The organism is Pedobacter cryoconitis (assembly GCF_014200605.1).
In the GTDB taxonomy this organism is placed as follows: Bacteria; Bacteroidota; Bacteroidia; order Sphingobacteriales; family Sphingobacteriaceae; genus Pedobacter; species Pedobacter cryoconitis_B.
The window spans coordinates 173,014-223,837 of the sequence record NZ_JACHCE010000011.1 but is presented as its reverse complement, the minus strand read 5'-3'; the positions used below and the strand labels follow the sequence as shown (position 1 = coordinate 223,837).

The following is a 50,824-nucleotide window of genomic DNA, read 5'->3' as shown; positions in this document are numbered from 1 at the left end:
TTTTAACGCAAAAAACCTCAATTTTCATTGAGGTTTTCGTGATCCCGCTGGGATTCGCACCTAGTGCAAAAATCAACGTTTAGACAGTATGTGGATGGTTTTGAAATTCGACTCCCCGAATAACGCACCTTTTTTTTAATATATTTTAGCTGCAAATGCTATGTCTAAAGTTAACTAATTCTTAAATAATGTCAAAATTATTTAAGAATTAGTTCTAACATCTGGAATATACAAAACGCTAAATTCCAAATCCAATTTTAGTTGACAATTGTTGCTTTGAATCTTTTGGTAATAAGTCAATAAGGCCAAAATTTATTTCTTTTAGCCTGTCCCAATTTTGACTTTCTATGGCAAATTTTCCGGCGTCAATAAGACTTTTCGACTGAACTTGGTTATTCATTTTAGGTTGGTCGTTTCTTAACCAATTGAATATGCCTGTCAAAAATTCAGGAGTTCTCCAGTTAATCTTATGAACTATACTTGATAATTCATCGGATTTTTCTTGAATTTTAATAGGGCTGTTTGTTGCAAAGAAGGCTTGTTCCTGACCTACGATATCATTGAAGGTTTTTCTTTCATGATCGTTTCCAGATTCGTCCAAAAGCTTTTCACATTCATCCTTTGTCTCAAAATAATGATCTTTTACCTTTTTTATCCTTTTGTGTTTTGTTGCTGAATCAATCTCTTGGGCAATTTTTCTTTTCTTGTCTTCTAATTGATAACGTTTATCAGTTACATCATCTATTGTTAAACTTTCAGTAGCATCGGATACATTATCCAATTCCAATTTCAACTTATTTAATGTACCTGCCGTTTCGTAATCTTCACTTTCAGAGGCCTGGTCGATCTCTTCATCAAGTTTTTCAGATAAATCAATTACTTGTTCTTTCAATAAATCAATTGGCGTATGTCTTTCTTTTGGATTGAATGTCTCTTTAAATTCCTGATCAGCCATATTCAAATATGCTGAAACTGTGAGGTCTTGAGACTCAGAAAGCGTTACCGTTATTTCAATATCTGAACCTTTTGAAACATCCCTCTTTAATTGTTTTCCAATTATTGTAATATATCCAAGGCTTTTGTTTGCCTCTGGTAATGACATGTGCGAACCTTGTAAAACATTTATGCGGATAACTTCATCATCACTGCCTTTCAAAATAGTCTTATTTAGGGGGAAGGGTAATGTCCTTTTAGTTGGAAGTACAGTATTTCTTTGAAATACCAGAAGTAATCTTGTTAATCCAGGATTGTCATAGTCATCAACTTCTATACAGATGTCTTCTGGCAAAGGTTGTCCACTAATTCCAAAACCACTATTAATCCCAATCGCTTCCATATCGGTCTCAATAACATTATTTTGAGAATCATAAACTGTAAGTGTGAAAAAATTATAGGAGTTATCAACTAAAGGTAAATCTTCATTTATTCGAGTTGAAAGTTTTTTAAGACCAGAGTCAAAACCGCCATCTTGTCTAACTATTTTATAGAATAATTCATCAGTGTTGCCAGTAATCCTTGCAGCAAACAATTCATCTTTTTCTTTTGAGGCCTTATTATATGATGCTTTAATCGAGATTGCAGATTGTTTTTTAGGTTTATCCTCTTTGGATACTTCCCTTTGTTTGGTAGCGGCGTAGTATGCTGCCCCAACTGCTACAGCAGTAGTCGGATCAATTTCACAATTTGCAGGAACTTGTAAAATTTCCTCAACTCGCTGCCTAACATATGGAATATAGGTTGAGCCACCTACCATTAGTATATATTGTAAGTCAATTGATCTTAGAGAATGTCTTGTCAAAATCTCTTTTATCATCTCAATTGTGCCATCAACTGAAGCTCTAATCATTTCGTTAAACTCCGATCGAGTAATTGTAATTTCCAAATCGACTTCATTTCCTTGGTCGTCTTCAAAGCCATCGATCACGACCTCCGCAGCTGATTTTGCGGATAATAAAATTTTAGCTTCTTCGGCTCTTCGAAGTAAAATGTAATATTTTGCATTGTGTTTACCCGATGCACTTTTCAAATCGTCTTCTAAATTATTAAATGTATACTTTTCATTCAATTTTGGAATTAGAAACTTTTCGACAAGCATAGTATCGAAGTCAGCGCCACCAAGAAAATTATCTCCTTCATGATCTACGACTTTCATTTCGCCATCTTTAATTTTGATAAGGGCAACATCAAATGTTCCACCACCCAAGTCATAAACAAGCCACTGTCCATCGGACATTTCAGAAGACTTTTTCATATTAGCGTAGGCTAAACTGGCAGCAATTGGTTCCTGCAATAAAACTACTTGTTTAAATCCTGCCTGATATCCAGCTTCCTTAGTAGCGTTTGATTGTATTAAATCAAATGATGCCGGAATAGTTAAAACAACAGATTCTATTGATTCGCCAGTATTTACAAATGTTTTCAACTCTTTTAAAACTTGGGCAGATAGTTCTACAGGAGTCCTGGATTCATTTATCGCTTTTATCTTAAAGCTTTCAGTTGTCCCCATTTTCCTCTTAAAGACACCAACAACACTTTTAGGATCTTTTTCCAGAAATTCTTTAGCTTTACTACCAACAGTTATTTTATCTTTTTTATATGAGACAACCGAGGGTAATGTACTTCTACCATAGTCTTGTGGGTTTGTAAATACTATTACCTCTCCCTTTACAAATTTTGCAATAGCAGAATTTGTAGTTCCTAGGTCAATGCCAAAATTTATTGTGCTATCCATTTTTAAATTTTAAAATTTCGTTTTATTTAGATTCTGCAACTACTACACCTTTTCTCACAATAAGATTAACACCACCTTTGCGATAACGAATAATAGGTTTAATTACTTCTGTAACTACAAGATTTTCTGCTGAGTTCCCTGCTATGCTTGCTTCAAGGTCTGTTCTTGTATCACTATATGCTTCACCTATAGGATTATGATAAATTAATCCGCCATCTACCTCTAAGTTCTCAAAGGTTTCTTTTAGACGAGATATATTCCTTCCAATAGAATTTGATTCCGTTAAACCTTCAACTTTCTTTTCAATTTCAAAAACTTGGTCTAATATATCCAGATAGATCTTAGGTACTTTTACACTTTCATTCATAGCTTGTTTATTTATGCAGTTGGTTTTGAGAATCCCCATCCCGCTTTTACGCGGTCAAATAGTAGTGGATGACTTTTGAGTGTCGATTCCGATATGTCTTTTATTCCATTTTGCTTGATTTGCTCACTCGCAATTGATTTACCTGCAAACCATCCTACAACTAATCCAATAATCCCACCCCATATATAGTGTTCATCTTTAAAAGCTCCGGCTATTGCCCCTATAACCATGCAGCAGAACATAATCAAAATATATTTATTATGTCCTTTTGAATGGATTTCCTTACAACTTTTACATCTAGGAATGGTCACTTCAGATATAGAAAATTCAACTTTTCTTGGTAAATAAGTACGATAAGTTTCTTTATAAATTGTTTTTATAAAACGACTAGGTTCATATGGTGGATTTTTGTCGCAAAAATAACAAATGAGAATGCCTTTATACTTCTTATCTAATTCTATAAGTTCAGCTTTATCTTCTTCGAATTTAGTCTTTGCACTATCAGGGAGTTTGATTTGTAAAGCGTGGTTAATTAAATTCAACGATGCCTTTATGTCACTTTGTTTATTCCAACAAGCTATCGAAAGGCTTCCTATTGCATATCCGAGTTGAAGTCTTATTTCATTTGCAAACGTTGGCAAATCATTTAATTCAGGAACGCTAAAAAGATTAACAACTTTAGTGTTCGCAATCCCTGCATCCAGTTCCTTACTTTCAACTAAAGGAATAAATTGCTGAATTTCTAATAACATAACAGCCCATTTCTTTAATGTTGGTGCATTTAATTCCTGCTCGACTTGTTCTTTATGTCTGAGCTTAATAATGCTATAGTTCTTTTCAAAAGTGGGCTTACTGAGACTTTCAGTGTTTAAACTTAGGGTAAGTTCCAATAATTGCATAGCGGTTTTTGCTGAATCTAATTCCTCCCAAACTGCTATGGATAAAAAATTTAAAGTATCAGCTATCTTATTAATCTGACTTTGAAAGTAGGATGGTAATAAATTTAGTATGTTTGTTGGAAAAACAGTTTCAACAGTTAAAATGACTGATTCAATATTCTTATTGGTATAAGTTGATTCTGCATTCTTAATTAATCTGGTTATTTTTTGTATTTCAACTATTCTACTTTCAATTTCAGTACTTAAGCTTTTAAATGCACCATTTAAATTAATTGAATTAATGAGTGGCTGGGTTCTCAGAATTGTGTTTAAAAAAACTTCGTCCCTATTCCTAAAAGCTTTTACAAGGCTTCGGTCAAATCTTGCTGAAAAATAAGGGTTAATGAAATTTATAAATTCATCAAGCATGAAAATGCCTTCCTGCTTAAAGTTTTGAAAAATGTTCTCATTCCCATTTACCAAAAAATCATTTAACTTTTTATTGACTGATAAATAGCAGTAAAATTCCATTATCTCCTTACTTTCTAATTCGTCAATTGCCTTTTCACAGTCTGTTTTTGTTATTTGGAGCCCCAAATATTCAAGGATACCATCATCTGATAAATCAATATCTGCAAAAAGTTTTCGTTTGGCCTTTTTTATTTGGCTAACATCAAGCGTACTAGCCTCAATATTTTGTAAACCTAAAATTTCAATTGGATTTATGAACATTACTTTTTTCTTTCTGTAGTTATATAGAGTTGCCAAGTATAGGTATGATTACCTTGCATGTTTTCTGTACCTATGTTTGGAATTACACCTGGTACTGAGGCACGATAATTACAAGAGCCATGAGGCATTGAGATCGTTCTTTTCATTTGTGAATTAAAGGAATAGATTGACTGAAACTTGTCAAACAGCTAAAAATGAACAAAATAATAAGCGTTAATTTTTTCATTTATAATGTTTAATTGGTGCAATTTAAGATATTGTTAAACTTTTTAAAGTTAATTTAATTTTACAATTTTATACCTTATTTCATTTATTACGTTCAAATGTATTAGTATGTATTCTGTTTTTTTTACGGGAAACCGGAATACTCATTATGTTTAAAAAGACTTGCACAATTGATTTCCTAAATTATGTCGATCAGAAGAACTAAAACCCGAAGCCATGGCCAACAAATATTTCAAACCACACGAACCTTTTGATCTCAACCCACATCGTTATGATATCGGAATTTTTACCGGGCTAAAGACCGGCTTCGAGGACAACCTTTTCATTAAAAAACTATTTACTCTGCCCGATCTGGAATATGGTGCATATTACCATTATCACCTAATCTACTTTTTAGGAAAGGAGCCACAGGGCGAACAGGAATTTTTCACGTTTGTGTGGCAGATCGTGCTAAGACGTATCAACTTTATTGACCATAAAAACCCTTTTAATTCAAGTCATGCGCTGGATATGGAGATATTGGAAAAGTTGCTGCACTTTCAAAAGTATCTTCGTTCCATTGATCGGTGGCATACCCAAAAGACCTTGCCCGAAATTATTGCTGATCAGCATGCGGAAATCAGGAAGCAGCAATCAGAGATTGCCAGGTTAAAAGAAGAACTAAAAAAAGCGACCGTACTGGAAAAGGATGGCTATATCAATATCAGGGCAGGTCGGTCACATACCTTATATGATATTATGCACCAGCTACAGGAAATCAAATTACCTGACGGTTTTGAACTATTGTATCCAGCGGATCAGATCATCTGGCGAAGGATGATCTGCAAGTTCTTCCGGGAGGATCATGAAGAGATCAATTTTTACACAATACATCGCTATTTCCCGACCGATAAGAAAAACCTTGGCAACAAATACAAAGAGATTGCCGATAAGGACAAGCTTTTCAAGATCAATCCCGCAAAAAAGCGTAGTTGAATGTAGCGAATTACCATTGTATAAGTTTACTTTGTCTTATTTAATAGTAACTTATCTTTCAGTTATTTGAAAGTAACATCAACTTATCAAATCCCCCTTTAATTTAACCACAAGAAATCCCGTGGTTAATAATCATGAGTTCCATAGCATTTCTTTGAGCCAAATTCAAAGGCTATGGAAATTATCAACGAACAAGCCCTTAGCAAGTGCATCCGTGATGCGGTAAGGGCAGAACTTCAACAACATTTCAGAACGGGCGGCAATCAACTGCCACAGGAAGAACAGCTATTGTCCAAACAGGAACTAGCTGCCGAACTTGGCGTTTCTCTTGTCACCCTAACAGACTGGATGAAAAAAGGGTTGCCCTTTTTGCGGCTACATAAACGAGTGTTTTTCGAGCGTAGCAAAGTACTGGAAATTATGCGACGGCAAACTGCTGACAGTACATAAGCAATAGGCTATATATCTTTAAATAGTCATATAGCTAATAGGCTGTATATCTGAATAGTTATATAGCTATTTAATAGGGAAATATCAGATACCTACCACTCATAAGGAAGCATATGCAATCATCAAATAAAGGAGAATAAGATGCAAGTAGAAATCATCACCAAGGACGATTTAAGGCAGTTTAAGACTGAGCTGCTGAATGAGATTAAAACCATTGTCAAACCACAAGAAAAGGCCAAAGAATGGCTTAAAAGCGCAGAAGTACGCAAGATGCTGAATATTTCACCGGGTACATTACAAAACCTGCGCATTAACGGAACATTACGTTACACAAAGATCGGCGGGATGATGTATTATAAATTAGAAGACATCACCAAACTATTAGAGGGAGGTCAGCCATGACAGAAACAGGTATCCAAAGTAAGGCAGCTGATTATGGTAAATGGGTCAGGCGTATGGGGTCGGATGGCAGAATGCTTGCCACCCATATCAGCCTATTTACCGCACTATTTGTCTGCTGGCAGCAAAGCGGTTTTAAAAATCCATTTGCTGTCACTCGCAAAAAGCTGATGGCTTTTTCCAGGATTGCATCTATAGCGACCTATCACAAGTGCATTCGTGAACTGGATGAATTTGGATACATCCGTTACCAGCCTTCCTACCATCCACTAAAGGGAAGTCTGGTCTGGTGGCCGCTCCGACCAGAGCGACTACCAGACCAATGAAAAGGTGCCGGGGAACCCGGCGTAGTTTTTTACTCGGACGCTCCTTTCAGGAGCTATCCGGGTAATGGAAACCGCAGGAAGTAAGGCGAAGCTTTCAGCACGCCAAACTTATGCGGTTTGTAGGAAGCAAGTTTGTGTTTTTGTTACACAAAAACTCCCCCAAGCCTGCGGCAAGGGGACAACTTGCTTCAAGCTCCCGATGGTCGCATGAAGGTGCAAAGCGCAGAATTAAGAGCCGATAAGTCATTTTAATACGTGAGAAACTATGACCAGTACATTATCAAAAAGCGGTCTGAAAGATCAGATCAATCAGACAGGTGACCGCCCCAAACATAAGGGCGGCGCACCGCAAAAAAGGATCAAACGAGCCAGCGGCATCCGTGTCCGGCTGACCACTACAGAGCGTTTCCTGATTGAATCCAAAGCTCGGCAGGCGGGCATGCGGGTCAGCGACTGGATCAGGGCGGCTGCCCTGAAAGCAAAGGTTGTAGCCAGAATAACAGCCGAGGACAGTCGTGTCCTGCACCTACTGGCAGGCATGGCCAATAACCTGAACCAGCTGACCAAGCGTGCGCATACCAATGGGATTATGAGTATTGCGATTAGTTGCGGCCTCCTGTTAACAGAAATCGATCAGACCCTTAAATATCTGAACAGCGATGATGGGAAAGATACCTAAATCCGGCAAGAGCTTTAAAGGCTGTGTAGAATACTGCATGTTGAAAGAAGGTGCAGTTGTACTGGATGCGGATGGCCTGCGCACAGGTGAGGTAGCACACACGATTGCCGACTTTAACATGCAGCGGAAAATGCGCCCAGGATTAGGACAAGCGGTAGGCCATATTGCACTAAACTGGAGCCCTGAGGACAGTCCAAAACTTACCGATGAACTGATGGTGAGCATTGCCAAGGAGTACCTGAAAAAGATGAAGATTACCGATACGCAGGTGCTAATGGTCAGGCATCACGATACCAATCACGATCACTTGCACATTGTTTACAACCGGGTAGACAATGAGGGCAAAACGATAAGTGATGCTAACCAGCGGTGGAACAATGTAAAAGTAAGCAAGGCGCTTACCTTAAAGTGCGGTTTCCATATGGCAAAGGGCAAAGATAGGGTAAACCGTCAGCGGCTTAAAGGAGCGGATAAGGTAAAGTATCAGATTCACGATCAGATCAAAGCAATACTACCGACAGTTAAAAGCATGGACGAGCTGCAAAAGCAACTGGCTAAACAGGGTATCAGTATGCTGTATAAATATAAAAATGGAACTGCGGAAGTGCAGGGGATCAGTTTTAGTAAAGGCGAATACCAATTTAAAGGATCGGAGATCGACCGCAGTATGAGCTATGGAAAAATAAGTAAAACAATAACTGACCGTGTGCAGGAGCAGCAAGAGCAGCAGCAAAAAGAAAGAAAGGTACATCCTAAGAATCTAGCCGACCAGCTTAGGGAAGTAATACAGCAGTCCGAACATGAAACCCATTATTTAAATCAGGAACCGCAAACGCAATACTTGCAGCACGAGCCGCAGACCAAATATTTGGACACACTAAATCCCGGAATTGACATATCAGATGACGTTGATGATGAGGCTATTTACGGCCGTAAAAGGCAACGTAAGGGACAAGCCCGCACCAATACAAGGTAAGAGAACTAATGATTTTTAAACTCAACATTTAAAGAGAGAAACTTAATATGAGCAATCAACAAACACCTGAAAAAACAGTTATAGACGAAGTGGTAGAAAGCCTGATCAAAAAGACGGAACTGCTGGAAAAGGAACTTTCTACTATGAAAGAAGCACTTTTGGCAAAGGAAGAGCAAACCCAAGCCTTACTAATTGACTTTGAAAAAAAAATTAGCAACATGGTCATTCAAGCTCCTGCACCGGATTTGTCCGAAGTCAATGCTACACTAAAGAATGGTTTAGCCATTATGAACCAGAGTATGGAAAAATGGCCGAAGCCGCTCAAAAAAGAATATCGCTTTTTGTTTTTTTCCGAGCAGCTTAGGAGTGTGGAATACGTTAGGGCCGTATTGACCAGAATAATCCTGGGATCTATCGGTTTGGTCTTTTTGATTTTTGCTTATCTGCTAATGGATAAGCACATCCAATAATTTTTTGATCTAAATTTAACTGCATGTCAATAAGAAAGAGCTGTATTATAACTCGTTTTAGCCTCGAACCCGCCTAATAAAATTTCATAATAGTGCCCATCTTAACCAAAAGCGGCAATTTTCGATTTGAAAATTGCCGCTTTTGGTTGGTTACCTAACGTTACTAATGGGCTCTCAAAATTTAATTTTGTTCTTTAATACTGATTTTGATTAATGGGGTGGCTTCATTTGTCGAAGCAGCAGTTAATATTATTGCCAATACTTTCAGGATATGCTTCAATTTCCTATTCATTATGCAGTATTTAAATTTAGAATACTACACAATGATTCGTATTCTAAAGAATGATGAGTTAACTTGCTCCCTATGAACTCATCCAAAGTAAATATGAAAAAATCTTTTTTCTCTTTAGCCGCAATCATGATCTTATTTGGTACTGCCTGCCAAAATAACCAACAGAATCATGAAAATAATGCTAACCCAAAACAGGGGGATTCAACAACAGTAAAAAACGGATCAGCTCTAGCCGAAAGAATAATCGGAAAATGGGTTCAGCCGATTCCCGGACAAGAACCTAGCAAACAGGGTATTCAGTTAAATTCTGATGGATCAGCAAGTTCGATCAATATACACACATTAATTTATGAAAAATGGAAATTAAAAGGCGACACATTGTTGTTGTCGAATCACACAGAGGGTGTTAAAACAACTGGTTCGTATGTTGATACTACATTAATTAAAGACCTAACTGATTCAACACTTGTTCTAACAATGAAAGGTGCTTCTGACACGAAATACACCCGTGAAAAGTAATTCGGTATCCGAATAAATCAAAGAATAGAGTAGGAAGATAGCCAAATAATGGCTATCTTCCTCTCATCACCGTACATACCGTTCGGTATACAGCGGTTTGTTAGAATAACTTCGTTTGGTGCGTTGTTTTCCAATAATAGTAGTTGGCAAACACATTGTCATTCAGACACCAGATTTGTCCGAAGTCAATGCTTCACTAAAGAACGGTTTAGCAAGCATGAACTAGAATATGGAAAAATGGTCAAAGCCGATTAAAAATGAGTATCGCTTTTTATTCTTCTCTGAACAGCTTAGGAGTGTGGAATACGTTAGAGCTTGTATTGATCAGAATAATCTTGTGTTTACTGGCTTTGGTTTTTATGACCTTTGTTTATCTGCTAATGGATAAGCACATCTGATATTTTTTTGATCTAACTTTAATTGCAGTAAATAAGAAGCCTCTGTTTGTTACAGAGGCTTTTGTATGTCAATTGAGAAACAAGACAATGTTAATCATCCTATTTAGAATCGGTGTCTATTTTTGAATAGACATAAGTATTCTTTTTAAATTTATGCTCACCTATCTGTATTCTATCGTGTTCTCTTTTTAATGCGTTTGATATAGAAGTCCCTAAATAAACCCAACCGTATTGTTCAAAGAATAATTTAATCTCATTGACCTCTTTAGGCAGATTAATGAAGTCACTTTTTAATAATTTGTATTTAATTGCATAAGTAATATTCGGCTTTTTACCTAAAAGAAGTAATAAAGGTTTGTTGTTCTTATGATTAGAAATTAGTGTTTCTCTGAAATTTATGGGTATCTGAATTTCTTTTTTTAAAGTGTCACTTATTTTTATGTTAAAAAATGAAAAGATTCTGTCTAACATATCCAGGTTATTCCCTCCAGTTCCAGCCTCGATATTCGCAATGCTTCTTCTTGATATGTCAACTAAGTGCGAAAAATCAAGTTGTGAAAGTCCAGATGCCTCCCTTAATGACTTAATGTTTTTACCAATTATTTTTCTGTCAAATTGTGCCATAAGAACAAATTGACATACATATATCATTTACTATTGTGCAATGTATTGTTTTTATAGAATTGATTTTGCATATTTGTTATAAAGGTAAATACTTATTATTAAGAGTCTTGTAGTTGCATTCTGACGCCGCTAACGCAAGACAGCAGAAAATTCCCACGTCTACGTGTAGAAGCACTATATTTGTGCTTTGAAATAGATGTGGGGGCTGCTGTAATTCCATGTTAGTGTAAGGCGTCAGAAACTTTAAGCAACCATGGTAGGCAGTCCCCACATTTATTATGTGCCGCTTACCTCAAGACTCATTTTAACAGTTTATTAACTAAAATGAGAATATATGGAAATGCACATTCTTTCATCAGCCGATGAGCAGGCAAATCATTTCAATGAATTTGTCAAATCACTCGCTCAAAAATTTCAGCCCCTTCAAGTTTTCTGCTTTGCTAAAAAATGTATCCTGAATGAAACCGATGGCTGTTTTATAAATCGGCATATCAGCCACCATTGCCAGTATTGTTTGCTGGTGGTAACCGAAACCTCGACCCGGATAGACCATGAAGTCCAGAATTTTGCAAACACCCATTTCAAAAGTGGAGTGGTTACAATACTCTGCCATGGTCAAGAATCAATCTCAGAGGCTATCAAAGCCAACAACAGGTTTTTTATGACCGTATATACTATCGGACAGCTTTTATACAGTCACGACGGTATGACCCAATTCAACTTTTCCCAGAGGTTTATTCCAACACAATCAGCAAAAAAAGCTAAAAAACATTTCGCACAGCGTATGCCATTGGCTAATGGTTTCTTGCGGGGAGCAGCGGAATGTTTGACCAATCAAGATTTCAACATCACTACCTTCATGCTCCATCAAGTTATTGAGCAGTCTTGCATTGTACTGATTAAGGTACATATGGCCTATCGTTCCGAGATTCATAATTTAAACCGCCTTTTGAATCTCTGTAAGTGTTTCTCCGATAAACCCTATCAAATGCTATTATCGGGTAGCTCAGAGGATGAAAGGCTATTTGATATTTTGATCAAAAGCTATTCCGAGGCTCGTTATGGTGACCATTTTTCTGTGGATGAAAGTGACGCACAACAATTATATGATAAGGTAACTTCTTTTGTCGCTCTGACCAATACCATGTGTAAAGAGAAAATTCAGAAGCTGGAAAACGAGGCCGTATTGTATAGAAATATTCCACAGGAAAGTGAGGTTATTCATGGATAAGCTGAATATAGAAGTTCCGTTTTACGGTAAACAATTCTTTATGCTGCCCTTTAAAAAGGGAACGAGAATCTTGTTACGCAAAACAGTTGATCGCTGTGCGAATTACGACTCATTAAAGCTACCACAACGTGAAAATCAGGTTCGTATAGTTTCTTATAAGGGCGGTATCTTATTGCTGGCGGTAACCGTGCCCAAAGAAAAAGAGCAAAGGGTAGCAATCAAGGTCACAGAAGGGTTTCTTCTGGTCAGTTGTAGTTCACATCAGGGTGAAAAATATCTCAGTTATTATGCCAGCCTATCGCTGAATTACCTGCTGTGCAACGGTGATTCGGCAGATTTCAAAGAATTTTATTAAAATCCGCCTGTGATGAAAATTAAGAAAATTAAAAAACAATTGGACTATCAGCCTGCTAGGTTGACAGCCTCACAAATGGAAAACCCTTTAAGATTGATGTCTTATTTTTTTGCAGACTTCCCCATCCATGAGACAAGAGACAATTTATGGGAACTATACAAAGGCTGGATTTATCATTCCGCAACATATACAGATGAAGACCTAACAAAAAATATGATGTGCTTTTACACCCAGTTCCTGGAAATGATCAATGCCTGTTATGTCTATTCTGAAATGACAAAACCTAAAATATGATTTATGAAACGAATTAACGATCAACAAATCATAGTCCCTTTAGAATTTAATGTGGCCTGCGCGATATATAAAATTGAGATAGCAGAAGTGTTACAGGTTTTCGTTGACCATGTAACCCTGTATGATACTATGAGTGATTTTTACAACGAAGGGTTTTCAGAGGCCACCAGAACCATTGGTTCTTATGTAAGGGAAAAAAGGAAACGGCCTGTGCAAAGCAAAGCCATGAGGAATTGCAGAACATTACTCATATCCTGTCTATCAAACATTAAAGTATTGGCCACAAAAAAGGCAGGCTTGACTAGTGTTAAAAGAAAGAAAACTCGCCCCCTTGTAAACATGATTTTTGAGGCAATGGAACGGGTATATACCATTTCAGACACCTTATACCTTGATGAATATTCCGCTATCAAATTGAGCAAAGATTTTTGCGTACTCTGTGAAGCTCATAATTGCTATCCAAAGGAATTTCTGGAATATTTTATGGGGAGAATTTCAGTAGCTGATGCGCATGCCCACAAAGGACTGAAGCTTATCTATGATAATTATACTTTCTCTTTTTTCTCGAATATTGCAGATGGTTTTGGGAGAGATACTACGGAAATATTCGACCTAACTGATACTGAACTTGATTTTTATGAAAGAATGGAAGAGCTGCATCTTGAACTCTATATCATTCGTGACCTACGGGAACGGGCAAATATTTTAAGAGGTCTTTACTTATTACACTATCAGGCTATCACCCAAAACTAAATATACCATTATGGAAACAGCAATTAACATTACCCTACCGGAAGATTTTTACACACTTTGCAGTATATATCAAATCAAACCGGAGGTTTTTGTACAGAGCTTTATTGATCAGGTTTCTTTTCCTTCCTTTTACAGTAACCCTATCGGGAGTAACCGTTGGGCGACTTTCTGTTTTCTCAATTTCTTGGATGTAGAGGAATCTAAATATGAGGTGGATGAAGATTTGGAGAGTCAGTATCTTAATTTATTTAACGATGCAATCAGGTACAACCTTGATATTAACCCAGAGGATATGATTAAATCTGTAAAAAGTGGAAGGGAGATTATGAGGCGATGGCTAAAAGCTGTGCTGGCAGAACGTACAAAGTATATTACCGATAATTTATAGCCATACTTATAATTTTTGGTGAGTACTCAAAATAAACCATCTGCTAAATCCCCCCGCACGGTGCGGCCTGCGGAATCCCTACGCTCAAAGGCCGTAGCTATTCCCGCTTTTGGCATTTACGGAGTAGTAGTCGTTGATTTTTATTGCTTCTCAGTTTGGGCGGTGCGAACCCGAATGCTAACCCTTGCAGGACGAAAACACGCCCAAAGACTGTTCTTTAGGCGTGTTCGCTATTGGCGATTAGATTGCTTTGTGGTACTGTTCTGGCGATAAGTTCAAATTTGGCAATGTCGCTGTTATTTTTGCTTCCATTTCTTTTATATCCACTTCAAGGCTCGTTGCAAACATTGCTCTTAGCGGAGCCATGTCTTTACCTACTTTTTCATCGAGCATTTTGGCGTAAAGCTGTGTTGTACGAATATTGGTATGTCCCATCATCTTGGAAACGCTTTCAATCGGCACTCCGTTCAGCAGGGTTACAGTTGTGGCAAAGGTGCGCTTTGCAATCCGGTTGCCCAATGTTTGGGCAACGTCTGAAAGGACAGCAATTTCTGTCAGGTATTCGTTCATCTTCTGATTGCTGGGAATTGGGAACGCCCTATCATGGTTGATACAAAATGGGTAATCTTTGTACCTGTCCAGAATCTCCCTGGCAACTGGCAACAGAGGAACTGCTACCCTTGTACCTGTCTTTTTTCTATAGCTGAATAGCCATCTTTCACCGTCAATCCCGGCACGTATCTCGGATAGTCTAAGCTTTTGGACATCAACATAAGATAGCCCCGTATAACAACTGAACAGGAAAAAGTCCCTTACCTGTGACAGTCTTGCGGTAGTAAAAACTTTATCAGCAATCCTTTGCAGTTCCTCTTTGGTCAGGTAAGTCCGTATAACGCCTTTTGATTTCAGCTTGTAGCCAAAGAAGGGGTCGCTACTGATCCACTTATTTTTCATGCAGATACGTACAATTTTTCCAAGATTTTTAAGGTGCTTACTTGCCGTGTTCGTTCCGTTGTCCTTGGAGGTATGTAGGTAGAAATCAAAGTCATCTATAAACTCATGGTTTATATGTCTGATGTTAAGGTCACTTTTCTGATATTTAAATAAGAGGTAATCTTTGACATGTCTTTCTAGTATCTCAAATCTTTTTAGCGTTCCTTCGGCATAATCTTCCTTTTCCACCAATTCCTCCATTTTTTTGTTGTGGATTTTAATGGCCTCAAGTATAGTGTGTGTGTTTTCTTCTTTGCCTAAGTATTTGCATTTAACACTATCAGCAGTTATTTTGGTTCCATCTGCACTAAGCAGGGTATGCGCTGCATAAACCTCTGCTTTCATGTTTTCCAGATAAGCATTCAGGGTTTTAACATCTTCCTTTGTGCCGTTGACTTTCCCGGCTTTTGCATTCCATCGTTCCGGCTCGCAATTCCTGCTTGTAGACATTTCCGCACGAACCCCATCCACTGTAATTCTTAAAAAGATAAAATAAACAGCACCTTTTGTGTAGTTTTTTGGCTTCTTCAAAAAGAAAAGCACGCTAAAATTAGTTTTCATAATGATAACATTAAGGTTAAACAAAAATAGCTTTGCAGTTCTATGTATACAAGATATTCAGATTATGAACTGGTTGAATATCAGACGATTAATACAAATTAGGGGAGTTTGATGAAATAAAGAACAACGCGCCTAATGACGCTCATTTTATATGCGATTTATTGCATATTTTGATATATCCCGTAAAAGCAAAAACCCTGCAAATATTTGATTTGCAGGGTTTTAGTTCTTTTTGATACTGTTGTTTGTGATCCCGCTGGGATTCGAACCCAGGACCACTACATTAAAAGTGTAATGCTCTACCAGCTGAGCTACGGAATCAATTCCTTTTTTGAAGGACTGCAAAGGTAGAAATTAAATATTAGGATACAAATCCAGATCAAAATAAAATGCCTTTAAACATCCAACAGACTGTTTTCCAACCTGATTAATTTTCTGACTTCTCGAAATCAGTTGCCATCAAACAAAAACAGGGCAGGATAATATTACCCTGCCCTGTTCAAATCAATTCATCAAACCTTATTTTGCAGGTTTGCTGCCCATATAAAATGTCAGTTTTCCTCCGTCAGTAATATCAGCATGTTTAATTGTATGTGTTGTAATCGCTTTACCATTCAATAAAACTTTTTGTACATACACATTTTTATCGCTCTGGTTAACTGCATCAACAGTAAACGTCTTACCATTCTCTAATTTTAATACTGCAGACTTTACAGCCGGGCTACCTAATGAATATTCATCAGAACCAGGTGCTACCGGGTAAAAACCTAAAGAAGAGAACATATACCAGGCACTCATCTGTCCGCAATCATCATTTCCACCTAAACCATCTGGTGCATTCTTATATTGCATTTTTAAAATCATTCTGACCCTTGATTGAGTTTTCCAGGGTTGATCTGCCCAGTTATACAAATAAGCCACATGATGTGCAGGCTCATTGCCATGAACATATCCACCTACAATTCCTTCCCTGGTAATATCTTCTGTTTCGGCAAAAAACTCATCTGGCAAATGCATAGTAAATAAAGTATCTAACCTGTTTGCAAATTTCTGCTTCCCTCCCATACGTTCAATCAGCAGTTTAGGATTTTGAGGAACAAAAAAACTATAGTTCCATGAATTTCCTTCAATAAAACCCTGATCATGCGTACTCATGACATCAAATTTTTTCTGGAAAGTACCATCAGCCATTTTAGCACGCATAAATCCTGTTGAAGTATCAAAATTATTCTCCCAGTTTCCGGAACGCTTCATGTATTCCTGGTAAATATCCTGCTTATTCAGTTTTTTAGCCAGTTGAGCAATACACCAGTCATCATAAGCATACTCTAAGGTATTTGAAATAGAAACACCGCTTTTTTCGGCAGGAATAAATCCTTTGTCGATATAATCTCCTATCCCTTCATAATCCCTGTGATTAGAAGTTGTTATACAAGCCGCTAAAGCAGCCTCAGGATCGCCATTGTAAACACCTTTAATAATTGCGTCAGTTACTACCGAAACACTGTGATAGCCACTCATACACCAGTTATCATTTGCATAATGTGACCATACTGGCAGCATCTTCAATGAACTCTGGTCATAATGCGCAAGCATTGACTTAACCATATCATTATTTCTTGAAGGCTGAATCAGGTTAAAGAAAGGATGCAAAGCACGATAAGTATCCCATAAAGAGAAAGTCGTGTAATTGGTGAAACCTTTCGCTTCATGAACTCCCTGATCTAATCCTTTATACTGACCATTTACATCTGTATAAATCGTTGGATTGATAAACGCATGATACATTGCGGTATAAAAATTCACTTTATCATCTTCAGAAGTATTCACAGTAATCTTGTTCAGCTCTTTATTCCATTCTGCTTTTGCCTGAGCTTTAACCTGCTCAAAATCCCATCCTGGTATCTCAGCACGCATGTTTTCTAAAGCATTTTCCTGACTTACCGGAGAAAGCGCAAATTTAATTTTCACTTTTTCCTGATCTTCAGTTTTAAAGTCAAAATACATTCTTATCTGTTTACCAGCAATTTCAGGAAAGTTTTTTGTCTGGTCAAATTTGCCCCAGAACCCTCTGTAAGCTTGTTTACGGTCATAGTTTTTCTGTCCGTATTTTACAAAAGGTTTAGAAAATGACATCGCAAAATAAACTGTTCTTGTTCTTGCCCAGCCATTAGTCTGGCGATAACCAGTTACCAATGAATCATTCACTACACGTATATAAGTCCATACGTTTTTGTCATCATAGTTATAAATTCCAGACATCAGATCAAGAATAATATGTGACTGATCTGATTTAGGGAAAGTATACTGATGCATTCCTACCCTTTTCGAAGCTGTTAATTCAGCAAGAATCTGATCATCGTCTAATTTAACTTTGTAATAACCAGCTTCTGCGACTTCGTTCTTATGCGAAAATGCTGAACGATAGCCGCTTTTCGGATCAGAAGCCACACCTGGGTTTAATTGTAATTTCCCTTGCGTCGGCATAATCAGAAAGTCACCCAGGTCTGAATGCCCTGTGCCACTGAAATGCGTATGGCTAAAACCAACAATTGTTTTGTCTTCGTAACGGTAACCTGCACAATACTTATAAACGTCGCCGTTATATTTGCCGTTAAGCTCATAAGAAAGCGTATCGGTTTCCGGACTTAACTGCACGGCGCCAAAAGGCACTACTGCACCGGGATAAGTGTGCCCCATTTTTTGCGTTCCGATAATTGGTTTTACGTATTTAGCAAGATCTTGCTGCGCATTGGCGAAGAAAGGAATAAATAAAACACTGTAAAATAGAAATTTCTTCATTAATTGGTCTGTTTTGGTTTGTTTTTTCAAAGTCCTAATATATTACATATATTTCATAAAGTGCTGTAACGTATATGCTATATCGTTTAATCTTAATTTTCATTTGTCTTTTTACAAGGATCTGACCTCTTAAAAAATAAATCTTTAACTAAAATCAGTTATTTTTGTCTCATATTAAAATACAATGAGTAAAAGGGGTAGAATTCTGGTAGCCATGAGTGGCGGTGTAGATAGTTCGGTAGCAGCAGTAATGTTACACGAACAAGGGTATGAAGTAATTGGCTTAACAATGAAGACCTGGGACTATGCAACATCCGGAAGTAATAGTAAAGAAACCGGTTGCTGCAGTCTTGACAGCATCAATGATGCCCGTACATTAGCAGTAAATTATGGATTTCCACATTATATATTAGACATCAGAGAAGAATTTGGTGACTATGTAATTGATAATTTTGTTGACGAATATCTTGCAGGACGTACGCCTAACCCATGTGTACTGTGCAATACCCACATCAAGTGGGAAGCATTGCTGAAACGTGCAAATAAACTGGACTGTGAATTTATCGCTACCGGTCATTATGCAAATGTCAGACAACATGAGAACGGCAGACATGTAATTTCTAAAGGACTGGACGAGAATAAAGATCAGTCTTATGTTTTATGGGGTGTTTCTCAGGAAAACCTTGCCCGTACACAATTTCCATTGGGATCTTTCGCGAAAGCTGATATCAGACAAATGGCATTGGACATGGGACAGGAAGAACTGGCAAAAAAGAGTGAGAGTTACGAGATCTGTTTTGTTCCTGAAAATGATTACCGTTCTTTCCTGAAACATAAAGTTGAAGATCTGGAAGACCGTGTTGCAGGTGGAAATTTCATCACCAGTGATGGAATGATTGTCGGACAGCATAAAGGTTATCCTTTTTATACTATCGGGCAGCGTAAAGGTTTAGGTATCGCTTTTGGCGAGCCTATGTTTGTAACCCAGATCCTTCCTGAAAGCAATACAGTAATGCTTGGAAGAGCTGAAGAGCTGGAAAGACGTGAAGCAATGGTACGTAACATTAACCTGATCAAATATGAGAATATATTGGAACCAATGGATAATGTGATTACCAAAATACGTTATAAAGATGCAGGTATGTTAAGTACCATCGTTCAGGAGAAAGACAGAATGCGCGTGGTATTTGATCACAACGTTTCTGCAATTGCTCCTGGTCAATCTGCTGTTTTCTATGAAGGAAACGACCTTTTAGGAGGCGGTTTCCTTGTCTAAATAATTTTAGCTATCCAGCTGATCTGAAATCATATAGGGTGAAGAAGTGAGTAGCTTCTTTCCTCTGTATGATTCAAAATAATAATCAATACGGCCTAAGTTTATCCCTGCGAAACCGACCTGGTTAATTGTGGTTATTCTGCCTGCCTTATTTTTAACGTCCTGCGGTTTAGCCATAAATGTATGGGTATGCCCACCGATGATTAAATCGATATGCTCATTATTCTGTGCCAGTGTCTGATCGGAGACTTTGTTATCTGAATATTTATATCCCAGGTGAGACAGACATATAATTAGATCACATTTATGCTCATTTTTCAATAAGCCTGCAACTTCATTTGCTTTTAAAACAGGATCCTGATAAATCGTATTTCCGTAGTTCTTCTCTCCTACCAGTCCTTTGAGTTCAATACCAATTCCAAAAACACCTATTTTCAAACCTCCTTTATTGAAGATCTTAAACGGTTTTGTGGATTGATGCATAATAGTATCTGAGAAATCGTAATTGCTGACCAGAATCGGAAAGTTAGCATGCGGAAGCTGTTTATAGAATCCTTCCACCCCATTATCAAAATCATGGTTCCCCATAGTTGCTGCGTCATAACCCATATCGCTCATAAGCTTTATTTCAAGCTCTCCGCCATATAAATTAAAGTAAGGTGTACCCTGAAAAATATCTCCTGCATCCAGCAATAAAACATTGGGCTGTTCAGCTCTGATCTTTTTAATCAGGGCCGATCTGCGGGCTACGCCACCAAGCCCCTGATTACGGGAACCATCCATAGGAAAAGGTTCAATCCGGCTATGCACATCGTTGGTATGTAAAATAGTCAGCTGTTTCATTCCTCCATTTGCAATAGCATCTAAAGAATGTATACTTAAAGCAGTTGCTGCTGCTGCAATACCCCCGGTTTTTATGAATTTTCTACGATTTATCATTGGTCATCCTCCCGTCTAATTTTGAACTGATCTTTTTTCCTTTTTCCTTACTCTCTTTGATATACTTAATTAATGCATCACGAATTTTAAGCCCTAATACCTTACTTGATATTGGGTCTTTAAAACTACTGATGCCGTCACCGCCACCTGCTATATAATCAGAAGTCAGAACATGATAGTTTTTTGTACGGTCAAATGATTGACCGCTGATCATCACATCAGCAGGTTTGCCTGCTATAATTTTCATGGTTAACCCACTAACCGGCTGTCCGCCTGTACGTGCGATATAATTCAGTAAAGACTCAACTTCTATCCCTTTGATTTCAAAAACAATCAATTCATTCTCAAATGGCATCAACTCAAAAACATTGGATAAGGTGATAGCGCCTAAAGGCAAATCGTTACGTAATCCGCCATTTGTACTCGGCATAGTGAAATCAATTTGCGGATCTGTTTTCCTGGCTTCGAACAGGGCAGCATCAGAAAAAAAGTTCCCTAATGAAGATTCTCCTCCAACGATTTTTTTAGTCAGCTCGTTTTCTGAATAACCCAAAACCTCATTCATTTGTGAATCAAGTTTCAATTTATAAGGCTGATAAGTGCGGATAATCGAACTGTCTGCTGCTACATCTTTCGTCACTGCATATTCTGCACGATTTGATTTAACGAGTTGATAATTGCTGCTGCATGAGCTTAAAAAAATGGAACCCAGAATAAAACTAACCGTCCTGAGTTGTACTGAATTTTGCATAGTTGTAATTAAGTTGCAAATGTAAATCAAATGCACAGCATTCAGCGGTAAAAAAAAGAGAAATCCCGGTTAAAAGATTTCTCTGAATGCTGTATAAATAGCCTTTAGGGGCTTTGTATAGCAATTGTTACAAGTTTTTAGTCAGCTCAGCGCTTAACGGGGTAACCTGAGAACGGAAACGGTGAACCAGCTCTCCTTTTTCATTAATCAGGAATTTCTCGAAATTCCATTTGATATCTCCTGTAAAATCAGAATTACTTGCTGAAGTCAGGTATTTGAAAATCGGATTAATGTCATTTCCTTTTACACTCACTTTTTCACTTAATAAAAAGGTAACGCCAAAATTCTTTTTACAGAAATCCTGTATCTCTGAATTGGTAGCCAGTTCCTGTCCGCCAAAATTACCTGCAGGAAAACCAATAAGGACTACATCCTTACCATATTTCTGATGTAATTTTTCCAGGTCTTCGTATTGAGGGGTATATCCGCATTTAGAAGCTGTGTTCACAATCAGAATCTTTTTACCCTTGAACTTCGAAAGCTTAACCTCTTTACCATCAATTGTTTTAAAGGTAAAATCGTAAATACTTTGCGGTGGTGTAAATAACAAACTGAATAAAATAAGTAGGGTGTTCATAGTTTTAAATTTTATGTTACAACGAATATAGGTACAAATTTTTTACACGTATATAATAGGAAGGTAAACTTAATCGATTCCTATCTGTAATACGCTGTATTTAAGCTTCTGGATTTAAGAAATGAGCAATATTTTCAACACCCGAATTATTCTTTTTGATATTTATTCTTGGTAGAATTTTGATTTTAGGCTTATTTATAGTTTTATTTGCAGAAAAACCTTCTAGATGGCCAAAAATTTATTAATAGTTGAATCACCTGCGAAAGCAAAAACAATAGAAGGGTATTTGGGTAAAGATTTCCTTGTTAAATCAAGTTACGGACACATCCGTGACCTCGTTAAAGGAGATATGGGAATAGATACAGAGAATGACTTCGCCCAAACCTATGAAGTACCCGCCGATAAAAAGCAGGTGGTAGCTGAACTTAAGAAATTAGCAAAGGAAGCCGAGATGGTATGGCTCGCCTCCGATGAGGACCGTGAAGGGGAAGCAATTTCCTGGCACTTATACGAAACGCTGGGACTGAAAGAAAACAAGACTAAACGTATTGTTTTTCACGAGATCACCAAGCCTGCGATTTTAAAAGCGATTGAATCTCCAAGAACAATTGATTATAACCTGGTTAATGCACAACAGGCAAGACGGGTGTTAGATCGCCTGGTAGGTTTCGAACTTTCTCCTGTATTATGGAAAAAAGTGAAACCTTCATTATCTGCCGGCCGTGTACAATCAGTAGCTGTACGTCTTATTGTAGACAGAGAACGTGAAGTAAATAAGTTTAATGCTGCCGCTGCCTATAAAATTACAGCGAGATTCAGCACAGGAAAAGCAAGGGAATTTGTGAAAGCAGAATTACCTCAGCGATTTGAACAGGAAGCAGATGCAGAGAAATTTGTACGCGACTGTATCAATGCCGGTTTTAAAATCAGCAGCCTGGAAACAAAACCTGCCAAACGTAATCCTGCGGCCCCTTTTACAACTTCGACTTTACAACAGGAAGCATCCAGGAAACTGGGATTCCCGGTATCACGTACCATGCAGGTTGCACAGCGTTTATATGAAAGTGGAAAGATCACTTACATGAGAACAGATTCTGTAAACTTATCTGAAACAGCTTTAACAGCTGCAGCAAATGAGATCAATTCTGCTTACGGACAAAAATATCATCACCCAAGAACGTATAAAACTAAATCGGCGGGTGCTCAGGAAGCGCATGAGGCCATCCGTCCTACTTACTTTGATCAGCATACCGTAACAGGAGATAGTTCTGAGCAACGTCTGTATGAGCTTATCTGGAAACGTGCTATCGCTTCTCAGATGAGCGAGGCTTTGTTTGAAAAAACTACAGCACAAATTGCAGTTAGTACACGCAGCGAAAATCTGGTAGCTGAAGGTGAAGTCATGAAATTTGATGGTTTCCTTAAAGTCTACCTGGAATCGAGTGATGATGATGACGTGGAAGAAAAAGACAATGAAAATATTCTTCCTCCATTAGCTAATGGCCAGGAACTGTCTCTAAACGTAATGAACGCAACAGAGCGTTTCTCCCGTCCACCGGCAAGATATACCGAGGCAAGCCTGGTTAAAAAACTGGAAGAGCTTGGCATTGGCCGCCCTTCAACTTATGCACCTACTATTTCAACAATCCAGAATCGTGGTTATGTAGTGAAAGAAGATCGTGATGGACGCAGCCGTTCTTTTGGTTCAATTGTGCTTGAAAACGGTCAGGTAACTAAAGATATTAAAACGGAAATAACCGGTGCAGAGAAAGCTAAATTGTTCCCTACTGATATCGGTGAAGTCGTAAATGATTTCCTGGTAGAGCATTTTAAAGGTATTGTCGATTTTAATTTCACTGCTAAAGTAGAAAAGGAATTTGATGAGATTGCCCAGGGATTACAGAACTGGACAAAAATGCTGCACGCTTTTTATACTCCTTTCCATAAAGAAGTTGAAGTTACCACTGAAACTGCTGACAGAGCGAATGGAGAACGCTTATTGGGTGTTGACCCGGTAAGTGGTAAAAATGTTTACGCTAAGGTTGGTAAATTTGGCCCTCTGGTACAAATCGGTCAGAACGATGACGAAGAAAAGCCAAAGTATGCTAGTCTGATGAAGTCTCAATCAGTTGCAACGGTTACACTTGAAGATGCTTTAGAGCAATTCAGATTACCTTTCCAGCTTGAAAATTATAAAGATAAAGAAGTTGCTGTTGGTGTTGGCCGTTTCGGACCTTATGTGAAATGGGGAGAGACTTATATCTCTATTCCTAAAAACGAAGATCCGCTAACCGTTGATCAGAGCCGCGCGATAGTTATCATTGAAGAAAAGATCACAGCCGATGCTCCCGTAGCTCACTATGAAGGCTTGCCTGTAACTAAAGGGACCGGACGTTTCGGACCGTTTATTAAATGGAATGACCTTTTTATCAATGTACCTAAAGCTTATAACTTTGATGCATTATCTGATAGTGATATCGCTGAACTGATTTCTAAAAAGGTAGAGAAAGAAGCCAACAGATTTATTCAGCAATGGACTGCAGATAAAATAGCAATCGAAAATGGCAGATGGGGACCTTTCATCCGTTTTGGAAAAGATATGCTTAAACTGGGTAAAAACCCTGCTACCTCAGAAAAATACACACCAGAAGACCTTGCTGTACTTTCTTTGGAAGAGGTTAAAAAACTAATTGTTGAACAGGTACCAAATGCTTTTGAGCCAAAGGCGACGAAGAAAAAGGCGGCTGGTACTAAAGCTGCCGGAACTAAAAGTGCAGCAGCTAAAGCTCCTGCAAAGAAAAAAGCCCCAGTAAAAAAGAAATAAAATATGAAGAAAGACCTGCCGGAAAATATAGTAGAAGACCTTGCGATGGCAGTCGTGCTGATCAGTGAAACACCAGAAGTTAAAAACTGGACAGTTTATCTGATCAATTTGAAAAATGTGCAAATTGACAATGTGCTGATCAGCTCTAAAGGATATGGTGAAAAGGATGGCAGATTAGTGAAAACTTCCATATTACGCCATTTTTTAGGCGATATTCCTGCTAACTCTTTTAAAGGAGTTGAGGCTATAGACACAGAGGTTTTTGGATTGACCAATGAATATTGGCTGAGTTATTACATTGACGGTACGATATATGATAAAAAATTCATCTTTCTGCCAGAAAGTATAGTGGACGATAATCTGATAAGAATCCCGCTGATTAATAAACCAGGCGTAATGATTAAATAGATTTCCAGTTCAATAATTTTTCGTATTTTCCCTCACATCACTTTGTCATGGAAATATGAATACTGAACAAAACGTCTTCTTCAAAAATAAAAAATCAATATTAATTGGTTCAATTGCAGCTATTCTGATAGGAATAGCTGCTTTTTTTATTTTCAAAAAACATAAGCTATCCGGAAATCAACAGGCTTATGCTAAATATATTGAGGGATATACTTCTGGTACCATCTCTAAAAAGAGCTTTATCAGGGTCCAGCTTGCCAGTCAGGTGAAAACGATGGGCGAAATTGGCAAACCTGATGAACGGAGTTTATTCAGCTTCTCCCCTGCTGTGAAAGGAAAAACTTTTTGGATTGATGCCCAAACGGTAGAGTTCAGACCTGAGGAGAAACTAGAATCCGGAAAAACCTATACAGCTACTTTTAATCTGGGTAAAGTAACCGAAACAGAGAAAGATCTGGAAGATTTTGATTTTGAATTCAGGGTCATTAATCCCGGACTGGTCTTAAATCAGCATGGATTAATTTCCCAAAATAATACCTCTTTAGCTTATATGAAGCTGACTGGTGAAATCAGTACAGCCGACGAAGAAGATCCTAAATTATTGGAAAAGTGTCTGGAGCTGGATTTTAATCAGCATCTAAAAATTAAATGGCAGCATAACCCTCAGAAAAACACTTCTACTTTCCTGATTGATAGTATCAGGAAAACATCAAATGAAGAGAAACTTAATCTTAAGTGGTCTGGTGATCCTATAGATGCCAAAAATAAAGGGGAAGAGAAATTAATTGTACCTGCTAATGGTGTATTTAAAGTACTGGCTACAAAAGCAGTACAGAATCTGGAAGATTATGCATTGGTACAGTTTTCCGAACCTGTAGGCATAGGACAGGATTTAACAGGTTTGATTACACTGGGTAACGGTTCTGATTTAAGGTATACCATCGACGGTAGTCAGGTCAAAATTTACACGCCCGAACCGCTGCTTGGAAATTATACCTTAACGGTAAACAAAGGTGTTGTCAACAGCAATGAACGCACATTGACCGCAAGTACGACAGCAAATATTGTATTTGAGAATAAGTTGCCCACGGTGACCATTGCAGGAAGTGGTACAATACTTCCAAATTCAGGAAAACTGGTCCTGCCTTTTGAAGCCGTTAACCTGAAAGCTGTCGATGTCACGATTATTAAAGTATATGAAAATAATATCCCACAATTTTTCCAGAACAATAACTATAAGGAAGCAAATGAATTAAGACGGGTTGGTAAACCTCTGCTACAGAAAAAAATCCGTCTGGATGAAGACAAAACACTCAATCTTCATAAGAAAAACAGGTTTGTACTTGATTTAGATAAGATCATTAAAGCTGAACCCGGTGCGATGTACAGGGTTACATTCAGTTTCCGCCAGGCTTATAATATACTGGATTGTGCACAGGGTGTTAAAGAAAAATCAGAAACTGAGGATAGCGAAGATGGATATTATGGAGAAAAGATAGATGAAGATGATGATTTCTGGCAGACCTATAATAACTATTATGGAGCAGGTTATAACTGGAGCGATAAAGATAACCCCTGTACCCCATCCTATTATACAAGTGATAAATTTGCCAGCAGAAATCTTTTGGTTTCCAATATCGGGCTCATTGCCAAAAGAGGAAATGATAATAGTATGCTGGTCGTTGCTACTGACCTGCTTACTACTAAAGGTTTGAGTGGTGTTACACTGGAATTATTAGATTATCAGCGCCAGGTTATTCATACCGTAAAAACTGACGGCGATGGTATGGCTTCTTTCGACTTGAAAAGAAAACCTTTTCTGCTTGTTGCCAAAAATGGAGACGAACGGGGATATCTTAAACTTGATGATGGAAATTCTCTGCCCCTGAGCCGTTTTGACGTGAGTGGTGATGTAGTTCAAAATGGTTTGAAAGGATTGATTTATGGAGAACGCGGTGTTTGGAGACCGGGAGATTCACTCTTCTTATCTTTTATACTGGAAGATAAACTCAAAAAACTCCCTGCTGCTTATCCGGTTACCTTTGAACTATATAATCCACAGGGACAACTGGTTAAGAAAACCATCAGCGGTGCTGCTTTAAATGGATTTTATGCCTTCAAAACAGCCACAGAAAGTACTGCACCGACAGGAAACTGGACGGCTAAGGTAAAAGCTGGTGGAGCCCTGTTTCAAAAAACAATCAAAATTGAAACCGTTATGCCTAACAGGCTGAAGATTGGTTTTGATATTGGCAGCCGCAAATATTTGGGTACAGGTGCAACAGCTACTGCCACCCTTTCTGCAAACTGGCTATTTGGTGCAGTTGGGAAAAACCTGAAAGCCAAAGTGGATGTAAACCTTAATACAATGAAAACGACATTCCCTGGTTTTGATGGTTACAATTTTGATAATCCGACTGTAAATTTCGTCTCACAGGTCAAGACCATATTTGAAGGCAGGTTAAATGAAAGCGGAATGGCAGCTGTGAATACAAATCTGAATGATAATGCGACTGCACCAGGTGTGTTAAAAGCTAATTTTACGACCAAAGTATTTGAGGCCGGAGGAAATTTCAGTATTGATAATTTTTCTATCCCCTACCATGTATTTACCAATTACTATGGTATCAAGGCACCAGAAGGAGAAAAACTAAGTGGAATGCTGATGACCGGTAAAGATCATAACTTCTCTATCGTGAACGTAAACCGGGATGGTAAACTACTGAGCGGTTCTAAAACCGTTCAGGTAGAATTGTATAAAGTACAATGGCGCTGGTGGTGGGAACAGGATACACAAAATTCTTTCGCCAATTTCACGCAGAATGAATATAATAAGTTAATTCAGAAAGAAAATGTGGTTTTGCAAAATGGTAAGGGCAACTGGACCTTACGCATCAATGAACCTGAATGGGGACGTTACCTTGTGCTGGTCCGTGATTTAAATGGTGGCCATGTAACGGGAAAATCTGTTTATGCAGACTGGCCGGGATGGGCACAGCGCGAACAATCTTCCAATCCTACAGAAGCTTCTATGCTTTCCTTCACAGCTAATAAAACTAAATTCAATGTAGGCGAAGAGGTCGTGTTAACTATACCAACCGGTGAAAATGGAAGAGCTTTAATTTCTATTGAGAATGGCAGCCGGGTATTAAAAACCTATTGGACAGATACTAAAAAGGGACAGACTCAGTTTAAATTCAAAGCAGAGAAAAACATGGCCCCTAACGTATTTGCCAATGTGACTTTATTACAGCCGCATGCGCAAACAGTGAATGATCTTCCGATAAGGATGTATGGCGCGATTCCTTTAATTATTGAAGATCCTGAAACGATATTAAAGCCTGTGATTAAAATGGCTGACAAAATTAAGCCGGAGACAGAAAACACAATTACTGTTTCTGAGCAGAATGGAAAAGCAATGACTTATACAATTGCGCTTGTAGATGAAGGATTATTAGATTTAACGCGATTTAAAACACCCGATCCACATGCAGTATTCTACGCACGTGAAGGTCTTGGTGTAAAAACATGGGATCTTTTTGACTATGTATTAGGCGCATGGGGTGGGAATCTGGAACGTATCTTAAGTATTGGGGGTGATGGCAGTGTAAACCGTAATCTGAATCCGGCTAAGGCAAACAGGTTTACCGCTGTGGTGAAATACATGGGACCTTTTGCTTTGGGAAAAGGTGGCAGTCAAACACACAAATTTAAATTACCACAATATATTGGTGCTGTACGGGCAATGGTTATTGCCGGACAAGACGGGGCTTATGGTGCTGCTGAAAAATCTGTTCAGGTGAAAAAACCATTAATGGTCCTGGCTACTCTGCCAAGAGTAATCGGACCGGGAGAGAGTTTCATTTTACCAGTCACTGTATTTGCAACAGAGAAAAACCTTAAAAATGTTGCTGTACAACTGCAAACACAGAATTTGCAGGTCTCAGGACTTAAAACCAGACAACTGACTTATGCACAACCGGGCGAACAAATGGCTTATTTTGAAGTCACGGTACCACAGATGACAGGAATTGCTAAAGTAAAAATTGTAGCACAAAGCGGTGCTGAAAAAGCAGTGTATGACCTTGAAGTTGATATCAGAAATCCGAATCCTTACGTGACGAATGTAATTTCTGCAATTATTCAGCCTGGACAAAGCTGGACAACAAATTATCTGCCCTTAGGTATAGCAGGAAGTAATTCTGGCAGTGTAGAATTATCCGCTATCCCTCCTGTTAATCTTAAAAAAAGATTGGGTTATTTAATGCAGTACCCTCATGGCTGTGTAGAGCAAACCACTTCTGCTGTTTTTCCGCAATTGTTCCTGAATAAATTAAGCCCGCTGACTGAACAGCAGAAAGCTCAGACAGACAGAAATATCAAAGCTGGAATTAACCGGTTACGCTCTTTCCAAACCCCTGAAGGTGGATTGGCTTACTGGCCTGGTGAGCCTGCGGCTGATGAATGGGGAACAAATTATGCAGGTCATTTCCTGGTAGAAGCTCAAAACAGCGGCTATAATATTCCGGTAGGCATGCTGGATGAGGTATTACGTTATCTTAAAGGTAAAGCGGGCAGCTGGGTTCCTAACAGCAATAATTTTTATGGTGGTGATCTTTCACAAGCTTACCGTCTGTATGTTTTAGCGCTTGCCCGTAAACCGGAAATGGCAGCAATGAACAGATTACGTGCATTTGAATATTTATCAGTTAGTGCTAAATGGCGGCTTGCAGCGGCTTATCAGCTTGCAGGACAAGCATCTGCCGCAAATGCACTGATTAAAGGCCTGGATGTCACCATTAAACCTTATACCCAGCTGGGGGGCACTTATGGTTCTGACAGCCGTGATGAAGCCATGATCCTGGAGACTTTAACATTGATGGGACAAAAAGGAAAAGCAGCACAGGTTCTACAAACACTGGCAGCAAAATTGGGTACAGATTCATGGTACAGTACACAAACTACTGCTTATAGCTTATTGGCTGTGGCTAAATTCTGCGGACAGAATTCTGCTTCTGCTAAATTAAATTATACTTATCAGCTGGACGGCAAAAAAGGAGCATTCAATGGCAATCAGTATTTAAGCAGTTTACCTATTAATTTCAAGGGGAAAACAGCAATATTAACCAATCATGGACAGACTGTACTTTTCGCCAGGTTAATACTGGATGGACAACCAGCTGCTGGTCAGAATAACTTTAAACCTAATAATCCTGATATACTGGATATGTCTGTAAGCTATAAATTACTGAATGGAAAACCAATAGATCCTTCTGTGTTAAAACAAGGTTTAGATTTCTATGCGGAAGTGGTCTTGAAAAACCCCGGTAAAATGGGCTTGTATGAACAGATGGCGCTTACACAAATATTCCCCTCTGGCTGGGAAATTATCAATACCAGAGTAAATGATAATGAAAGTATCATTGCTTCATCTCCTTATACTTACAGAGATGTGAGAGATGATCGTGTATTTACCTATTTTAATTTGAGGGAGAATGAAACTGTAACTTATAAAGTATTGCTGAATGCTTCTTATATTGGTAAATATTATCTTTCAGCAATTCAATGCGAGGCCATGTACAACAATACAATTAGTGCGACCCAAGATGGGAAATGGGTGCAGGTGATTAAATAAAAAGATGAGCATAAAAATAAAGCCGGTATCAAAACTACTGATTGGTGATGGTGCAGTACTTCTGTTATTGTGTTGGTTTTTATTCGTTTTACCTGACAGGCTATTTGTTTCTCCCACTTCTTATGTGGTAGAAGCTGCAAATGGTGAACTCTTGAATGCAGCCATTGCCGCAGATGGGCAATGGCGTTTTCCTGCTGCTGAGACTGTCCCTGACAAATTTGCAAAATGTATCATTGCATTTGAGGATAAACGCTTTTATAAACATCCGGGTGTAGATATTTTAGCGATGGCCAGAGCTATTCGGCAAAACTTTCGTGCCAAAGGAATAGTGAGTGGCGGCAGTACACTGACTATGCAAACTATCAGGCTGAGCCGCAGACAAGACCGTACGATAGCTCAAAAGCTATTCGAAATAGTTTTGGCCCTGCGTTTAGAAATTAGATGCTCAAAAAAGGAAATACTTAAGTTATATGCTGCCAATGCCCCTTTTGGAAGTAATGTGGTCGGTTTAGAAGCCGCTTCCTGGAGATATTTTGGCCGTAATCCGCAATCCTTGTCATGGGGAGAAATGGCTACACTGGCCGTTTTACCTAACAGTCCGGGGCTAGTACATCCGGGCCGTAATATTACCCGCCTGATTACTAAAAGGAATAATCTGCTGGATCAGCTCGCTAAATTAAAAATCATAGATCAGGCTACTGCTAATTTGTCAAAATTGGAGCCCGTACCAGGCAAACCAAGACCATTGCCTCAAAATGCCCCTCACCTGCTTAACAGGTTTAAGAAAGAACGGGCAGGTTTAAAAATTGCTTCAACAAGGATAAGATCTACTTTAGATGAAACATTACAGTTAAAAATCAATGCCTTATTAAAAAGGTACAATAACCGGTACAGGGCTAATGATATCGATAATATTGCGGCATTAGTATTGAATGTCAGAAACGGGACTGTAATGGCTTATGCTGGTAATATTTATCAGCCTGAAAATGCCGGACTGGAAAGTCACGTGGACATGATTAAAGCTCCCCGAAGTCCGGGAAGTACATTGAAGCCCTTGTTATATGCAAGTATGCTGACCGATGGTTTAATCCTTCCTAAAACCTTAATTCCGGATATCCCAACTCAAATAGGTAATTATTCACCACAAAATTATGACCTGGGTTATGATGGTGCAATAGCCGCTGATCGTGCTTTAAGCCGCTCACTCAATATACCAGCGGTCCGTTTATTGCAAATTTATAAGTATCCGAGGTTTTATGATCAATTAAAAAAACTAGGCTTTTCTACACTAAATCAACCGGCCGGTCATTATGGTTTATCACTGATTCTGGGTGGCAGCGAAGTTACGATGTGGGATCTTGCTAAAACTTATATGGGAATGGCCAGGTCACTGAATCAATATAATGATTATAAAGGTTATTATAATCCGCATGCCTATGATGCACCCCTTTATGTACAAAACAGGCCGTCAGAAAAGCTGGATGAGAATGATCTTCAGCGCAACGCACTTTTGGATAATGGCTCCATATGGAGCACATTCAATGCCATGGAAGAAGTTATGCGCCCCGGTGATGAAGGATTATGGGAACAGTTCTCTTCTGCACAGCGGGTAGCCTGGAAAACAGGGACAAGTTTTGGTTTCAGAGATGGATGGGCAATTGGCCTCACCCCAGACTATGTGGTTTGTGTTTGGGTAGGCAATGCAGATGGAGAAGGCAGACCCGGATTAACGGGTATTGATGTTGCCGCACCTGTATTATTTGATATTTTCAGACAACTGCCAACAGGAAAATGGTTCGAAACGCCAAAAACTAAGCTAAAGAAAGTTCTTGTCTGTCGTGAAAGTGGTTATAAAGCTGGTGAATATTGTCCGGATCGTGCGCTTGAGCTGGTTCCTTTTGCCGGAGAAAAAACGGCTGTTTGTCCTTATCATAAGATTATACACCTTGATCAGAGTTCCAGTTTCAGAGTCACGGATCAATGCGTAAGCCCTGCCGACATGGTTCACCAATCGTGGTTCATACTCCCTCCGGCAATGGAATACTATTATAAAGTAAAACATAGCGACTACAAAATTCTTCCTCCTTTTAAGCAAGGGTGTGCGGATGCAGGTAATAATTATGTGATGGACATGATCTATCCTAAAAACAATGCGTCTATTTATATTCCTTTAGAATTTGACGGCAAAAGAGGGAAGGTAGTTTTTACAGCGACCCACAAAAACCCTGCTGCCCGGATTTACTGGCATATAGATGATGAATATGTAGCGACAACTTCACATACGCATCAGCTGAGCCTGAGCCCGGCACCAGGTAAACATACCCTAACCCTGGTAGATGATAAAGGAGAAAGATTTGTACAGCAATTTATCATACTGGACAGGGAGAAACATTAATCAGCAGTTAACGGCCTAATGAGTTTACGTTCAGCACCCCCCATTACAATCAGGTACTGGGCAATCATATAAACTGCACTGATTAATAAATCGGAAGCTCTGAAAGAATTGATGAAGTAAGCATGCGCTAAAATTGCATCAGCCCCAATAAAAAACAGGACACCTGCAAGGATCAGCCTGAAGCTAAGTTGGTTGACACGCTGATTTCTGAAAGCCGCCATCATGATAAGCAGGGCAACAATAAAAATACAGGCTAATACAGGTAACCTTAGTGTACCTAAATGCGGCCTGAGATAGAAATAAAAAGCAGTAAAAGTTATGGCACTACTGAATATAGCAATCCTTGCCCCTTTTTTGTCCAGTTCCTGAGCAGAGCGAAAGTCAAGGTAGAAAGCACCAATATAAAACAGGTGACAAACCAGGAACGCGATAAGTCCATAAGAAAAATAAGAAGGATCATAGCCCCTCAGCAGAAACAATGTACTGCCGGTAAGGGCGAAAACCAAACCTGTAAATAACCTTTGATGGAAACGACCGCTTAATCTTGTGGTTAAGCAGAAAAACACGAGTAATGCCAGCGTAATGCATGGGATCAAACCGTAGTTTAAAAGCGAATATTGCTTGTATCCGGAGACCAGCACCATTATAAATAGCAGTGCATAAGCCAGGTTAAATAGCAGGTATTTTCTTATCATACGCATATATCCAGCATAATTTATTAATCATCTGAAATAAGAACCAGGGATTATGGTACAAAAACCTGGTTCTCTATGTGATGATAGAAAAATCGATCCAATAGAAAAAAGCTAATTAATAGCTTCTTTCTCTGTTGTTGTTGTTGCGTTTGAAACCACCGCCACCACCACCAGCACCGCCAGTATTAGGTTTTTCTTGTGCTTCAGCAACTTTGATACGGTTACCATTGTAATCGCCACCGTTCATTCTCTTGATCGCTTCTTTAGCCTCTTCGTCTACTGGCATCTCTACGAAACCAAAACCACGACTCTGACCAGTTTCACGATCTTTGATAATTCTAAGTGATTTTACCTGACCGAAATCACCAAATACGGCTGTTAATTCATCTTCCCCTACTTCTAACGGAAGGCCTGTAATAAATATCTTCATTAATGTCTAAAAATTTCCTCAAAGGTACAAAAACCATACCTTTTATTTGCAATCAGATTGTAAGTAATCGATAAAATATTTATTTAATTGTATAAAAACCGTAAACAGTCGTTATAAGACTCAGCCAGGAAGCTCAATTACACGCTCCATACAAAAGTCCCTGTCATCATAGTTCCATTCCAGCAAGAGTTTCCAAATGCCCTTAGGAACATCATTTACAGGCACATGGAGCAATCCATGTACATCACTTCGTACAAATTTAATGTCATGTTTGAGTGCTGGATCTGATACGCAGCTAAAAAAAACTTTGGCAGCTACCGGATGATCAAAAGAAAAAGTCACCGTTTTCATAACTATACAACAATAACTGATTATCAATGTTTTAAAAAAAATGGCAGATAGCCTCCTATCCCCTGCCAGCCAGTTTAATCAATTTATGTGCAAGGTCTTTGCCCAGATAATTATCAATGATACCATGCACAACATACAATATTGGGGTCATCAAAATTGCAACCAAAAACTTATAAGTATAGTTAACCAGTCCTATGGCAGCCACCATCTGCCAGCTCCAGTGGTATTGCGGGTTTAAATAAAAAGCAATAAAAATGACTACAAAACTGTCTATCAATTGGGATACCAGTGTAGAGCCGGTTGACCGGAGCCACAAAGCACGCTCACCTGTAATCTTCTTGATCTTGTGAAAAATAATTACATCTGCAAACTGACCAATTAAAAAAGCGACAATGGAACCGACTATAATCCACATCCCCTGTCCAAAAATACCTGCAAAGGCGTTATCCATATTCAGGTTCTGCCCGTTAATTTTTTGATTCACCCAGAAATCGGACGAACTCAGGTTCATAGCACCCCATACAATGAAAAAAGCATAACCAATAAGTATAGCTGTTAATATAGAAAGGAACCTGACTTGTTTCATTCCAAAGTATTCATTGATAATATCAGTCATAATAAAAATCAATGGCCAGGTCAGCACACCGGCCGACATATGAAAAGATAAATTCGGAACTCCTAACAGATTAATATTAAAATGCCGGATTCCCAATGTCGCCTCTACACTAAATATCTTAACACCAATAAATTCTGAAAGAATAGAATTAGCTACAAAAAAACTCCCCAGTACAAGCAGTAATCTGCTCTCTTTTGTTTTAAAAGTCATACGTATCGCAAATTATTAAATATAGATGAATTTTAAACAGGCTCTTAATTTATTTTATAATTTTGCCTTACATGATAGCTACATACTCGAAACTTCCGGGAATATCCAACACTATTTTTTCAGTGATGTCCCAGTTAGCGGCTGAACACAACGCCATTAACCTTTCTCAGGGATTCCCTGATTATGATTGTGATCCTAAATTAATTGAATTGGTTGCTGACGCCATGAGAAACGGACATAATCAATACGCCCCAATGACAGGTGTTCAATCTTTAAGAGAACTGGTTGCCGATAAAGTAAATGTTCAATACGGATCAAATTATCATCCCGACACAGAAGTGACCATTACAGCAGGCGGTACTCAGGCTATATTTACAGCTTTAACAGCTTGTATTCAGGCTGGCGACGAGGTTATTATCTTTGAACCTGCCTATGACTGTTATGCACCAACTATTAAAATGCTGGGCGGACTGGTTAAGTCTTATGAAATGGCCCCTCCTGAGTATAGTATCGACTGGGAAATGGTAAAAAAACTATTTACAGCCAGTACAAAGATGATTATTCTGAACAGTCCGCATAATCCAACAGGTACAGTCTTAACAGACAAAGACATTAAAGCACTGATTAAACTGACAAAGGGCACGGATGTACTGATTCTGAGTGACGAGGTTTATGAACACCTCATCTATGACGGGATCAAACACAATTCAATGGCTTCTTATCCTGAATTACGCGAACGTACCTTTATAGTTGCTTCTTTTGGCAAACTACTGCATACAACCGGATGGAAAGCAGGCTATTGCATTGCCCCTGAACCATTGATGAAGGAATTCAGAAAAATTCATCAGTTTAATGTATTCAGTGTCAACACGCCCATGCAGGCTGGTATTGCAAATTATTTGAAAGATCCTTCGGCTTACCTGGGTTTATCATCTTTTTTCCAGGAAAAACGCGATTTTTTCCGTTCATTGCTCAGTCAAACCAAGTTTAAATTGCTACCTTGTAAAGGTTCCTACTTTCAATGCGTGAGCTATGACCATTTTAGTGAAGAGGAAGATACTGTTTTAGCGAAGCGGTTAATTACAGATATTGGTGTGGCATCTATCCCTGTTTCCGCATTTTATATCAGGAACACAGATCACCGGATACTGCGTTTTTGTTTTGCTAAAAGGCAAGATACACTGGAAAAATCCGTTGAAAGACTAATGAAACTATAATTTCACATGCCTATTACCTTATCAATATATGGAGAACCCAAACTATCTCAATATTAATAATCTAAAAATAACAATTTTTCAAGCTTATTTATTTTGGGAAAATGTAGACAAGAATCTGCAGAATATATCTCTGCGTTTGTCTTCAGGCGTAAAGGAAAAAACAGATCTCATTGTATTACCGGAAATGTTCAATACTGGTTTTAGTATGCATGCTGCTGAACTGGCAGAAGAAATGGATGGAAAAACAATGACCTGGATGGCAGCTTCTGCCGCTAAATATGATTGCGTAATCACAGGAAGTCTGATTATTAAAGAAAATGGCGTTTATTATAACAGAATGATCTGGATGCTGCCAACCGGCGATTATCAGCATTATGATAAGAGACATCTTTTCGGAATGGGTGAAGAAGATCAGACCTATACTGCCGGACAGGATAAAGTGGTGGTAGAATTGAAAGGCTGGAAAATCAGACTTGCTATTTGTTATGACTTAAGGTTCCCGGTCTGGTTAAGAAATAATGATGCTGCATATGATCTGTTACTGGTTATTGCAAGCTGGCCTGACAAACGTATTCCGCACTGGAAAGCACTGATCCCGGCAAGGGCAATTGAAAACCAAAGTTATGTCGTTGCTGTTAACCGCGTTGGCCACGATGGTAACGAAGTTTATCACAGTGGTCATTCTATGTGTATCGATGCTTTTGGAAATACTGTTTACTATAAACCTGAAGACGAAGATCTTTATACTTTTAGTGTCAATCACGAAGATCTGGTAAAAATCCGTGGTGGATTTCCCTTTTTGAAGGACGCAGATGAATTTAAACTCATCAATTAATATAAAAAATATTTAAATCCGGCTTAGTCCGGATTTTTCTGTTTAAAGACCTTTTAAGAATAATTAATTTAATGTAATCTTGTGTCTGAATCACCTAAACCGTTTTTATGTTCGACCGTAGAAAATTCATTAAATGTTCCGCTTTATCCGCTTCTTTGCTGGCGATTGACAAAAGCGGAATGGCTAACATCCTCCCTTCTTCCGGCACTGCTGCTGCTGGTAAACCTATAGTAATCTCGACATGGGATTTTGGGATTGCAGCTAACCATGCAGCCTGGGAAGTATTATCAACAGGCGGACGCTCACTTGATGCTGTAGAAAAAGGTGTTCAGGTTCCCGAAGCAGATCCTAAAAATCAAAGTGTAGGTTATGGCGGCCTGCCAGACAGAGATGGAAAAGTTACCCTGGACGCTTGTATCATGGACGATTTGGGCAATTGCGGTTCAGTAGCTGCTCTTGAACATATTATGCACCCTATTTCAGTTGCCAGATTAGTCATGGAAAAAACTCCGCATGTGATGCTTGCAGGTGACGGAGCGTTGCAATTTGCCTTAGAGAATGGATTTAAGAAAATAAATCTGCTTACACCTGAAAGTGAGAAAGCCTGGAAAGAATGGCTTAAAACTGCGAAGTATGAGCCTATAATGAATATTGAGAATAAATTATACGACAAAGCATCCCCAACCAGGTTACCTGGAAATCAATATAACCATGATACCATCGGTATGCTTGCGCTTGATGCCAATGGCAATTTATCAGGCGCATGTACAACCAGTGGAATGGCTTTTAAATTACATGGCCGCGTGGGTGACAGTCCGATTATTGGCGCAGGTTTATATGTAGACAATGAAGTTGGCGGAGCAACTTCAACCGGTGTCGGAGAAGAGGTTATCCGTAATGTAGGCAGTTTCCTGGTCGTAGAATTAATGCGCCAGGGTTATCCGCCCGAAGAGGCTTGTAAAGAAGCTGTGATGCGTATCATCAAAAAGAAACCTGCAAAAGCTAAAGAAATCCAGGTGGGCTTTTTAGCTTTGAATAAAAAAGGGCAATACGGTGCTTATGCTATTCAAAAGGGGTTCAGCTATGCGGTTTGTAATACAGAAAATAAAGATCTTTTAATCCCTGGAAAGAGTTATTATTAAAATTTACAGCTATGATTGAAATGGAAGTTTGCGCCAACTCTGTAAGCTCTGCACTGGAGGCACAAAAAGGGGGCGCAAAAAGGGTAGAATTATGTGCAAGCCTGACTGAAGGCGGCACTACACCCAGTTATGCAGAGATTAAACTGGCTAAGCAATTACTCCATATAGAGGTCTACCCTATTATCAGACCGCGTGGCGGGGATTTCCTGTATTCTGAACTGGAATTTGAACTGATGAAAGAAGATATCAAAATCTGTAAAGAATTACAATGTGAGGGCATAGTAACCGGCATCCTTACCGCAGATGGTAAAGTTGATAAAGACCGCTGTGCTGAACTGGTTGAACTGGCAAAACCAATGAAAGCTGCTTTTCACCGGGCATTTGATATGACAGTAAACATGGAAGAAGCGATGGAAGATCTGATTTCATTAGGATTTATACGTATTCTTACATCCGGGGGCAAAGCAACTGCCCTTGATGGCGCAGAGCAACTGGCCAAACTTATCAGAAAAGCCGATCAAAGGATTGCTATTATGCCGGGTGCCTGCGTCAATACCTCAAATATTCAGCAACTTATCAGCAAAACAGGTGCAAAAGAATTTCATGGCTCAGCGAGAAAAAACCATAGCAGTAAAATGCTGTTCAGGAACACTGAATTAAGCATGGGCAATGACGCTGATGAATACAGTTCTTCCCTTACTGATGCAGAACTGGTCAAAAAATTACTCGAACTGGCAAACAGTGCGAAATAATCAAGCTAATATTCTATATTTGCGGCACTGATGAAGCACATACGTAATTTTTGCATAATTGCACACATTGACCACGGTAAAAGTACTTTGGCCGACCGTTTACTAGAATACACGAATACAATCACCCAGAGAGAGTCACAAGCTCAATTGCTGGATGACATGGATCTGGAACGTGAACGCGGTATTACCATTAAAAGTCATGCGATCCAGATGGATTATATCCAGGATGGACAGCCTTATATATTAAACTTAATTGACACTCCCGGACACGTAGATTTCTCTTATGAAGTTTCCCGCTCAATTGCTGCCTGCGAAGGTGCTTTATTGATCGTAGACGCTTCACAGGGAATACAGGCCCAAACTATTTCTAATCTTTATTTAGCACTGGAGCATGATCTGGAGATCATCCCTATTCTGAATAAGATGGATTTACCTGGTGCAATGCCCGAGGAAGTAAAAGATCAGATTATCGAACTGATAGGCTGTAAGAGAGAAGAAATCATCCCTGCTTCAGGAAAGACAGGACAAGGTGTTCATGATATCCTTCGTGCAATTGTTGAGCGTGTTCCTGCACCTAAAGGAAACCCTGATGGTGAATTGCAGGCTTTGATTTTTGACTCTGTTTTTGATTCATTCCGTGGTATCGTTGCTTATTTCAAAGTATTAAACGGAGAAATACGTAAAAAAGATAAAGTAAAGTTTGTAGCTACCGGCAAGGAATATATTGCGGAAGAAGTTGGTACTTTAAAATTAAAACAATCTCCTAAAGATGTCATCAAAACTGGTGACGTAGGTTATATCATTTCTGGTATTAAAGAAGCCAGAGAAGTAAAGGTTGGAGATACAATTACGCATAAAGACCGTCCGAGTTTAGAGCCTATCAAAGGATTTGAAGAGGTTAAACCAATGGTATTTGCCGGTATTTATCCGGTGGACACAGATGAGTTTGAAGACTTAAGGGAAGCTATGCACAAATTGCAGCTGAATGATGCTTCCATTGTTTTTGAACCGGAATCTTCTGCGGCATTAGGCTTTGGTTTCCGTTGCGGTTTCCTGGGCATGTTACACATGGAGATCATCCAGGAGCGTTTAGAGCGTGAATTTGACATGACAGTAATTACTACTGTTCCCAACGTGTCTTATCAGGCGATGACCACTAAAGGTGAATTGATCATTGTAAATAATCCATCTGATCTTCCTGATCCAAGTAAAATGGAGTATGTGGAAGAACCTTATATCAAAGCAAATATAATTACCAAATCTGAGTTTGTGGGCCCGGTAATGTCTCTTTGTATTCAGAAAAGAGGAATTATCGTTAATCAGTCTTACCTGACATCAGACCGTGTGGAGCTTGTTTTTGAGATCCCAATGGGTGAGATTGTATTTGATTTTTACGATCGTCTGAAAACGATTTCAAAAGGATATGCTTCTTTTGATTATCATCAGATTGGTTACCGTAAATCGGACCTGGTGAGATTGGATATCCTGTTAAATGCAGAACCTGTTGATGCTTTATCTTCACTGATTCACCGTAGTAACTCCTATGATTTTGGAAAGAGAATCTGTGAGAAATTAAGAGAGTTAATTCCCCGTCAGCAATTCGAGATTATTATTCAGGCTTCTATTGGTGCTAAAATTATCGCCAGAGAAACGGTAAAAGCTTTACGTAAAGATGTAACCGCCAAATGTTATGGTGGTGATATTTCCCGTAAACGTAAACTGTTGGAAAAACAGAAAAAAGGTAAAAAACGTATGCGCCAGGTAGGTAATGTGGAAATTCCACAAACTGCTTTTATGGCCGTATTGAAATTAGATTAATCGTTTAACACAAAAATATAACGTTTGATATGCAATTACTGGACGGAAAATTCGCATCAGAAAAGATCAAATTAGAAATAGCAGCGGAAGCAGCAGAATTTTTAGCACAAAGCGGACGTAAACCTCATTTACTGGCTATATTAGTTGGTAACGATGGCGGAAGCGAAACCTATGTGGCCAGCAAGATGAAAAACTGCGAGAAAGTAGGATTTCAGTCTTCTCTGATCAGATATGATGTAGATGTTACTGAAGAAGAGTTACTTCAAAAGATTCACGAAATTAATAGTGATGCAGGCGTAGATGGACTTATTGTTCAGTTGCCTCTTCCAAAACACATAGATCCGGAGAAAGTTACCGAAGCAATAGATCACCGTAAAGATGTAGACGGATTCCATCCGGTAAATCTGGGACGTATGATGCGTAATCTGCCTTGCTTTATTCCAGCTACACCTTATGGTATTTTATTATTGCTAAAGGCTTATGGAATTGATACTGCTGGTAAACACTGCGTAGTTGTTGGCCGTAGTAATATCGTTGGCAGCCCAATGAGTATCCTGATGGCACGTAATGCTAATCCCGGTAATTGTACGGTTACCTTAACGCACAGTAAAACTACAAACCTGAAAGAGATTGCCTTACAGGCAGACATTATAGTTGCCGCTATCGGTAAGAAGAATTTTGTAACAGCTGACATGGTTAAACCCGGAGCCATCATTATTGACGTGGGTATTAACAGAGAAACTTCTGAAACAACTAAATCAGGATACAAATTGTATGGTGATGTTGACTTCGAAAATGTAGCCCCTTTATCTTCGTGGATTACACCTGTTCCGGGTGGAGTTGGTTTAATGACTATTGTTGGTTTATTGAAAAACACATTAGCTTCAGCTAAGAAAGAGATATATTCTTAAGCAGTAAATTCCGGTTAACTGTTATTGAAACCTGTAAATTAATGATTTACAGGTTTTTTTTATTTTGTGCCGGCAGCTTATTTTTCACCAAAAAAACGGCTAAACAAACCTTGTTTAAATCCGGCATATAAACCGTCAGGTTCTTCCTTTACAGGGTACAAATTTATATAATCCCCCTGCCCTTCTATTCCTCTTCCGGTTATCAGGTCATATTCATACCGATGGATTGGACAGATTAATTTTCCATGTTCACACCAGCCACCACTAAGAATACCACCCGCATGGGGACAAGAATTTTGCACCAGATGAATTTGTTCCTGATGCCTGAGCAGACACAATTTTTTACCAGCCACACTAATCTGCCGGATGAAATCCCCCTCAGGAATTTCCACATCAATTTTATACCAGCGTAAATCAGCCATTGCTGCTATACTTATTCATAGATTAGTCATTTAAATGCCGTCAATATACATATATTCCTATTTTCCACCCATATTTATTTAACTTTGCCAATTGATATATGGCACATAATATTCCAGCAGACGGCACATTGCTTCCATTAATGGAAGAATTTTACACTATTCAGGGTGAAGGTTTTAACACAGGCAAAGCTGCCTATTTTATTCGTCTTGGAGGTTGCGATGTAGGTTGTCACTGGTGTGATGTGAAGGAAAGCTGGGATGCAGAACTTCACCCCTTAACTTCTGCAGACGATATTGCTGAAAAAGCTGATACATTTCCTGGTAAAGCTGTAGTCATTACTGGTGGAGAGCCATTGATCTATAATATGGATTACCTGACAAAAAAACTACAGGAAAAGAACATTCTTACTTTCATAGAAACTTCAGGCGCTTATCCATTATCGGGCAGCTGGGACTGGATTTGTTTATCTCCTAAAAAATTCAAAGCCCCACGTCCTGATATTACTCCTTTCGCAAATGAATTAAAGGTTATTGTCTTTAATAAAAGTGATTTCGAGTGGGCAGAGAAATATGCAGAAACAGTATCTCCTTCCTGTAAACTTTATCTGCAGCCAGAATGGTCTAAATCAAAAGAGATTACCCCTATGATTATAGATTATGTAATGGCTAATCCAAAATGGGAAATTTCTTTACAGACTCATAAATACCTGAATATTCCTTAGGGATTTATTCAGGCTCTTACTCTTTTACGGGGCTGATTCATTATCTGTCAGATTTTTTTTGCTAAGTTTATCCTGTAGCATGTTTTTGTATGCGCTGATATTCTTAAAATATGATGAGGAAGATTATACTGTTAGTTTTTTTTCTGTTATTCACAGGCCAGAGCCTAAGTTATGCACAAGAATCGGCTGTAAAAAAAGCACAGCAGAATTTCGAGTATGCACAGAAATTATTATTAGGTAAGGATTATGACGGAGCAGCCAAATTATTGGAAGATGCCGTTGCCGCTGACCCTTCTTTTCAATTTGCTTTTATTCAGTTAGCGGATATTTATAAGCTAAAAAGATCTTTTGACAAAGCTAAATTCAATTATCAGAAGGCAATTGAGATTCGGGCCGTTCCTTTAGCTGCCAGGGTCTATTATTCTTTAGGCGAAGCAGAACTCAACAGTGGAGAATATGCAAATGCTGGAAAACACTTTGCTTTATTTAAAGGAACCTATAAAGGAAAAGATCAGGAGATGGTCCTGAAAGCTGACAAATATATCAGGGACTGTAATTTCGCAGTGGTTGCTGTAAAAGCACCCGAGAAATATGATCCTGTTAATTTAGGTGCTGCAATAAATACCAAAGACAGAGAATATCTGCCAACACTAACTGCAGATGGGTCAACACTTATTTTCAGCCGTACGGTAAATGGAAATGAGGATTTCTATATTTCCCGTAAAGTAAATAAAGAATGGAAAAACGCAGTTCCCTTAAGTGATCAGATTAATACAAAATTCAATGAAGGTGCACAATCCATTTCTCCGGATGGAATGTACCTTTTCTTTACAGGATGCAATCGTCCCGATGGATTTGGAAGCTGTGATCTTTATGTAAGCCATAAAAACGGGAATAACTGGGATACTCCTTTTAACCTGGGTTCGACAGTTAATTCCTCCTCCTGGGATTCACAGCCAGCGATCAGTCCGGATGGAAATACCTTATATTTTGTAAGCAACCGTCCTGGCGGGATCGGTGGTTACGATATTTGGAAAACTACTTTAAATAGCGAAGGAGAATGGAGTAAACCGCAAAATCTGGGACCGGGTATTAATACTATTTATGATGAGAATACCCCTTTTGTACACCCTGATGGTAAAACATTGTATTTTTCTTCCAATGGATGGCCTGGTATGGGAAGCATGGATATTTTCTATAGCCGTGCAGAAACGGATGGCAAATGGGGCAAACCAATCAACATAGGTTACCCTATTAATACTTTCAATGAAGAAAGCGGGCTGATGGTAAGTCCTGATGGGAATGAAGGATATTTTTCTTCGGTGCTCCAGGGGGGCTTTGGTGATATGGATATATACAAATTTAAATTGCCGGAAGCTGCAAAACCATTGCCCATCACTTATGTCAAAGGTATTGTCAGGGATAAAGAAACACGGGGGTTTCTGGAAGCAAAAGTACAGGTAGTGAACCTGAAAACAAAAGAGACTAAGTTCAACGACTTTACTTCTAAAGACAATGGAGAATTTCTGGCCGTAATGCCTCTGGGCAGTACTTATGCCTTTAATGCAATAGCCGATGGTTATTTATTCTATTCAGCTAATTTTGAGCTGAATCAAACCAAAACCGGTCAGCCGTATGTACTTGATATTTACCTTGAAAAGCTGAAAGCTGGTGCTAACATGATTTTGAGAAATATATTTTTTGACACCAATAAATTTGATCTTCTTCCTCCTTCAATTACCGAATTAACTAATCTTTTACAATTATTACAGGCTAATACTTCTGTAAGTATCGAAATTCAGGGACATACTGATAATGAAGGGAATGCTGAGGCCAATCAGAAATTATCTTTACAGCGTTCAAAATCTGTATATGATTATTTGGTAATGAATAAAGTAAATCCTGATCGTTTAACTTTTAAAGGATTCGGGGCTACAAAACCAATCGCATCAAATGATACTGCTGCCAGCCGTCAGCAAAACCGGAGAACCTCATTTATTATTACCAGGATATAAAAAATCCCGGTCTGATTAACAGACCGGGATTTATATAAAGATTTAATGTATAAAATAATTATACCACTGCTTTTCTAATCTTAATCAACTTCACTAATAACTGTTCTAACAGATCCAGGTGAAGCATATTAGCCCCATCAGATTTGGCATGTGCCGGATCAGGGTGGGTTTCAATAAATAAACCATCTGCTCCAACAGCAATCGCTGCTTTCGCAATAGTTTCAATTAACTGAGGTTTACCTCCTGTTACACCAGAACTTTGATTTGGCTGCTGTAAAGAGTGCGTTACATCCATCACAACAGGTACACCAAAAGATTGCATTTCGGGTAAGCCCCTATAATCAACTATCAGATCCTGATAACCAAAGGTATTCCCCCTATCTGTTAATATAACCCTTTTATTACCTGCTTCATAAACCTTCTCCACTGCAAATTTCATAGAACCTGCAGAAAGAAACTGTCCTTTTTTCACGTTAACTACTTTTCCTGTTTTTGCAGCAGCAATCAGCAAATCAGTTTGTCTGCATAAAAAAGCAGGGATCTGCAATACGTCTACATAAGCAGCTGCCATTGCGGCCTCAGCGCTTTCGTGGATATCAGTTACTGTTGGAACTCCAAAAGTCTTCCCAACCTTTTCTAAAATCTTTAAGGCCTTCTCATCACCAATACCAGTAAAAGAATCACCTTTAGAACGATTTGCTTTTCGGTAAGACCCTTTAAAAATAAAAGGGATTTCTAACTGATCGGTAAGTGTGACTATCTTTTCTGCAATTCTCATTGCAATATCTTCTCCTTCAATTGCACAGGGACCGGCCATTAAAAAGAAATTGCCGGAAGTAGTATGTTTTAATTTATCTAATTCAAAATTGACCATGCTTATGCTTAATTTCCAAGTTCTGACATGAACTTGATTCTCATTAATTGTATCTCTTCACGCGTATAATCCGTTTCTCCTAAATCCTTCAAAGCTTCATCAATCGAATCATTCTCTGCAGCACGGAAGTAATCAAATACTTCATCCTGACGATCATCATCCAGTATCTCATCTACAAAATAGTTCAGATTCAGCTTGGTCCCTGAATTAACAATTGCTTCAATCTCTTTCAGGATCTCACTATAGGTGATTCCTTTAGACTTTGCAATATCCTCCAGTCCAATCTGTCTGTCTACATTTTGTATAATAGAAACCTTTAACTGTGATTTATTAGCCTGCGTTTTAATAATCAGATCTATAGGCCGCTCAATATCATTATCTGTCACATATTTCCTGATCAGTTCAATAAAAGGCGTACCAAATTTCATTGCCTTACCATTTCCAACACCCGAAATTTGTTTCAGCTCATCCATAGCAATAGGATAATGCGTACACATTTCTTCTAAGGAAGGGTCCTGAAAAACTACAAAGGGAGGAACACTTTTCTGTTTTGCAATCTTTTTTCTCAGATCTTTCAGCAACAGCAATAATTGTGTATCCAGTGTCCCGCTACCATGTTTTACATCATCTTCATCATCATCTGCAGAACTTTCGATAGGCACATTCAGAATGAATTTAAGACTGTAAGGGTTTTTGATAAAATCATTGCCCGAATTAGTCAGCCTTAACAAACCATAGTTATCAATATCTTTAGATAAAAAGTTATTAAGTACTGCTTGTCTGATTAAAGATTTCCAAAGATTTTCACCTTCTGCTTTTCCCAATCCAAACTCTGGCAGTTTACTATGTTCATAAGCGATAGTTTGTGCAGTTTCCATACCCAATAAAACGCAAAGGATATGTGCATCATCAAACTTCTCTCCTATATTTTTAATCAGGTTTAATGCAACTCCAAGTGGCTCCTCTGCTTCAAAATACGTTTTAGGCTTTTTACAGTTGTCGCACATGCAGTTACATCCGGTCTCATTGAAGTTTTCACCAAAATAATGCAGGATCTGCTTTCTGCGGCATACGCCCGACTCAGCATAATCAATAACTTCCTTAAGGATCTGCGTACCAATTTCACGTTCAGCCACCGGCTTATCTTTCATAAATTTGGCCAGCTTATCTACATCTTTCTGCGCATAAAAAGCAATACAAACCCCTTCCCCTCCATCACGTCCGGCTCTTCCAGTCTCCTGATAGTAACCTTCCATACTTTTAGGAATATCATGGTGTATTACAAAACGAACATCTGGTTTATCAATCCCCATTCCAAAGGCTATGGTAGCCACAATTACCTCAACATCTTCCATCAGGAATTTATCTTGTGTATCTGCTCTGACTTTAGGTTCTAAACCGGCATGGTAAGGCAAAGCCTTAATACCATTCAGATTTAATGCTTCAGCTACTTCCTCCACCTTTTTCCTGCTCAGACAATAAATAATACCGGATTTACCAGTATTGTATTTAATGTACCTGATCATTTCTTTGATCACATCCCGCTTAGGACGTATCTCATAAAATAAATTGGGTCTGTTAAACGAAGACTTGAACAAGGTAGCATCAGCCATCTGCAAGTTCTTAATAATATCCTGCTGTACTTTTGGTGTTGCCGTTGCTGTTAAAGCAATAATTGGGATATCTGGTCCCAGGCCGCTGATCACCTGGCGTATCCTCCGGTACTCCGGACGAAAATCATGTCCCCATTCTGAAATACAATGAGCTTCATCAACCGCAACAAAAGAGATAGTAATAAGCTTCAGAAATTCGATATTATCCGCTTTGGATAATGATTCTGGTGCTACGTATAATAATTTAGTCTGACCACTTAACAAATCACTTTTTACCTGGGCAATTTCCGATTTATTTAAAGAAGAATTCAGGAAATGTGCAATACTATCACTTCCACCAAAAGCTCTCAATTGATCCACCTGATTTTTCATCAGCGCAATCAGCGGTGATATCACGATCGCAGTACCTTCTGACATTAAAGCCGGCAATTGATAACAGATAGATTTCCCTCCACCCGTTGGCATAATTACAAAGGTATTTTTTCGCTCAAGAACATTGGTAATAATTGATTCCTGATCCCCCTTAAAATTGTCGAAACCAAAAAAGGTTTGTAAGTTGTCAAACAACGACTTTTTCACATCCATTTTGTGTATAAAATATTCAGTGCTATTTTTGATTCAAAATAACATAATTTTGCACCAATTAAAGCATCAATATACTAAATAATTCTCTTTGAAAAGTAAAAAATCTATTATCACAGCGGGGATCAACACTTTACAAGCGGAAGCGCAGGCTATACTGGGGCTCGTAAATTACATAAATGACGATTTTGCAACGATTGTGGAGCGAATTATCGACGGAAACGGCCGTGTAATTGTGACAGGAATCGGCAAAAGCGCCATTATTGCGCAGAAAATTGTCGCTACTTTCAATTCTACGGGTACCCCGTCAAGTTATATGCATGCTTCAGATGCGGTGCACGGAGACCTTGGAATGATACAGAAAACTGACATCGTAATCTGTATTTCCAAGAGTGGAAATACCCCCGAAATCAAGGTGCTTGCCCCATTGTTAAAACAATGCGGAGCCCTGCTCATAGCTATGGTCGGACAACTGGAATCTGAACTGGCAAGACAAGCTGATCTGATCCTGAATACTACCGTAGAAAAAGAAGCTTGTCCAAATAATCTGGCCCCCACTACAAGTACGACTGCACAGCTTGCCATGGGTGATGCACTCGCAGTAAGCCTGTTGTTAGCAAGAGAATTCAGTGCTACTGATTTTGCCCGTTTTCATCCTGGCGGATCTTTAGGAAAAAAGTTGTACCTTAAAGTTTCTGATCTGGCAGAGCGGAATGCTAAACCAAGTATCCTGGCTGATGCTGCTGTAAAAGATGTGATAATTGCAATTAGTAAAAACCGTTTGGGTGCAGTAGTTGTTCTTGATGATAACCAAATAATAGGTATCATTACAGACGGAGATATCAGAAGAATGCTGGAAAAATATTCAGATCTTGCGGATCTGACAGCAAAAGACATTATGAACAGCAACCCTAAAATGATTGATAAAGATACTTTAGCAGTAACAGCATTCGAACTGATCAGACAATCCAATATTACACAATTATTAGTCACCGATGCCAATGGTTATTTTGGTATCGTACATTTGCATGACCTTCTTCACGAAGGTTTATTATAGTTTAATCCTAATATGAACAAAGATAATTACGCCTTAATCATGGCCGGTGGCGTTGGCAGTCGTTTTTGGCCGGTAAGCCGAGTTGAACATCCTAAACAGTTTATCGACTTTTTTGGCGTCGGAAAAACACTCATTCAAAGCACATATGACCGTTTTTTAAAGATATGTCCGCCAGAGAACATATTTATTGTAACCAATGAAATCTATATAGACCTGGTTAAGTCACAATTACCTGACATTCAAGAAAATCAGATTCTTGCAGAACCTATTATGCGTAATACAGCTCCCTGTATCGCCTATGGCTCTATGAAAATTACTGAGATCAATCCTAATGCGACTATCGTTGTTGCTCCATCAGATCACACGATATCCAACCTGGATGCCTTTATAATTGCTATAGAGAAATCTTTAGATGCTGCAAGAGAAAATAATTGCCTGATTACCCTTGGAATCAAACCGAGTCGCCCTGATACAGGTTATGGCTATATACAGTATGTAGAAACTTCCCTGCCTACAGATCCGCAATTCAACAAAGTAAAACTTTTCACAGAGAAGCCGAATCTGGAGCTGGCAAAATCATTTATACAAAGCGGAGATTTCTTATGGAATGCAGGAATCTTTATCTGGTCTGCTAAAGCTATCAATGATGCGTTCAGCAAGCACCTGCCAGATATGTATGATATATTCCATCTTGGAGCATCTTTGTACAATACAGCAGACGAGAAAGCTTTTATTGGCAACGCGTATTTACAGTGTACCAATATTTCTATTGACTTTGCAATTATGGAAAAAGCTGATAATGTTTATGTACTGCCAACCGATTTTGGATGGTCAGATCTTGGAACATGGGCTTCTATCTATGATATGGCCGAAAAAGACTATGTAGGTAATGCAGTTATCCCTTCAGAGCAGGTCATGATGTTTAATTCATCAAACTGTATGGTCAATGTACCTGATGACAAACTGGTTATCCTTCAGGGTTTACATGATTATATTGTAGTGGAATCAAACAATACACTGTTGATTTGTCCCAGATCTGAAGAACAGAGCGTGAAACAAATCGTAGCAGATGTAAAGTCTAATTTTGGGCAGAAATTTATATAGAACCTGTTAAAACAGGTTCTTAATTATTACCGCGCTGTCTGATTGCTTCATACAGGATAACACCAGTAGAAACCGAAACATTTAGTGAACCGATCTCTCCAAACATAGGGATCTTCGCTAAATGGTTTGCCATACGCATAATATCGTTTGAGATACCTTCATCTTCCGCTCCCAT

At 38.7% G+C, this 50,824-nt stretch carries 43 protein-coding genes and 1 tRNA gene (1 of these 44 cut by a window edge); 26 read left to right on the top strand and 18 right to left on the bottom strand.

What is annotated here, in order from left to right; translation table 11 throughout:
- Window positions 1-238: 238 nt before the first annotated feature.
- Genes HDE68_RS24610 through HDE68_RS24600 form a run of 3 tightly spaced genes read right to left on the bottom strand, consistent with a single transcriptional unit; the run spans window position 239 to window position 4,744 of the window.
- Complete coding sequence (locus HDE68_RS24610; RefSeq protein WP_183885052.1) at window positions 239-2,731, bottom strand: Hsp70 family protein; 2,493 nt, start codon at window positions 2,729-2,731, stop codon at window positions 239-241.
- A 22-nt stretch (window positions 2,732-2,753) separates the two neighbouring features.
- A complete protein-coding gene (locus tag HDE68_RS24605) occupies window positions 2,754-3,098 on the bottom strand; it encodes a hypothetical protein (protein WP_183885050.1) in 345 nt (114 codons plus the stop codon).
- An 11-nt stretch (window positions 3,099-3,109) separates the two neighbouring features.
- Window positions 3,110-4,744 (bottom strand): hypothetical protein, encoded by a 1,635-nt coding sequence (locus tag HDE68_RS24600; protein WP_183885048.1) that lies wholly within the window; start codon window positions 4,742-4,744, stop codon window positions 3,110-3,112.
- Window positions 4,745-5,149: 405 nt separating this feature from the next.
- Here HDE68_RS24600 and HDE68_RS24595 point away from each other — a divergent pair, with 405 nt between their 5' ends.
- The 7 genes from HDE68_RS24595 (at window position 5,150) to HDE68_RS24565 (ending at window position 10,019) form a co-directional block, all read left to right on the top strand.
- The gene (locus HDE68_RS24595; RefSeq protein WP_183885046.1) at window positions 5,150-5,908 is read left to right on the top strand and encodes a hypothetical protein; all 759 of its coding nucleotides are present in this window, start codon (window positions 5,150-5,152) and stop codon (window positions 5,906-5,908) included.
- Window positions 5,909-6,082: 174 nt separating this feature from the next.
- Window positions 6,083-6,358 (top strand): helix-turn-helix transcriptional regulator, encoded by a 276-nt coding sequence (locus HDE68_RS24590; protein WP_183885044.1) that lies wholly within the window; start codon window positions 6,083-6,085, stop codon window positions 6,356-6,358.
- Window positions 6,359-6,499: 141 nt separating this feature from the next.
- Window positions 6,500-6,760: a helix-turn-helix domain-containing protein gene (locus HDE68_RS24585; protein ID WP_183885042.1), complete on the top strand. Its 261-nt coding sequence runs from the start codon at window positions 6,500-6,502 to the stop codon at window positions 6,758-6,760.
- Between the two features lie 588 nt (window positions 6,761-7,348).
- On the top strand, window positions 7,349-7,762 hold the full coding sequence (locus HDE68_RS24580; protein ID WP_183885040.1) for a plasmid mobilization protein: 414 nt from the start codon (window positions 7,349-7,351) through the stop codon (window positions 7,760-7,762).
- Window positions 7,743-8,738, top strand: coding sequence for a relaxase/mobilization nuclease domain-containing protein (locus tag HDE68_RS24575; RefSeq protein ID WP_183885038.1), 996 nt, complete (start codon window positions 7,743-7,745; stop codon window positions 8,736-8,738). Before HDE68_RS24580 ends, HDE68_RS24575 begins: the two co-directional genes overlap by 20 nt.
- A gap of 47 nt (window positions 8,739-8,785) precedes the next feature.
- Entirely contained in the window at window positions 8,786-9,208 is a 423-nt protein-coding gene (locus HDE68_RS24570; RefSeq protein WP_183885036.1) for a hypothetical protein, read from the top strand.
- A 364-nt stretch (window positions 9,209-9,572) separates the two neighbouring features.
- Window positions 9,573-10,019, top strand: coding sequence for a lipocalin family protein (locus HDE68_RS24565; RefSeq protein ID WP_183885034.1), 447 nt, complete (start codon window positions 9,573-9,575; stop codon window positions 10,017-10,019).
- Window positions 10,020-10,516: 497 nt separating this feature from the next.
- On the opposite strand, the gene HDE68_RS24560 is transcribed toward HDE68_RS24565, so the two are convergent.
- A complete protein-coding gene (locus HDE68_RS24560) occupies window positions 10,517-11,041 on the bottom strand; it encodes a helix-turn-helix domain-containing protein (protein ID WP_183885032.1) in 525 nt (174 codons plus the stop codon).
- A 334-nt stretch (window positions 11,042-11,375) separates the two neighbouring features.
- Between HDE68_RS24560 and HDE68_RS24555 the strand changes: the two genes are divergently transcribed.
- From HDE68_RS24555 to HDE68_RS24540, 4 genes are all read left to right on the top strand, one after another.
- Window positions 11,376-12,272 (top strand): HEPN domain-containing protein, encoded by an 897-nt coding sequence (locus HDE68_RS24555; protein WP_183885030.1) that lies wholly within the window; start codon window positions 11,376-11,378, stop codon window positions 12,270-12,272.
- Entirely contained in the window at window positions 12,265-12,627 is a 363-nt protein-coding gene (locus tag HDE68_RS24550; RefSeq protein WP_183885028.1) for a hypothetical protein, read from the top strand. The genes HDE68_RS24555 and HDE68_RS24550 overlap by 8 nt, the downstream gene beginning before the upstream one ends.
- A gap of 297 nt (window positions 12,628-12,924) precedes the next feature.
- The gene (locus tag HDE68_RS24545; RefSeq protein ID WP_183885026.1) at window positions 12,925-13,674 is read left to right on the top strand and encodes a hypothetical protein; all 750 of its coding nucleotides are present in this window, start codon (window positions 12,925-12,927) and stop codon (window positions 13,672-13,674) included.
- Between the two features lie 10 nt (window positions 13,675-13,684).
- Entirely contained in the window at window positions 13,685-14,062 is a 378-nt protein-coding gene (locus HDE68_RS24540) for a hypothetical protein (RefSeq protein WP_183885024.1), read from the top strand.
- Between the two features lie 240 nt (window positions 14,063-14,302).
- Here the strand turns inward: HDE68_RS24540 and HDE68_RS24535 are convergent, their stop codons facing one another.
- From HDE68_RS24535 to HDE68_RS24525, 3 genes are all read right to left on the bottom strand, one after another.
- Window positions 14,303-15,616: a site-specific integrase gene (locus HDE68_RS24535; RefSeq protein WP_183885022.1), complete on the bottom strand. Its 1,314-nt coding sequence runs from the start codon at window positions 15,614-15,616 to the stop codon at window positions 14,303-14,305.
- Between the two features lie 248 nt (window positions 15,617-15,864).
- Window positions 15,865-15,937 (bottom strand) — tRNA-Lys (locus tag HDE68_RS24530).
- A 198-nt stretch (window positions 15,938-16,135) separates the two neighbouring features.
- Window positions 16,136-18,418: a GH92 family glycosyl hydrolase gene (locus HDE68_RS24525; protein ID WP_183885020.1), complete on the bottom strand. Its 2,283-nt coding sequence runs from the start codon at window positions 18,416-18,418 to the stop codon at window positions 16,136-16,138.
- 184 nt (window positions 18,419-18,602) lie between these two features.
- Between HDE68_RS24525 and mnmA the strand changes: the two genes are divergently transcribed.
- Window positions 18,603-19,694 (top strand): tRNA 2-thiouridine(34) synthase MnmA, encoded by a 1,092-nt coding sequence (mnmA, locus tag HDE68_RS24520; protein ID WP_183885018.1) that lies wholly within the window; start codon window positions 18,603-18,605, stop codon window positions 19,692-19,694.
- 6 nt (window positions 19,695-19,700) lie between these two features.
- Here mnmA and HDE68_RS24515 read toward each other — a convergent pair whose 3' ends face one another.
- From HDE68_RS24515 to HDE68_RS24505, 3 genes are all read right to left on the bottom strand, one after another.
- Window positions 19,701-20,633 (bottom strand): bifunctional metallophosphatase/5'-nucleotidase, encoded by a 933-nt coding sequence (locus tag HDE68_RS24515; RefSeq protein WP_183885016.1) that lies wholly within the window; start codon window positions 20,631-20,633, stop codon window positions 19,701-19,703.
- A complete protein-coding gene (locus HDE68_RS24510) occupies window positions 20,620-21,384 on the bottom strand; it encodes a 5'-nucleotidase C-terminal domain-containing protein (protein WP_183885015.1) in 765 nt (254 codons plus the stop codon). The genes HDE68_RS24515 and HDE68_RS24510 overlap by 14 nt, the downstream gene beginning before the upstream one ends.
- Before the next feature lie 127 nt (window positions 21,385-21,511).
- The gene (locus HDE68_RS24505; RefSeq protein ID WP_183885013.1) at window positions 21,512-22,021 is read right to left on the bottom strand and encodes a glutathione peroxidase; all 510 of its coding nucleotides are present in this window, start codon (window positions 22,019-22,021) and stop codon (window positions 21,512-21,514) included.
- A 226-nt stretch (window positions 22,022-22,247) separates the two neighbouring features.
- On the opposite strand from HDE68_RS24505, the gene topA reads away from it, so the two are divergent.
- The 4 genes from topA to pbpC are packed head-to-tail and all read left to right on the top strand — an operon-like array spanning window position 22,248 to window position 33,283.
- On the top strand, window positions 22,248-24,845 hold the full coding sequence (topA, locus tag HDE68_RS24500; protein WP_183885011.1) for a type I DNA topoisomerase: 2,598 nt from the start codon (window positions 22,248-22,250) through the stop codon (window positions 24,843-24,845).
- 3 nt (window positions 24,846-24,848) lie between these two features.
- Entirely contained in the window at window positions 24,849-25,253 is a 405-nt protein-coding gene (locus HDE68_RS24495; protein WP_183885009.1) for a hypothetical protein, read from the top strand.
- A 55-nt stretch (window positions 25,254-25,308) separates the two neighbouring features.
- Window positions 25,309-30,888: an alpha-2-macroglobulin family protein gene (locus tag HDE68_RS24490; RefSeq protein ID WP_183885008.1), complete on the top strand. Its 5,580-nt coding sequence runs from the start codon at window positions 25,309-25,311 to the stop codon at window positions 30,886-30,888.
- 4 nt (window positions 30,889-30,892) lie between these two features.
- Window positions 30,893-33,283, top strand: a complete 2,391-nt coding sequence (pbpC, locus tag HDE68_RS24485) for a penicillin-binding protein 1C (protein ID WP_183885006.1) — start codon at window positions 30,893-30,895, stop codon at window positions 33,281-33,283.
- Here the strand turns inward: pbpC and HDE68_RS24480 are convergent.
- The 4 genes from HDE68_RS24480 to HDE68_RS24465 form a co-directional block, all read right to left on the bottom strand.
- The gene (locus HDE68_RS24480) at window positions 33,280-33,984 is read right to left on the bottom strand and encodes a lysoplasmalogenase (protein ID WP_260171858.1); all 705 of its coding nucleotides are present in this window, start codon (window positions 33,982-33,984) and stop codon (window positions 33,280-33,282) included. The genes pbpC and HDE68_RS24480 overlap by 4 nt on opposite strands.
- A 109-nt stretch (window positions 33,985-34,093) precedes the next feature.
- Window positions 34,094-34,408 carry an RNA recognition motif domain-containing protein gene (locus tag HDE68_RS24475; protein WP_068398171.1) on the bottom strand — a complete coding sequence of 105 codons (315 nt, stop codon included), beginning with the start codon at window positions 34,406-34,408 and terminating at the stop codon, window positions 34,094-34,096.
- Between the two features lie 120 nt (window positions 34,409-34,528).
- On the bottom strand, window positions 34,529-34,759 hold the full coding sequence (locus tag HDE68_RS24470; RefSeq protein ID WP_183885004.1) for a hypothetical protein: 231 nt from the start codon (window positions 34,757-34,759) through the stop codon (window positions 34,529-34,531).
- A gap of 55 nt (window positions 34,760-34,814) precedes the next feature.
- Window positions 34,815-35,585: a queuosine precursor transporter gene (locus HDE68_RS24465; protein ID WP_183885002.1), complete on the bottom strand. Its 771-nt coding sequence runs from the start codon at window positions 35,583-35,585 to the stop codon at window positions 34,815-34,817.
- Window positions 35,586-35,656: 71 nt separating this feature from the next.
- Between HDE68_RS24465 and HDE68_RS24460 the strand changes: the two genes are divergently transcribed.
- The 6 genes from HDE68_RS24460 (at window position 35,657) to HDE68_RS24435 (ending at window position 42,260) form a co-directional block, all read left to right on the top strand.
- On the top strand, window positions 35,657-36,802 hold the full coding sequence (locus HDE68_RS24460; RefSeq protein ID WP_183885000.1) for a methionine aminotransferase: 1,146 nt from the start codon (window positions 35,657-35,659) through the stop codon (window positions 36,800-36,802).
- Window positions 36,803-36,830: 28 nt separating this feature from the next.
- Complete coding sequence (locus tag HDE68_RS24455) at window positions 36,831-37,637, top strand: nitrilase family protein (RefSeq protein WP_183884998.1); 807 nt, start codon at window positions 36,831-36,833, stop codon at window positions 37,635-37,637.
- Between the two features lie 107 nt (window positions 37,638-37,744).
- Window positions 37,745-38,779 (top strand): N(4)-(beta-N-acetylglucosaminyl)-L-asparaginase, encoded by a 1,035-nt coding sequence (locus HDE68_RS24450; RefSeq protein WP_183884996.1) that lies wholly within the window; start codon window positions 37,745-37,747, stop codon window positions 38,777-38,779.
- 11 nt (window positions 38,780-38,790) lie between these two features.
- Entirely contained in the window at window positions 38,791-39,531 is a 741-nt protein-coding gene (locus HDE68_RS24445) for a copper homeostasis protein CutC (RefSeq protein WP_183884995.1), read from the top strand.
- A 30-nt stretch (window positions 39,532-39,561) separates the two neighbouring features.
- Window positions 39,562-41,349: a translation elongation factor 4 gene (lepA, locus tag HDE68_RS24440; protein WP_183884993.1), complete on the top strand. Its 1,788-nt coding sequence runs from the start codon at window positions 39,562-39,564 to the stop codon at window positions 41,347-41,349.
- Window positions 41,350-41,378: 29 nt separating this feature from the next.
- Window positions 41,379-42,260: a bifunctional 5,10-methylenetetrahydrofolate dehydrogenase/5,10-methenyltetrahydrofolate cyclohydrolase gene (locus tag HDE68_RS24435; protein WP_183884991.1), complete on the top strand. Its 882-nt coding sequence runs from the start codon at window positions 41,379-41,381 to the stop codon at window positions 42,258-42,260.
- A 77-nt stretch (window positions 42,261-42,337) separates the two neighbouring features.
- Here the strand turns inward: HDE68_RS24435 and HDE68_RS24430 are convergent, their stop codons facing one another.
- Window positions 42,338-42,682 (bottom strand): Rieske (2Fe-2S) protein, encoded by a 345-nt coding sequence (locus tag HDE68_RS24430; RefSeq protein ID WP_183884989.1) that lies wholly within the window; start codon window positions 42,680-42,682, stop codon window positions 42,338-42,340.
- A 98-nt stretch (window positions 42,683-42,780) separates the two neighbouring features.
- On the opposite strand from HDE68_RS24430, the gene HDE68_RS24425 reads away from it, so the two are divergent.
- Both HDE68_RS24425 and HDE68_RS24420 read left to right on the top strand, forming a co-directional pair.
- Window positions 42,781-43,404, top strand: coding sequence for a 7-carboxy-7-deazaguanine synthase QueE (locus HDE68_RS24425; RefSeq protein WP_183867024.1), 624 nt, complete (start codon window positions 42,781-42,783; stop codon window positions 43,402-43,404).
- Between the two features lie 110 nt (window positions 43,405-43,514).
- Window positions 43,515-45,419, top strand: a complete 1,905-nt coding sequence (locus HDE68_RS24420; protein WP_260171857.1) for an OmpA family protein — start codon at window positions 43,515-43,517, stop codon at window positions 45,417-45,419.
- 58 nt (window positions 45,420-45,477) lie between these two features.
- Here HDE68_RS24420 and kdsA read toward each other — a convergent pair whose 3' ends face one another.
- Both kdsA and recQ read right to left on the bottom strand, forming a co-directional pair.
- The gene (kdsA, locus tag HDE68_RS24415; protein ID WP_183884987.1) at window positions 45,478-46,293 is read right to left on the bottom strand and encodes a 3-deoxy-8-phosphooctulonate synthase; all 816 of its coding nucleotides are present in this window, start codon (window positions 46,291-46,293) and stop codon (window positions 45,478-45,480) included.
- 8 nt (window positions 46,294-46,301) lie between these two features.
- Complete coding sequence (gene recQ, locus HDE68_RS24410; RefSeq protein ID WP_183884985.1) at window positions 46,302-48,491, bottom strand: DNA helicase RecQ; 2,190 nt, start codon at window positions 48,489-48,491, stop codon at window positions 46,302-46,304.
- Between the two features lie 88 nt (window positions 48,492-48,579).
- Between recQ and HDE68_RS24405 the strand changes: the two genes are divergently transcribed.
- Both HDE68_RS24405 and HDE68_RS24400 read left to right on the top strand, forming a co-directional pair.
- On the top strand, window positions 48,580-49,545 hold the full coding sequence (locus tag HDE68_RS24405; protein ID WP_183884983.1) for an SIS domain-containing protein: 966 nt from the start codon (window positions 48,580-48,582) through the stop codon (window positions 49,543-49,545).
- A 12-nt stretch (window positions 49,546-49,557) separates the two neighbouring features.
- On the top strand, window positions 49,558-50,649 hold the full coding sequence (locus tag HDE68_RS24400) for a mannose-1-phosphate guanylyltransferase (protein ID WP_183884981.1): 1,092 nt from the start codon (window positions 49,558-49,560) through the stop codon (window positions 50,647-50,649).
- Between the two features lie 19 nt (window positions 50,650-50,668).
- On the opposite strand, the gene rlmB is transcribed toward HDE68_RS24400, so the two are convergent.
- A protein-coding gene (rlmB, locus tag HDE68_RS24395; RefSeq protein ID WP_183884979.1) for a 23S rRNA (guanosine(2251)-2'-O)-methyltransferase RlmB crosses the window boundary here: on the bottom strand, window positions 50,669-50,824 show its 3' portion. It continues 615 nt past the right edge of the window; only the last 156 of its 771 coding nucleotides appear in the window; the start codon falls outside the window, past its right edge — the gene reads right to left on this strand; its stop codon occupies window positions 50,669-50,671.

Coding starts and splice junctions, on each gene's coding strand:
- pbpC (WP_183885006.1), top strand. CDS start 30,893: ATGAGCATAAAAATAAAGCCGGTATCAAAACTACTGATTGGTGATGGT.
- HDE68_RS24480 (WP_260171858.1), bottom strand. CDS start 33,984: ATGCGTATGATAAGAAAATACCTGCTATTTAACCTGGCTTATGCACTG.
- HDE68_RS24445 (WP_183884995.1), top strand. CDS start 38,791: ATGATTGAAATGGAAGTTTGCGCCAACTCTGTAAGCTCTGCACTGGAG.
- HDE68_RS24505 (WP_183885013.1), bottom strand. CDS start 22,021: ATGAACACCCTACTTATTTTATTCAGTTTGTTATTTACACCACCGCAA.
- recQ (WP_183884985.1), bottom strand. CDS start 48,491: ATGGATGTGAAAAAGTCGTTGTTTGACAACTTACAAACCTTTTTTGGT.
- HDE68_RS24420 (WP_260171857.1), top strand. CDS start 43,515: ATGATGAGGAAGATTATACTGTTAGTTTTTTTTCTGTTATTCACAGGC.
- HDE68_RS24510 (WP_183885015.1), bottom strand. CDS start 21,384: ATGCAAAATTCAGTACAACTCAGGACGGTTAGTTTTATTCTGGGTTCC.
- kdsA (WP_183884987.1), bottom strand. CDS start 46,293: ATGGTCAATTTTGAATTAGATAAATTAAAACATACTACTTCCGGCAAT.
- HDE68_RS24550 (WP_183885028.1), top strand. CDS start 12,265: ATGGATAAGCTGAATATAGAAGTTCCGTTTTACGGTAAACAATTCTTT.
- HDE68_RS24430 (WP_183884989.1), bottom strand. CDS start 42,682: ATGGCTGATTTACGCTGGTATAAAATTGATGTGGAAATTCCTGAGGGG.
- HDE68_RS24450 (WP_183884996.1), top strand. CDS start 37,745: ATGTTCGACCGTAGAAAATTCATTAAATGTTCCGCTTTATCCGCTTCT.
- HDE68_RS24460 (WP_183885000.1), top strand. CDS start 35,657: ATGATAGCTACATACTCGAAACTTCCGGGAATATCCAACACTATTTTT.
- HDE68_RS24610 (WP_183885052.1), bottom strand. CDS start 2,731: ATGGATAGCACAATAAATTTTGGCATTGACCTAGGAACTACAAATTCT.
- HDE68_RS24570 (WP_183885036.1), top strand. CDS start 8,786: ATGAGCAATCAACAAACACCTGAAAAAACAGTTATAGACGAAGTGGTA.
- HDE68_RS24490 (WP_183885008.1), top strand. CDS start 25,309: ATGAATACTGAACAAAACGTCTTCTTCAAAAATAAAAAATCAATATTA.
- HDE68_RS24515 (WP_183885016.1), bottom strand. CDS start 20,633: ATGATAAATCGTAGAAAATTCATAAAAACCGGGGGTATTGCAGCAGCA.
- HDE68_RS24455 (WP_183884998.1), top strand. CDS start 36,831: ATGGAGAACCCAAACTATCTCAATATTAATAATCTAAAAATAACAATT.
- HDE68_RS24565 (WP_183885034.1), top strand. CDS start 9,573: ATGAACTCATCCAAAGTAAATATGAAAAAATCTTTTTTCTCTTTAGCC.
- HDE68_RS24465 (WP_183885002.1), bottom strand. CDS start 35,585: ATGACTTTTAAAACAAAAGAGAGCAGATTACTGCTTGTACTGGGGAGT.
- HDE68_RS24540 (WP_183885024.1), top strand. CDS start 13,685: ATGGAAACAGCAATTAACATTACCCTACCGGAAGATTTTTACACACTT.
- HDE68_RS24560 (WP_183885032.1), bottom strand. CDS start 11,041: ATGGCACAATTTGACAGAAAAATAATTGGTAAAAACATTAAGTCATTA.
- HDE68_RS24580 (WP_183885040.1), top strand. CDS start 7,349: ATGACCAGTACATTATCAAAAAGCGGTCTGAAAGATCAGATCAATCAG.
- HDE68_RS24535 (WP_183885022.1), bottom strand. CDS start 15,616: ATGAAAACTAATTTTAGCGTGCTTTTCTTTTTGAAGAAGCCAAAAAAC.
- HDE68_RS24605 (WP_183885050.1), bottom strand. CDS start 3,098: ATGAATGAAAGTGTAAAAGTACCTAAGATCTATCTGGATATATTAGAC.
- topA (WP_183885011.1), top strand. CDS start 22,248: ATGGCCAAAAATTTATTAATAGTTGAATCACCTGCGAAAGCAAAAACA.
- HDE68_RS24400 (WP_183884981.1), top strand. CDS start 49,558: ATGAACAAAGATAATTACGCCTTAATCATGGCCGGTGGCGTTGGCAGT.
- HDE68_RS24585 (WP_183885042.1), top strand. CDS start 6,500: ATGCAAGTAGAAATCATCACCAAGGACGATTTAAGGCAGTTTAAGACT.
- HDE68_RS24545 (WP_183885026.1), top strand. CDS start 12,925: ATGAAACGAATTAACGATCAACAAATCATAGTCCCTTTAGAATTTAAT.
- HDE68_RS24470 (WP_183885004.1), bottom strand. CDS start 34,759: ATGAAAACGGTGACTTTTTCTTTTGATCATCCGGTAGCTGCCAAAGTT.
- HDE68_RS24425 (WP_183867024.1), top strand. CDS start 42,781: ATGGCACATAATATTCCAGCAGACGGCACATTGCTTCCATTAATGGAA.
- HDE68_RS24595 (WP_183885046.1), top strand. CDS start 5,150: ATGGCCAACAAATATTTCAAACCACACGAACCTTTTGATCTCAACCCA.
- HDE68_RS24575 (WP_183885038.1), top strand. CDS start 7,743: ATGATGGGAAAGATACCTAAATCCGGCAAGAGCTTTAAAGGCTGTGTA.
- mnmA (WP_183885018.1), top strand. CDS start 18,603: ATGAGTAAAAGGGGTAGAATTCTGGTAGCCATGAGTGGCGGTGTAGAT.
- HDE68_RS24525 (WP_183885020.1), bottom strand. CDS start 18,418: ATGAAGAAATTTCTATTTTACAGTGTTTTATTTATTCCTTTCTTCGCC.
- HDE68_RS24475 (WP_068398171.1), bottom strand. CDS start 34,408: ATGAAGATATTTATTACAGGCCTTCCGTTAGAAGTAGGGGAAGATGAA.
- lepA (WP_183884993.1), top strand. CDS start 39,562: ATGAAGCACATACGTAATTTTTGCATAATTGCACACATTGACCACGGT.
- HDE68_RS24555 (WP_183885030.1), top strand. CDS start 11,376: ATGGAAATGCACATTCTTTCATCAGCCGATGAGCAGGCAAATCATTTC.
- HDE68_RS24435 (WP_183884991.1), top strand. CDS start 41,379: ATGCAATTACTGGACGGAAAATTCGCATCAGAAAAGATCAAATTAGAA.
- HDE68_RS24495 (WP_183885009.1), top strand. CDS start 24,849: ATGAAGAAAGACCTGCCGGAAAATATAGTAGAAGACCTTGCGATGGCA.
- HDE68_RS24590 (WP_183885044.1), top strand. CDS start 6,083: ATGGAAATTATCAACGAACAAGCCCTTAGCAAGTGCATCCGTGATGCG.